This is a genomic window from Vibrio sp. 1401 (assembly GCF_033340295.1).
Genome location: NZ_JAWOWF010000004.1, coordinates 57,672 through 115,342, shown reverse-complemented (window position 1 = coordinate 115,342; position 57,671 = coordinate 57,672). Strand labels below are relative to the sequence as shown.

Annotated in this window: 45 protein-coding genes (2 of these 45 cut by a window edge); 20 read left to right on the top strand and 25 right to left on the bottom strand. The window is 45.5% G+C overall.

Annotated elements, in window-relative coordinates:
• The 6 genes from coaE to nadC all read right to left on the bottom strand — a co-directional run.
• On the bottom strand, positions 1–385 hold the 5' portion of the coding sequence (coaE, locus tag R7Z77_RS03740; RefSeq protein ID WP_017635920.1) for a dephospho-CoA kinase. 230 nt of this gene lie to the left of the window's left edge; the window shows 385 of its 615 coding nt (coding positions 1–385); the start codon lies at positions 383–385; its stop codon lies off the left edge, out of view.
• Positions 386–1,255, bottom strand: coding sequence for a prepilin peptidase (locus tag R7Z77_RS03735; RefSeq protein ID WP_017635919.1), 870 nt, complete (start codon positions 1,253–1,255; stop codon positions 386–388).
• A 64-nt stretch (positions 1,256–1,319) separates the two neighbouring features.
• Positions 1,320–2,543 (bottom strand): type II secretion system F family protein, encoded by a 1,224-nt coding sequence (locus R7Z77_RS03730; protein ID WP_033905594.1) that lies wholly within the window; start codon positions 2,541–2,543, stop codon positions 1,320–1,322.
• A gap of 23 nt (positions 2,544–2,566) precedes the next feature.
• Positions 2,567–4,252, bottom strand: coding sequence for a type IV-A pilus assembly ATPase PilB (pilB, locus tag R7Z77_RS03725; RefSeq protein WP_054576330.1), 1,686 nt, complete (start codon positions 4,250–4,252; stop codon positions 2,567–2,569).
• A 5-nt stretch (positions 4,253–4,257) separates the two neighbouring features.
• Positions 4,258–4,716 carry a pilin gene (locus tag R7Z77_RS03720; RefSeq protein ID WP_047008977.1) on the bottom strand — a complete coding sequence of 153 codons (459 nt, stop codon included), beginning with the start codon at positions 4,714–4,716 and terminating at the stop codon, positions 4,258–4,260.
• 261 nt (positions 4,717–4,977) lie between these two features.
• Positions 4,978–5,865: a carboxylating nicotinate-nucleotide diphosphorylase gene (gene nadC / locus R7Z77_RS03715; RefSeq protein WP_054576329.1), complete on the bottom strand. Its 888-nt coding sequence runs from the start codon at positions 5,863–5,865 to the stop codon at positions 4,978–4,980.
• A 92-nt stretch (positions 5,866–5,957) separates the two neighbouring features.
• On the opposite strand from nadC, the gene ampD reads away from it, so the two are divergent.
• From ampD to lpdA, 5 genes are all read left to right on the top strand, one after another.
• Positions 5,958–6,509 (top strand): 1,6-anhydro-N-acetylmuramyl-L-alanine amidase AmpD, encoded by a 552-nt coding sequence (ampD, locus tag R7Z77_RS03710; RefSeq protein WP_025768186.1) that lies wholly within the window; start codon positions 5,958–5,960, stop codon positions 6,507–6,509.
• A gap of 405 nt (positions 6,510–6,914) precedes the next feature.
• Positions 6,915–7,682 carry a pyruvate dehydrogenase complex transcriptional repressor PdhR gene (gene pdhR / locus R7Z77_RS03705; RefSeq protein WP_005379989.1) on the top strand — a complete coding sequence of 256 codons (768 nt, stop codon included), beginning with the start codon at positions 6,915–6,917 and terminating at the stop codon, positions 7,680–7,682.
• Between the two features lie 48 nt (positions 7,683–7,730).
• Positions 7,731–10,394, top strand: coding sequence for a pyruvate dehydrogenase (acetyl-transferring), homodimeric type (gene aceE / locus R7Z77_RS03700; protein ID WP_005386612.1), 2,664 nt, complete (start codon positions 7,731–7,733; stop codon positions 10,392–10,394).
• Between the two features lie 19 nt (positions 10,395–10,413).
• Positions 10,414–12,306 carry a pyruvate dehydrogenase complex dihydrolipoyllysine-residue acetyltransferase gene (aceF, locus tag R7Z77_RS03695; RefSeq protein WP_213889956.1) on the top strand — a complete coding sequence of 631 codons (1,893 nt, stop codon included), beginning with the start codon at positions 10,414–10,416 and terminating at the stop codon, positions 12,304–12,306.
• A 267-nt stretch (positions 12,307–12,573) separates the two neighbouring features.
• A complete protein-coding gene (gene lpdA, locus R7Z77_RS03690) occupies positions 12,574–14,001 on the top strand; it encodes a dihydrolipoyl dehydrogenase (protein WP_005379993.1) in 1,428 nt (475 codons plus the stop codon).
• 145 nt (positions 14,002–14,146) lie between these two features.
• Here the strand turns inward: lpdA and opaR are convergent, their stop codons facing one another.
• Positions 14,147–14,761, bottom strand: a complete 615-nt coding sequence (gene opaR / locus R7Z77_RS03685; RefSeq protein WP_005379994.1) for a transcriptional regulator OpaR — start codon at positions 14,759–14,761, stop codon at positions 14,147–14,149.
• Between the two features lie 319 nt (positions 14,762–15,080).
• On the opposite strand from opaR, the gene hpt reads away from it, so the two are divergent.
• Positions 15,081–15,611 carry a hypoxanthine phosphoribosyltransferase gene (hpt, locus tag R7Z77_RS03680; protein WP_005379995.1) on the top strand — a complete coding sequence of 177 codons (531 nt, stop codon included), beginning with the start codon at positions 15,081–15,083 and terminating at the stop codon, positions 15,609–15,611.
• Between the two features lie 77 nt (positions 15,612–15,688).
• On the opposite strand, the gene can is transcribed toward hpt, so the two are convergent.
• Complete coding sequence (can, locus tag R7Z77_RS03675) at positions 15,689–16,357, bottom strand: carbonate dehydratase (RefSeq protein ID WP_005379996.1); 669 nt, start codon at positions 16,355–16,357, stop codon at positions 15,689–15,691.
• A gap of 281 nt (positions 16,358–16,638) precedes the next feature.
• Between can and R7Z77_RS03670 the strand changes: the two genes are divergently transcribed.
• The 4 genes from R7Z77_RS03670 to R7Z77_RS03655 all read left to right on the top strand — a co-directional run bounded on the left by R7Z77_RS03670 (position 16,639) and on the right by R7Z77_RS03655 (position 21,304).
• On the top strand, positions 16,639–18,309 hold the full coding sequence (locus tag R7Z77_RS03670) for a SulP family inorganic anion transporter (protein ID WP_005379997.1): 1,671 nt from the start codon (positions 16,639–16,641) through the stop codon (positions 18,307–18,309).
• A gap of 249 nt (positions 18,310–18,558) precedes the next feature.
• A complete protein-coding gene (locus tag R7Z77_RS03665; protein WP_005380000.1) occupies positions 18,559–19,476 on the top strand; it encodes an ABC transporter ATP-binding protein in 918 nt (305 codons plus the stop codon).
• The gene (locus tag R7Z77_RS03660) at positions 19,477–20,247 is read left to right on the top strand and encodes an ABC transporter permease (protein ID WP_005386598.1); all 771 of its coding nucleotides are present in this window, start codon (positions 19,477–19,479) and stop codon (positions 20,245–20,247) included. It begins immediately after the preceding gene.
• A 127-nt stretch (positions 20,248–20,374) separates the two neighbouring features.
• The gene (locus R7Z77_RS03655; protein ID WP_064376525.1) at positions 20,375–21,304 is read left to right on the top strand and encodes a Kdo(2)-lipid IV(A) acyltransferase; all 930 of its coding nucleotides are present in this window, start codon (positions 20,375–20,377) and stop codon (positions 21,302–21,304) included.
• Positions 21,305–21,357: 53 nt separating this feature from the next.
• Here the strand turns inward: R7Z77_RS03655 and panC are convergent, their stop codons facing one another.
• The 7 genes from panC to sfsA form a co-directional block, all read right to left on the bottom strand.
• A complete protein-coding gene (panC, locus tag R7Z77_RS03650; RefSeq protein WP_064376526.1) occupies positions 21,358–22,263 on the bottom strand; it encodes a pantoate--beta-alanine ligase in 906 nt (301 codons plus the stop codon).
• Between the two features lie 11 nt (positions 22,264–22,274).
• On the bottom strand, positions 22,275–23,069 hold the full coding sequence (panB, locus tag R7Z77_RS03645; RefSeq protein WP_005386592.1) for a 3-methyl-2-oxobutanoate hydroxymethyltransferase: 795 nt from the start codon (positions 23,067–23,069) through the stop codon (positions 22,275–22,277).
• Between the two features lie 24 nt (positions 23,070–23,093).
• Positions 23,094–23,579: a 2-amino-4-hydroxy-6-hydroxymethyldihydropteridine diphosphokinase gene (gene folK, locus R7Z77_RS03640; RefSeq protein ID WP_005380007.1), complete on the bottom strand. Its 486-nt coding sequence runs from the start codon at positions 23,577–23,579 to the stop codon at positions 23,094–23,096.
• Positions 23,576–24,943, bottom strand: a complete 1,368-nt coding sequence (gene pcnB, locus R7Z77_RS03635; RefSeq protein WP_005386589.1) for a polynucleotide adenylyltransferase PcnB — start codon at positions 24,941–24,943, stop codon at positions 23,576–23,578. Before pcnB ends, folK begins: the two co-directional genes overlap by 4 nt.
• 102 nt (positions 24,944–25,045) lie before the next feature.
• Entirely contained in the window at positions 25,046–25,909 is an 864-nt protein-coding gene (gene gluQRS / locus R7Z77_RS03630) for a tRNA glutamyl-Q(34) synthetase GluQRS (protein ID WP_005386586.1), read from the bottom strand.
• Between the two features lie 95 nt (positions 25,910–26,004).
• On the bottom strand, positions 26,005–26,451 hold the full coding sequence (gene dksA / locus R7Z77_RS03625; protein ID WP_005386584.1) for an RNA polymerase-binding protein DksA: 447 nt from the start codon (positions 26,449–26,451) through the stop codon (positions 26,005–26,007).
• 136 nt (positions 26,452–26,587) lie between these two features.
• Positions 26,588–27,304: a DNA/RNA nuclease SfsA gene (sfsA, locus tag R7Z77_RS03620; RefSeq protein WP_005380023.1), complete on the bottom strand. Its 717-nt coding sequence runs from the start codon at positions 27,302–27,304 to the stop codon at positions 26,588–26,590.
• A gap of 66 nt (positions 27,305–27,370) precedes the next feature.
• On the opposite strand from sfsA, the gene hrpB reads away from it, so the two are divergent.
• From hrpB to R7Z77_RS03570, 10 genes are all read left to right on the top strand, one after another.
• Positions 27,371–29,839: an ATP-dependent helicase HrpB gene (hrpB, locus tag R7Z77_RS03615; RefSeq protein ID WP_318136604.1), complete on the top strand. Its 2,469-nt coding sequence runs from the start codon at positions 27,371–27,373 to the stop codon at positions 29,837–29,839.
• Positions 29,832–32,204 (top strand): penicillin-binding protein 1B, encoded by a 2,373-nt coding sequence (gene mrcB, locus R7Z77_RS03610; protein ID WP_005380020.1) that lies wholly within the window; start codon positions 29,832–29,834, stop codon positions 32,202–32,204. The genes hrpB and mrcB overlap by 8 nt, the downstream gene beginning before the upstream one ends.
• Before the next feature lie 122 nt (positions 32,205–32,326).
• Entirely contained in the window at positions 32,327–34,657 is a 2,331-nt protein-coding gene (locus tag R7Z77_RS03605) for a patatin-like phospholipase family protein (protein WP_064376528.1), read from the top strand.
• Positions 34,658–34,925: 268 nt separating this feature from the next.
• Complete coding sequence (gene acnB, locus R7Z77_RS03600; protein ID WP_005380009.1) at positions 34,926–37,523, top strand: bifunctional aconitate hydratase 2/2-methylisocitrate dehydratase; 2,598 nt, start codon at positions 34,926–34,928, stop codon at positions 37,521–37,523.
• Between the two features lie 99 nt (positions 37,524–37,622).
• Complete coding sequence (locus tag R7Z77_RS03595; RefSeq protein ID WP_017635908.1) at positions 37,623–37,991, top strand: YacL family protein; 369 nt, start codon at positions 37,623–37,625, stop codon at positions 37,989–37,991.
• A 188-nt stretch (positions 37,992–38,179) separates the two neighbouring features.
• Positions 38,180–38,518: a P-II family nitrogen regulator gene (locus R7Z77_RS03590; protein ID WP_005386570.1), complete on the top strand. Its 339-nt coding sequence runs from the start codon at positions 38,180–38,182 to the stop codon at positions 38,516–38,518.
• 27 nt (positions 38,519–38,545) lie between these two features.
• On the top strand, positions 38,546–39,775 hold the full coding sequence (locus tag R7Z77_RS03585; protein WP_005386568.1) for an ammonium transporter: 1,230 nt from the start codon (positions 38,546–38,548) through the stop codon (positions 39,773–39,775).
• Between the two features lie 152 nt (positions 39,776–39,927).
• Positions 39,928–40,941 (top strand): Fe(3+) ABC transporter substrate-binding protein, encoded by a 1,014-nt coding sequence (locus R7Z77_RS03580; protein WP_064376530.1) that lies wholly within the window; start codon positions 39,928–39,930, stop codon positions 40,939–40,941.
• Positions 40,942–41,040: 99 nt separating this feature from the next.
• Positions 41,041–42,666, top strand: a complete 1,626-nt coding sequence (locus tag R7Z77_RS03575; protein ID WP_318136603.1) for an iron ABC transporter permease — start codon at positions 41,041–41,043, stop codon at positions 42,664–42,666.
• Positions 42,666–43,697 (top strand): ABC transporter ATP-binding protein, encoded by a 1,032-nt coding sequence (locus R7Z77_RS03570; protein ID WP_064376531.1) that lies wholly within the window; start codon positions 42,666–42,668, stop codon positions 43,695–43,697. Before R7Z77_RS03575 ends, R7Z77_RS03570 begins: the two co-directional genes overlap by 1 nt.
• Positions 43,698–43,854: 157 nt before the next feature.
• On the opposite strand, the gene R7Z77_RS03565 is transcribed toward R7Z77_RS03570, so the two are convergent.
• The 10 genes from R7Z77_RS03565 to R7Z77_RS03520 form a co-directional block, all read right to left on the bottom strand.
• Positions 43,855–45,267 (bottom strand): phosphoglucomutase/phosphomannomutase family protein, encoded by a 1,413-nt coding sequence (locus R7Z77_RS03565; protein ID WP_064376532.1) that lies wholly within the window; start codon positions 45,265–45,267, stop codon positions 43,855–43,857.
• Positions 45,268–45,392: 125 nt separating this feature from the next.
• A complete protein-coding gene (locus tag R7Z77_RS03560; protein ID WP_033905583.1) occupies positions 45,393–47,801 on the bottom strand; it encodes a GH36-type glycosyl hydrolase domain-containing protein in 2,409 nt (802 codons plus the stop codon).
• Between the two features lie 86 nt (positions 47,802–47,887).
• Positions 47,888–49,807, bottom strand: a complete 1,920-nt coding sequence (locus tag R7Z77_RS03555; protein WP_033905581.1) for a beta-N-acetylhexosaminidase — start codon at positions 49,805–49,807, stop codon at positions 47,888–47,890.
• Positions 49,808–49,815: 8 nt separating this feature from the next.
• Positions 49,816–50,706: an N-acetylglucosamine kinase gene (locus R7Z77_RS03550; protein ID WP_318136602.1), complete on the bottom strand. Its 891-nt coding sequence runs from the start codon at positions 50,704–50,706 to the stop codon at positions 49,816–49,818.
• A 2-nt stretch (positions 50,707–50,708) separates the two neighbouring features.
• A complete protein-coding gene (locus R7Z77_RS03545) occupies positions 50,709–52,448 on the bottom strand; it encodes a glycoside hydrolase family 9 protein (RefSeq protein ID WP_033905580.1) in 1,740 nt (579 codons plus the stop codon).
• 63 nt (positions 52,449–52,511) lie between these two features.
• Positions 52,512–53,507 (bottom strand): ABC transporter ATP-binding protein, encoded by a 996-nt coding sequence (locus tag R7Z77_RS03540; protein ID WP_005380041.1) that lies wholly within the window; start codon positions 53,505–53,507, stop codon positions 52,512–52,514.
• Positions 53,508–53,554: 47 nt separating this feature from the next.
• On the bottom strand, positions 53,555–54,538 hold the full coding sequence (locus R7Z77_RS03535) for an ABC transporter ATP-binding protein (protein ID WP_005380040.1): 984 nt from the start codon (positions 54,536–54,538) through the stop codon (positions 53,555–53,557).
• Complete coding sequence (locus tag R7Z77_RS03530) at positions 54,535–55,566, bottom strand: ABC transporter permease (protein ID WP_318136601.1); 1,032 nt, start codon at positions 55,564–55,566, stop codon at positions 54,535–54,537. The genes R7Z77_RS03535 and R7Z77_RS03530 overlap by 4 nt, the downstream gene beginning before the upstream one ends.
• 2 nt (positions 55,567–55,568) lie before the next feature.
• Positions 55,569–56,555 carry an ABC transporter permease gene (locus R7Z77_RS03525; protein ID WP_005380038.1) on the bottom strand — a complete coding sequence of 329 codons (987 nt, stop codon included), beginning with the start codon at positions 56,553–56,555 and terminating at the stop codon, positions 55,569–55,571.
• Between the two features lie 169 nt (positions 56,556–56,724).
• On the bottom strand, positions 56,725–57,671 hold the 3' portion of the coding sequence (locus R7Z77_RS03520; protein ID WP_005380037.1) for an ABC transporter substrate-binding protein. 736 nt of this gene lie beyond the right edge of the window; 947 of the gene's 1,683 nt are visible here — the last part of the coding sequence; its start codon lies beyond the right edge, outside the window; its stop codon occupies positions 56,725–56,727.

Sequence of the window (57,671 nt, the reverse complement as noted above, 5' to 3'; positions counted from 1 at the left end):
GAACGCGATCACACAAACTATCTAGCTTGTTTTCTACGAGCAACGGCACCACAAGTAACGCATACTCTGAAGTGACTTGCTGCAAATCTTCGATCATCTTTTCACGAATTATCGGGTGCAACAGTGCGTTGAGCCATGCTTTTTCATCTGAATTCGAAAAGATTTTTTCTCTCAGCTTTGCGCGATCTAAAGTTTGGTCTTCACGAACGATATCGTGACCAAAGTGTTCAATAATCGCGTTTAGGCCGGGAGTACCTGGCTCGACAACTTCTCTTGCTACAATGTCGGCATCGACGATATCGATTTTAAATTGTTGTTTGAACAGATTCGCGACGGTTGTTTTTCCACTAGCGATACCGCCTGTTAAACCAATAACCAAAGCCATTTACACTCCTAGAACTGAAGTAAAGTACCAGTTTAAAATCTGGTCGCCCCAAATTAAGCTTATCCAACCAGCAATTGCTAAGTAAGGACCGAAAGGGAAAGCTTTTTCAATTCCCTGCTTTTGCAAGCGTAGTTGAATGATGCCAAATACGATGCCAACCACAGAAGAAAGTAGAATGATCATCGGCAGTGACTGCCAACCTAGCCAAGCTCCTAGTGCCGCCAGTAGTTTAAAATCACCATACCCCATTCCTTCTTTACCAGTAAGTAGCTTAAAGCCCCAGTAAACGGACCAGAGACATAGGTAACCAGCAATAGCACCAATGACAGAATCTTGTAGAGTAACAGGACTTATTTCGACTAATGCTAAGGCAATGCCAGCCCAAGTTAATGGTAATGTTAATTGGTCAGGTAACAACATAGTATCGAGATCGATAAATGTTGCGGCGATTAAGATAAAAGTAAAAAAGAGTAGGGCAACGGTAAAGTAACTAAAACCAAAGTAATAAGCGATAAAGCCTGAACAGAACGCGGTGAGCAGTTCAATCAGTGGATAGCGTGCACTAATGGTTGCCTGACAGTTGTGACATTTGCCTTTTAAAAGCAGCCAGCTAATCACAGGAATGTTGTCGCGAATACGTATCGGTGTTGCGCATTTCTGGCAGGAGGAGCGTGGGACGCTCAAGGTCAGCACTTCTTTAGGAGGTTCTATTTTGTATTCAGGAAATGACTCGGCACATTCGCGTCGCCATTCTAGTTCCATGATTTTAGGTAGTCGATAAATAACCACATTGAGGAAGCTACCCACGATAAGACCGAAGATGGTGGCAAACACAACGAATAGCCAAGGGTAGTACTGGAATACTTCCATATTTGTCTCTTGAGCGATGAGTGAAATCAGCAAGATGCTGTTTTAAAGGAGTTAACAGCTCATTCTAGCCCAATACACTCATTAAGTTAAAGATTGGCAAGTACATTGCTGTCACTAATCCGCCAACAACGATACCTAAAAAAACGATAATTAGTGGCTCTAGAATTTTACTAAGGTTGTCGACGGTGTTGTCGACTTCAAACTCGTAGATTGTTGCAACTTTATTGAGCATATCGTCAAGTCGACCAGACTCTTCACCGATCATAACCATTTGTAACACCAATTCAGGGAACACATTACAGTTGCGCATGGCTACATACATTGGCATACCTGCGGCGGTATCACGGTAAACTTCTTCTATGGCGAGTTGATAGTGCAAGTTTCCTGATGTTTTTGATGTAGTTTTTAAACTGGTTAGAATTGGAATGCCCGCTGTAAAGCTTGTGGCGAGTGTTCGACTAAATTTGGCGATCGCTGCTTTTGATAATACAGGCCCAAGGACAGGAAATTTAAGCACAGATCGATTGAGCGTTAAGCGAAAAGAATCTGAACGCTTAGAGAGGATTCTCGCCGAGATGAATAAACTAATGGAGCCTAGTGCTATAAATGGGCTCCAGTTTTGTGTCCATGCGGAAAGATCTAACACTTGCCTGGTAAACCACGGTAAGTCAGCACCAAAACCAACAAACATTTTTTCAAACTCGGGAATGACTTTGGTGAGCATGATAAACGACACGCCTAACGCTACTAGCACTACCATCGCTGGGTAGATCAGTGCTTTGATCACTTTCGCACGGAGTTGTTCATTTTTTTCTCGGTAGGTGGCTAAGCGCTCGAATACTTCTGCTAAGTTACCGGATTGCTCACCTGTGGCGATAAGATCGGTATAGAGTGGGTCAAAGTGTTCACTTGCAGTGCGCATGGCTTTTGACATGGGCGTCCCCGCTTCAACGGCGCGTGTCACGCTCATCAAAATGGATTTCATCTCTGCTTTTTTATGATTTTCTGAGACCAATTTTAAAGCCTGAACCAAGGGCACACCGGTTATCAACATCGTCGAAATCTGACGGGTAAACACCGTGATGTCTCTGCCTTTCACGCGATGGCTGAGTTTAGTGAGAAACGAGATACTGCTTTTCTTTAACTTCTTGATCTTGATGTGCTGTGCGTCTAGACGCTCGCGTACTTCAATTTCTGTCATCGCGAGGGTTTGTCCAGACGTCTTTTTGCCAGAACTGTTGATGCCTTTCCAGCGGAAGTTTTTAAGTTGTGGTGTAGTGCTTTTCATGGATGTGACTGCTGATTAAAGGATTAAAAATAAAGTACGCGCTGTAGTTCACTAAAACTTGTGATTCCTTGTTTGAGTTTTTCTATGCCCGACATTTGTAACGTGCTCATACCATTTGCGATGGCGAGTTTTTCTAGTTCATGTACCGAGGCGCCTTTAATAAGCGCTTCGGAAAGAAATTCATCAAAGCGCATCACTTCATAAATCCCCGTTCGGCCGGAATAACCATGGGTACACTCATTGCATCCATCGGGATTGGCTTTAAAAATGTTGTCGCTTGCTTGAATTCCGAGATGTTGTAGCTGAACGGTAAGCTCTTGTGATTGTTTGCAGTGCGAGCACAGTTTACGGGCTAAGCGCTGGGCAATAATCAAACTAAGAGATGAGGCCAAGTTAAAGCTTTCTACGCCCATGTTTGATAAACGAATAACCGTTTCAGCCGCAGAATTGGTATGTAAGGTTGAAAGTACTAAGTGACCGGTTTGCGATGCTTTTATGGCTATTTCCGCAGTGTCTAAGTCACGAATCTCACCGACCATTACCACATCGGGGTCTTGACGCAAGAAAGAGCGCAGTGCTTCGGCAAAACCAAAACCAATCTTAGGCTGAACTTGAACTTGGTTAATGCCCGATAAGTTAATTTCTACTGGGTCTTCTGCCGTGGAAATGTTGATTTCTGGCTTATTGAGGATACTCAGCCCAGTGTACAGAGATACGGTTTTTCCGCTCCCGGTTGGGCCTGTCATCAGAATCATGCCTTGTGGGCGACGCAGCGCATCCAAGTACAATTGTTTTTGTTGTTCGCTATAACCAAGCTTGTCGATATCCAATGATGCAGAGCTGCTGTCGAGCAGTCGTAGTACAATTTTCTCTCCAAATAGAGTAGGCAGCGTGGATACACGCATATCAATTGCGGTGTCTTGATTCAACTTGAGCTTAATACGCCCATCTTGTGGTAAACGTCGCTCTGCAATATCAAGTTTAGAGAGGATTTTGATACGAGCGGATAAGCGGCGACTCAAGTGGCTTGGTGGCTGCTGTGTTTCAATTAAGATGCCATCACAGCGCAGGCGCACGCGGTACATCTTTTCATAAGGCTCAAAGTGGATATCGGATGCGCCTTTGCGCACAGCGTCCAATAGAATTTGGTTGATGTAACGGCTAACAGGAGACTCATCTTGGCTCAAGTCTTCAATGTTGTCGATTTCATCTGCGCCCACGTCAACCAGATTGGCTAACTCTTCTTGGTTGATCTCTTTTAACCCGGACTTCTCATGACTCAATGAACGACCATACAAGCGTCGAATTGCCGCGCTGAGTTGACTAAATTCCCCCAAGACCAATTCAACCTGTAAACCAGTGGCAAAGCGAAAATCATCTTCTGCTTGTTGGTTGGTGGGGTCGGCAACGGCGAGTAATAACGTTGAAGACGTACGCTGGAGTGGGAGTGCGTTATGCCGCGTGATTAATTCCCTAAGGCCAAGTTGCTGACAAAGCGAAGCATACTCGTACTGAGATAACTCGGGCTGATTTAAACCAAAGAGAGAACTTAAGTGCTCAGCGAGTTCGCTTGATGTAAATAATCCAGAACTGAGTAAAGCCTCTGGCATCGAAATGCCAGAAGCTTTGACTTGCTCTATTAACGATTCTTCTTGGGAAAACGTCAGTAACCCTTTTTGACGAAGAATGGTTGAGAGGTTGGTTAGCATCTATACTATCGACAGTTTTTTGGTAACAAATCGTCTGTAACAGGGCTAGCTGAGGAGCCTTGACATGTCCAAGTACCATCAGAAGCACGAACCAACTCAAAGTTTTTGCTAGTGATAAGGTTACTTACGCCTGAGGCATTGAACGTGAATTTGATAGTGCCACCAGCTGAACTAGCAGTTGAAAATGCGATAACACCTGAAGGGATTGTGCTCGGTACACCTAGATCTGCTTCTGTTTGGTTAGCTGTTGAACCATCCGGAAAAGCACCATTTTCTACAGCGTAAGCTTCAACGTTAGTTTTTACACCAGTTAATGTAGCTAATGCGGATGCGACTTCTGATTTCGCTACATATTTTTGATATTGAGGAATTGCAATCGCTGCTAAAACACCGATAACTGCTACCACGATCATCAATTCGATCAGAGTAAAACCCTGTTGTTTTTTTTGTTTACTGTTTTTCATTTTAACCCTTTCCTAAAAATTAATAATGCTCTTGCATTGGCGAAAGATTATGGAGAGTTAAGGTGGGTTGAAAATGGGGAAGGGATGGGCTCTCGAGTGAGATAAAACTCTTTGGTGAAAAGTTGCATATCGCATGCAGAGTTTTGCGAGTAGTACTATTTTTTTAGTGGATAAAAAGAAAGGGCCAATTGGCCCTTTTAAATGATGAATTACTCACAAATCACTGAGTTAGTTGAAGTAATTTCAGATTTGTTGCTTTTATTATTTGAAGCGCATCGAAAGATCCATCGCTTTTAAATGCTTAGTCAACGCGCCTACCGAAATGTAATCGACACCGGTTTCTGCGTATTCTGCGATGGTCTCTAGCGTAATGTTGCCGGAGTTCTCTAAAGCGGCACGACCTGCGTTAATCGCTACGGCTTCACGCATCATTTCTTTTGTGAAGTTATCGAGCATGATGATGTCGGCACCAGCCTCTATCGCTTGTTTCAACTCTTCTAAGCTTTCCGTTTCTACTTCTACCGGTTTGCCTGGGTTAAGCTCTTTCGCTTTTTGGATGGCTTGAGTGATGCCACCACAAGCAATAATGTGGTTTTCTTTAATGAGGTAAGCGTCGAACACGCCGATGCGATGGTTAAAGCCACCACCACACGTCACGGCGTATTTTAGTGCGCTACGCAGACCAGGAATGGTTTTGCGTGTGTCTAGTAGACGACACTCAGTATGCGCGATTTTTTCAGCGTACTCTGCGGTAACTGTTGCGCAGCCAGACAACGTTTGGATGAAGTTCATTGCGTTACGCTCACCAGTCAACAAGTCACGAGCAGGGCCTGTCAGCGTGCAAAGGGTTTGGTTAGGTTCGACTTTATCGCCGTCCTTTACGTGCCATTCAATACTGACCTTGCCACCGAGCTGCTTAAAAACTTCATCTGCCCATGCTTGACCACAGAACACACCATACTCACGAGTAATAATCGTTGCGGTATTGACCGCATCGGCAGGGATCAAAGATGCAGTAATGTCATTATCTGCGTCGACACTGCCACCTAGATCTTCTTTTAAGGTATCAGCGACAGAGCGAGTGATCTCTAAAGGGAGTTGTTGTTTAAGGTATTCTAGGCGTTCTTGAATGTTGTGTGTGTTCTTCATCGCAAATCTTGTCTTGAAAGGGAGATGGCAACGAATGATACTCTCCGGTGTCAATAATTTCAGCAGTTAATTTGCAAAGTAGAGAGGTTGATATGCGCCCAATTATCGAGAATGGCTGGCTGACACAAGCAAAGCATGTTCCGTCACCATTTTTTGATGCCCGCTCTGATATAAACGACATCTCTCTGCTGGTGGTACACAATATCAGTTTGCCTCCTGGGCAGTTTGGTGGACCATATATAGAGGACTTCTTCACTGGCAAGCTAGACCCAAGTGAACATCCATTTTTTGAAGTTATTCACAAAATGGGCGTTTCTGCACATTGCTTGATTAAGAGAAACGGCGAGGTTGTTCAATTTGTTTCTTTTCTCGATAGAGCATGGCATGCCGGTCAATCCAGTTTCGCGGGCAGGGAGCGTTGTAATGACTATTCCATTGGTATCGAGCTTGAAGGGACAGAATTTACTGCCTACACAGAAGCGCAATATCAATCACTTGCAGAGATAACTGAGGTGATTATGCAATCTTATCCTCAAATCACCCCGCCACGAATTACCGGTCATCAATATATTGCGCCCTTGAGAAAAAGCGATCCTGGTCTAAGCTTTGATTGGGTGAAATATAGACTGCTTATACAGCGTTGATTTGTAGCGAAAGTGTAAATTCAAAAAAGCGAAATAAATAAGGCATACGATCAGGTATGCCTTTTTTTGATACCAGAAATATTAATGATTGTTAAAAGTTAACTACATTTTTACGCTCGTACATGCCGTTTTGGTGAATAAATAGACTGATAATTTTGTCATTTTCTGTATTTCTTTTCCAAAACTGCTAGCACGTCGACTTCCCATTTGTATGCTTTATGTAATTGGTCATACCAATTCTATTGCTGTTTTAACAGTCGATTGTTATCAGAGTGTTGGAAGTAAGCTCGTTCTATGATTTAGGTCAATTTTCGGCTGGACAGTGGCGTTTTAATTATGTTAATTTCTGCACCAACTTAAAATTGGTATTACCAATTACCTGCAAGAGTAGAAGAACAATAAATTATGGCTTATCAAAGGATTCGTCAGCCAAAACTCTCTGATGTTATAGAACAAGAGTTAGAAAGGTTGATAGTGGAAGGAACATTGTCTCCGGGGCAACAACTGCCTCCAGAGCGTGAACTGGCAAAACAGTTCGATGTGTCTCGTCCTTCAGTCCGAGAAGCCATTCAACGCTTGGAAGCGAAGCGTTTGTTGACTCGTCGCCAAGGTGGCGGAACATTCGTAAGTGAGAATATCTGGAAGAGCTTTTCAGATCCCTTGTTGAATTTGTTGTCTAGTCATTCTGAAACCCAGCTTGATGTGCTTGAGTCTCGTCATGCGATGGAAGGAATTTCAGCCTACTTTGCAGCTTTACGTGGTACCGAAGAAGATTTTGCGCGTATTCAAGGTTGCCTTGAGCGCATTAGCCAAGAGCAAGCAAACAACGATATCGAAGCTGAATCTGCGGAAGTAATGCAATTTTTGATCGCTTTGACAGAGGCCGCGCACAACGTGGTTTTGTTGCACATTGTTCGAAGCTTAGCACCTTTGCTTGAGCAAAATATTCTACAAAATTTTAAATTACTACGTCGCCGCCCAGAAGCGGTCGAGAAAGTCAGTAAACACCGAGCCAATATCGTGGATGCGATTGTTTCTGGTCAGCCTGAAAAGGCGCGAGAAATGTCGCACTCGCACTTGGCTTACATCGAAGAAACATTGTTGGATTTGACTCGAGAAGAGTCTCGACGAGAGCGTTCTCTACGTCGAATTCAGCAGGGTAATGACTCGTAAGAGCGTTACTTAAATAAGTAGATCCAACCAACAGAAGGATAGATCGCCATGTCTGATATGAAGCATGACGTAGATGCACTGGAAACTCAAGAATGGCTACAAGCGCTTGAGTCAGTTGTACGTGAAGAAGGTCTAGAGCGTGCTCAATTCCTATTAGAGCAAGTTCTAGATAAAGCACGTCTAGACGGTGTTGATATGCCAACAGGTATCACAACTAACTACATCAACACGATTCCTGCAGACCAAGAACCAGCATACCCAGGTGACACAACACTTGAGCGTCGTATTCGCTCAATTATTCGTTGGAACGCTATCATGATCGTTCTACGTGCATCTAAGAAAGACCTAGAGCTAGGCGGCCACATGGCGTCTTTCCAGTCTTCTGCTGCGTTCTACGAGACATGTTTCAACCACTTCTTCCGTGCACCAAACGAGAAGGATGGTGGCGACCTAGTTTACTACCAAGGTCACATTTCACCAGGTATCTACTCACGTGCATTCGTTGAAGGTCGTCTAACTGAAGAGCAGCTAGACAACTTCCGTCAAGAAGTAGACGGCAAAGGTATTCCTTCATACCCGCACCCTAAATTGATGCCTGAATTCTGGCAGTTCCCGACAGTATCGATGGGCCTAGGTCCAATCGCTTCTATCTACCAAGCTCGTTTCCTTAAGTACCTAGAAGGCCGTGGTCTTAAAGATACTTCAGAGCAGCGCGTTTACGCGTTCCTAGGTGACGGTGAGATGGATGAGCCAGAATCACGTGGTGCTATCTCTTTCGCTGCGCGTGAGAAACTAGACAACCTATGCTTCCTAATCAACTGTAACCTACAGCGTCTAGATGGCCCTGTAATGGGTAACGGTAAGATCATTCAAGAACTTGAAGGTCTGTTCAAAGGTGCTGGTTGGAACGTAGTGAAGGTAATCTGGGGTAACAACTGGGATTCACTACTAGCTAAAGATACGACTGGTAAGCTTCTACAGCTTATGAATGAAACGATCGACGGCGACTACCAAACATTCAAATCAAAAGATGGCGCGTACGTACGTGAGCACTTCTTTGGTAAGTACCCAGAGACAGCTGCACTTGTTGCTGACATGACTGATGACGAAATCTTCGCACTTAAGCGTGGTGGTCACGAGTCTTCTAAGCTATACGCGGCATACAAAAACGCGGCAGAAACTAAAGGTCGTCCAACAGTAATCCTAGCTAAGACTGTTAAAGGTTACGGCATGGGTGAAGCGGCTGAAGGTAAGAACATCGCGCACCAAGTTAAGAAGATGGACATGACTCACGTACTACACCTACGTGACCGTCTAGGTCTTCAAGACATCCTAACTGACGAAGCAGTGAAAGAACTTCCGTACCTGAAACTTGAAGAAGGTTCAAAAGAGTACGAATACCTACACGCTCGTCGTAAAGCGCTACACGGCTACACGCCACAGCGTCTACCAAAATTCACTCAAGAATTCATCGTTCCTGAGCTAGAAGAATTCAAGCCACTACTAGAAGAACAGAAGCGTGATATCTCTTCTACTATGGCATTCGTACGTGCGCTAAACGTTCTACTTAAGAACAAGAACATTGGTAAGAACATCGTTCCTATCATTGCTGACGAAGCACGTACATTCGGTATGGAAGGTCTGTTCCGTCAAATCGGTATCTACAACCCGCACGGCCAAACTTACACACCAGAAGACCGTGGCGTTGTTTCTTACTACAAAGAAGCGACTTCAGGTCAGGTTCTACAAGAAGGTATCAACGAGCTAGGTGCTATGTCTTCATGGGTTGCTGCTGCGACTTCATACTCGACAAACGACCTACCAATGATCCCGTTCTACATCTACTACTCAATGTTCGGCTTCCAACGTGTTGGCGACATGGCGTGGATGGCTGGTGACCAACAAGCACGTGGTTTCCTACTAGGTGCAACTGCGGGTCGTACAACGTTGAACGGTGAAGGTCTACAGCACGAAGACGGCCACTCGCACATTTTGGCGGGTACGGTTCCTAACTGTATTTCTTACGACCCAACATTCGCGTACGAAGTAGCAGTAATCATGCAAGACGGTATCCGTCGCATGTACGGTCCAGAACAAGAAAACGTGTTCTACTACCTAACGCTAATGAACGAAAACTACGCAATGCCAGCAATGCCAGAAGGCGCTGAAGAAGGCATCCGTAAAGGTATCTACAAGCTAGAAACTTACACGGGCGACAAAGCGAAAGTTCAGCTAATGAGCTCTGGTACTATCATGAATGAAGTACGTAAAGCAGCTCAAATCCTAAGCGAAGATTACGGTGTTGCTTCTGATGTTTACTCTGTAACGTCATTCAACGAACTAACTCGCGATGGCCAAGATGCAGAGCGTTTCAACATGCTTCACCCAGAAGCGGAAGCGAAAGTACCTTACATCCAAACAGTAATGGGTACTGAACCTGCTATCGCAGCAACTGACTACATGAAGAACTACGCAGAGCAGGTTCGTGCATACATTCCTGCTGAGTCTTTCAAAGTTCTTGGTACTGATGGCTTCGGTCGTTCAGACAGCCGTGAAAACCTACGTCGTCACTTCGAAGTGAACGCAGGTTACGTAGTAGTAGCAGCGCTAACTGAACTAGCGAAACGTGGCGAAGTTGAGAAATCTGTAGTTGCAGAAGCAATTAAGAAATTCGACATCGACACAGAGAAAACAAACCCGCTATACGCTTAATTAAGAAGGTAGATAAGAAATGGCAATCGAAATTAATGTACCAGACATCGGTGCGGATGAGGTTGAAGTTACTGAGATTCTTGTAAGCGTTGGCGACAAGGTTGAAGAAGAGCAGTCTCTGATCACAGTTGAAGGCGATAAAGCTTCTATGGAAGTTCCTGCTTCTCAAGCGGGTATCGTTAAAGAAATCAAAGTTGCAGAAGGCGACAAGGTTTCTACTGGTTCTCTAATCATGATTTTCGAAGCCGAGGGTGCAGCTGACGCTGCACCTGCTCCTGCGGCAGAAGCAGCTCCAGCAGCAGCTCCAGCTCCAGCAGCAGCGGCAGAACTAAAAGAAGTTCACGTACCAGACATCGGTGGTGATGAAGTAGAAGTTACTGAAATCATGGTTGCCGTTGGCGACAGCATCGAAGAAGAGCAATCTCTTCTAACTGTTGAAGGCGACAAAGCTTCTATGGAAGTTCCAGCGCCATTCGCAGGTACTCTAAAAGAGATCAAAGTTGCAACAGGCGATAAAGTATCGACTGGCTCACTTATCATGGTATTCGAAACAGCAGGTTCAGGAGCTCCAGCAGCACCAGCGGCAGCTGAAGCTCCTGCGGCAGCAGATCCAGCAGCGTCTGCGGCAAAAGAAGTGAACGTTCCAGATATCGGCGGCGACGAAGTTGAAGTTACTGAGATCATGGTTGCGGTTGGCGACACAGTGGAAGAAGAGCAATCTCTAATCACTGTTGAAGGTGACAAAGCTTCTATGGAAGTTCCTGCACCATTCGCTGGCACAGTTAAAGAAATCAAGATTGCAGCTGGCGACAAAGTGTCTACTGGCTCACTAATCATGGTATTCGAAGTGGCGGGCGCAGCACCTGCTCCTGCAGCAGCTCCAGCTCAAGCGGCAGCACCTGCAGCTCCAGCTCCTAAAGCAGAAGCTCCAGCGGCAGCAGCTCCAGCAGCGACTGGCGATTTCAAAGAAAACGATGAGTACGCTCACGCATCTCCAGTTGTTCGTCGTCTAGCGCGTGAATTTGGCGTTAATCTTTCTAAGGTTAAAGGTTCTGGTCGTAAGAGCCGTATCTTAAAAGAAGACGTTCAAGCTTACGTGAAAGATGCACTTAAGCGTCTTGAGTCTGGCGCAGGTGCAGCAGCATCTGGCAAAGGCGACGGCGCGGCTCTTGGTCTACTACCATGGCCAAAAGTGGACTTCAGCAAGTTTGGTGAGACAGAAGTTCAACCGCTATCTCGCATTAAGAAGATCTCTGGCGCAAACCTACACCGTAACTGGGTAATGATCCCGCACGTTACACAGTGGGATAACGCAGACATCACGGCTCTTGAAGCATTCCGTAAAGAGCAAAACGCGATTGAAGCGAAGAAAGACACTGGCATGAAGATCACACCACTTGTGTTCATCATGAAAGCGGTAGCTAAAGCGCTTGAAGCGTTCCCAGCGTTCAACTCTTCTCTATCAGAAGACGGTGAGAGCCTAATTCTGAAGAAATACGTGAATGTTGGTATCGCGGTAGATACACCAAACGGTCTAGTTGTTCCTGTATTTAAAGACGTGAACAAGAAAGGCATCTACGAGCTATCTGAAGAGCTAATGGCGGTTTCTAAGAAAGCACGTGCTGGTAAGCTAACTGCGGCTGACATGCAAGGTGGCTGTTTCACTATCTCTAGCCTAGGCGGTATCGGCGGTACAGCGTTTACTCCAATCGTAAACGCACCAGAAGTTGGTATCCTAGGTGTGTCTAAGTCAGAAATGAAACCGGTATGGAACGGTAAAGAGTTCGAACCGCGTCTACAACTTCCACTGTCTCTATCATACGACCACCGTGTGATCGATGGTGCTGAAGGTGCGCGCTTCATCACTTACTTAAACTCATGTCTATCTGACATTCGTCGTCTAGTTCTGTAATAGAAATTAGATGAATGAGAGGCGGCAACTTAGCCGCCTCTGCTAATCATAATTACCGACAATTTGGTTATCAGCCTTGCTTCGTTCAGGGTTTTCACAATCGAATTGTTGTCTAGCTCACAGGCTAAATTGATTTACTTTTCACACCATTAACATCTCTGTAAACTGTTAGCGGTCTGAAAATAACTGTTTAAAACAAATCTCTCTTAAACATAAAAAATCGATACCCACTCAGCCTGTTAGGGATAATGACTACAAGAGGTCAAAATGAGCAAAGAAATTAAAGCCCAAGTTGTTGTACTTGGTTCTGGTCCTGCTGGTTACTCCGCTGCATTCCGTTGTGCGGACTTAGGTCTTGAAACTGTACTAGTTGAACGTTACAGCACGCTTGGCGGTGTATGTCTGAACGTGGGTTGTATCCCATCTAAAGCACTGCTTCACGTTTCTAAAGTAATTGAAGAAGCGAAAGCGATGGCTGACCACGGCGTTGTGTTCGGTGAGCCTCAAACAGACATCAGCAAAATCCGCATCTGGAAAGAAAAAGTTGTTAACCAACTAACTGGCGGCCTAAGCGGTATGGCTAAGATGCGTAACGTAACAGTAGTTAACGGTTACGGTAAGTTCACTGGCCCTAACTCTATCCTTGTAGAAGGTGAAGGTGAGCCAACAGTTGTTAACTTTGACAACGCAATCGTTGCGGCTGGTTCTCGTCCAATCAAACTGCCATTTATCCCGCATGAAGACCCACGTATTTGGGACTCTACTGACGCTCTAGAACTAAAAGAAGTGCCAGAAAAACTGCTTATCATGGGCGGTGGTATCATCGGTCTAGAAATGGGTACGGTTTACCACTCTCTAGGTTCTAAAGTTGAAGTTGTTGAAATGTTTGACCAGGTAATTCCTGCAGCAGACAAAGATATCGTGAAAGTATTTACTAAGCGTATCAAAGACAAGTTCAAGCTAATGCTAGAAACGAAAGTAACAGCAGTTGAAGCAAAAGAAGACGGTATCTACGTTTCAATGGAAGGCAAGAAAGCGCCAGCTGAAGCTGAGCGTTACGATGCGGTTCTAGTTGCTATCGGTCGTGTACCAAATGGTAAGCTAATCGACGGTGAAAAAGCGGGTCTAGAAATTGACGAGCGCGGCTTCATCAACGTTGATAAGCAAATGCGTACTAACGTTCCTCACATCTTCGCGATCGGTGATATCGTTGGTCAACCAATGCTTGCTCACAAAGGTGTGCATGAAGGTCACGTAGCTGCTGAAGTTATCTCTGGTAAGAAGCACTACTTTGACCCTAAAGTTATCCCTTCAATTGCGTACACTGAGCCAGAAGTGGCTTGGGTTGGTAAGACTGAAAAAGAAGCGAAAGAAGAAGGCATCAAGTACGAAGTAGCAACATTCCCATGGGCAGCATCAGGTCGTGCAATTGCATCTGACTGTGCAGACGGTATGACTAAGCTAATCTTCGACAAAGAAACTCACCGCGTAATCGGTGGTGCTATCGTTGGTACTAACGGTGGTGAACTACTTGGTGAAATCGGCCTTGCAATTGAGATGGGCTGTGATGCAGAAGATATCGCTCTGACTATCCACGCTCACCCAACTCTACACGAGTCTGTAGGTCTAGCTGCTGAAGTATTTGAAGGTTCAATCACTGACCTGCCAAACAAAAAAGCAGTTAAGAAGAAGTAAGCTTTTTCTGACTGAATGATAGAAGCCGCTGCATTGCAGCGGTTTTTTTATGCTTGTTATATAGAAATATAAATGTGTGCTTAGCTGACAGCAGACAATAAAAAGCCCACCAAACGGTGGGCTGACATATATTACGAGCTAAGCTTTAGTGTTCACGGTTGTAAATGCAAAGCATATCTAAGTATGAATTCACTAGGTGTTTCAGCTCCGCTTCACCTTTAGCGCGGTTCGCTTGGACAAACAGTGAGTAACAAATACCGTGGAACAGGTTTGCCAAGTGTTCTGAATCGTGCTGGTCACACACTTCGCCACGTTCAATTGCTTTAATGAACATGTTTTGTACCAGCAACTGGTTAGTACGGTTAGTTGAAACAAACAATGGCCATACTTCGTCACGTGTTGAAGCACTCCACTCGAACCATACTTTTAGCCAGTGACAATCTTGGCTGACAAGCTCGATCATCGCATTAGTAATATTGGCGATGTTTTCACGTGCATGTAAGTCTAGGTCTATGTTATCCGATAGGAAGTTTGAGAACTGACGTACGACGTGATTGAGAACTTCATCCACCAAGTCTTCGCGTGTAGGGAAGTAGTTAAAAACAGTCGCTACAGAAACTTGAGCAATTTCTGCGATATCTGCGTGACCACCACGACCGATGCCGCGGCGCGCAAATACTTCCAATGCGATTTCCATTAACTGTTGCTTACGCTTAATTGGAGAAAGCCTAGTTCTAGGTCTCTTTGCAATTGAGTCCATATCCATTTTCCTTGCCATTTGAGTTGATATTGGGGGTAACCCCCTAATTGATTATTTTAATAGTTGCTTAAAGCAGTGATGAGTGTAATGGTGCATATGCACAAGGTCAACATCTGTAGAACAATTTATATACAGTAATGTCATTATTATTGATAAATTTAGCTATGAACTTTATAAAACTAAGACCTTCTTCCAAGATTTTTTGGCAACAGGATGCGACTTTCAACCCAATGAACGTGGTGATACACTACACGCCGTAAGATTAGGTGATCGTTTGCGTGCGACTTACCTCAACCCACAAATTTAGATTGAGCACAGTATGAAACATACAATAGAAGTCATGATTTCTGAGCAAGAAGTTCAGGAGCGAGTTCGTGAATTAGGCAAACAAATTACAGAGCGTTATCAAGGTAGTGAAGATCTTGTGTTGGTAGGCTTATTGCGTGGCTCATTTGTATTTATGGCAGACTTGGCACGTGCTATCGAACTGACTCACCAAGTTGATTTTATGACTGCGTCAAGCTACGGCAATACGATGGAAAGCTCACGTGACGTTCGTATCTTGAAAGATTTGGATGATGACATCAAAGGTAAAGACATTCTGCTTGTTGAAGACATCATTGACACTGGTAACACACTAAATAAAATCCGTGAGATTCTTTCGCTACGTGAGCCGAAGTCTATCGCTATTTGTACGCTCCTAGATAAGCCATCTCGTCGTGAAGTGAATGTTCCTGTGGATTGGATTGGTTTCGAAATTCCAGATGAATTTGTCGTTGGGGTGGGCATTGATTACGCACAGAAATACCGCCACTTACCATACATCGGTAAAGTTGTACCTCAAGAATAATCATTGAGTTCAGCATTAAAAATATAAAAAAACGCCCATCTAAGATGGGCGTTTTTCGTTCAACTTTTAGATATGACTTAGCGACAAAGGAGCTTGTTGTCTGTATTTAGAATCGTCGAAAGAGCTTTCTGGTAAGACGCTTCTACGGTTTCCTTAGAGTTAGAACGAATGCCTAAGTACTCTAAGCGACCATCTTCAATTCCGTATACCACACCGTGAATTTCAACATCTTGCCCACGCTCCCAAGCGTTTTGCAGGATGGTTGAGTTACCCAAGTTGTACACTTGCTCTGCAACATTAAGCTCGCCTAGTTTATCCGCTCGATCTTGTTGCGGCATTTGATCTAGGTAAGTGCGGTGTTTGAAATAGATATCTCTGATATGTAACAGCCAATTATTAATAAGACCTAGCTTAGGGTTATCAATGGCTGCGTTTACGCCACCACATCCATAGTGTCCACAGACAATGATGTGTTTAACCTTAAGAACGTCTACAGCGTACTGGACGACCGATAGACAGTTGAGATCAGTATGGATAACTTGGTTTGCAACATTCCGATGAACAAAGAGTTCACCTGAGTATAGCCCGGTTAGTCGCTCGGCAGGAACGCGGCTATCAGAGCAGCCAATCCAAAGAAAATCAGGCTTTTGCCCCTCAGCGAGTTTTGCGAAGTATTCAGGTCGATCAGATTTGATCTCTTGAGACCATTTCGAATTGTTTTCAAATAACTGTTTTATTTCCGGCATTTTGCAAACTACTTCCCTTAAAAGACAAAATCGCTGCCGCTGTTTGTGTGCACATGCAAGCGATCAGTGTTGTAACTATACACAATGTTACAATTTCGATCTCGTTAAATATTCGTCAGATAGGACTCATCTGACTAGTTTTCATTAAGAAAAAAGTAAAATCTGGTGAAACTATTTGTGGTGTGAATTTAGCCTTAATCTATTTATGGTTTAAATTTTCGCCTAGCTCGTTAAAGTAGTGATATTTTACTTTTTAAAATTGAATGCAGGGAAAATCAGCAGTGTTCGGTAGTCGTTTTGAAGATATCAATTTCAAAGGGGATGTATTTGGCGGGGTAACCACGGCGATTATCTCTCTCCCTCTGGCGTTAGCGTTTGGTGTTGCATCCGGAGCCGGGGCTGAGGCCGGCCTTTGGGGGGCAATAATGGTCGGTTTGTTTGCCTCGTTATTTGGTGGTTCTAATACGTTAATATCAGAACCGACAGGGCCAATGACGGTAATCATGACCGCAGTATTAACCAGTATGATGGCGAAATACCCAGAAACGGGCATGGCTATGACTTTCACGGTTGTCATGATGGCTGGCGCGTTCCAAATCCTATTGGGGACATTAAAACTGGGTAAATATGTTACCTTGATGCCTTACAGCGTTATTTCCGGGTTTATGTCTGGCATTGGTGTGATTCTTATCATTCTGCAGTTATCGCCTTTGATGGGACATGCTGCGCCTTCAGGGGGAGTACTCGGAACGTTATCTGCTTTGCCGGAGACCATTTCTAACCTTAAGTTCAGTGAGTTGTTTTTGGGACTACTGACTTTGGGGATTCTTTTTTTCTTCCCTAAGCAATATCGTAAATACGTTCCTGCACAGCTCGTGGCATTGGTCGCGGTGACTTTATTGTCTGTGATTCTCTTTGATACAGAAGATATTCGTCGTATCGGTGAAATTCCTGCTGGGTTACCTTCTCTCGTCGCCCCTTATATTGACACAGATATGTTTGTCGAGATGGTCATTGATGCATTAGTGCTCGGCACATTAGGTTGTATTGATACTTTGTTAACGGCGGTTATCGGTGACTCATTAACTCGTAAAGAACACGACTCAGATAAAGAGCTGCGAGGTCAAGGGTTAGCTAACATGATCTCAGGCTTGTTTGGTGCGCTGCCGGGGGCGGGAGCTACTATGGGGACGGTAACGAATATCCAAGTAGGGGCTCGCTCGCCATTATCTGGTGTGATTCGCGCACTAATGTTGGCGTTGGTTGTACTGGTTGCTGGTGGGTTAACAGAGCCAATCCCGATGGCTGTGTTAGCAGGCATTGCGGTGTATGTTGGCTTTAACATCCTAGACTGGAGCTTTATTCAGAGGGCACATAAGGTAAGCTTTTCCGGAATGGCGGTGATGTATGGCGTTATGTTGCTTACAGTATTCGTTGATCTTATCGTTGCGGTGGGTTTAGGCGTCTTTATCTCGAACATTATCATCATCGAGCGTTTGAGCCGAGAGCAGGCGCGACAAGTAAAAGCGATCAGCGACGCGGATGAAGATGATGTGCCGCTGACTGACAGCGAGCGTGGTTTGTTGGATCGTGCGAATGGAAAAGTGCTGTTCTTTTATCTTTCCGGTCCGATGATCTTTAGTGTTTCTAAAGCCATTTCACGTCAGCACTCTAGTATTTCGGACTATGACGTGATGATTCTCGATCTTACGGATGTACCAATGATTGATGTGACCGTCGGTTTGGCGTTAGAGAATGCGATTAAGGATGCTCTCGATGCCAATTGTGCCGTGTATTTATTATGCCCGAATGAGCGAACACGAGAACAGCTAGAGAAATTCCATGTGATTGACCTTGTGCCTGATGAAAATATGTACCAATTCCGTTATGAAGCATTGAATGCGGCGGTGGCACATGTTGAGGCAGACCAGTATCAGCGCATAACGGCGTAATCATTCTGACAGTTAAAAACGCAACAGTGTCCTGTTGCGTTTTTTATGCTCTATTTTGTCTTACTTAGAGATAACCTTTACGAGGTAAGGGTTATATTTCCAACATTATCGAAAGGTTTATTTGTAATCATCGTTATTCAACGATAAACTGATGGACCTCCAGTACGATACCCAAGGCGATTTTGTAGTAAACCGCTGCTAAATATGAGTCGGTATTAGTAATCACAAACAAACGGCAATCAAGACCTTATGTACGCATTAGAAATTGAACAACTGCGCAAGACGTATGCAGGTGGCTTTGAGGCGTTAAAAGGTATAAGTCTCCAAGTGAAAAAGGGTGACTTCTACGCGCTTCTGGGTCCCAATGGTGCAGGAAAATCGACCACGATTGGCATCATTTCCTCCTTAGTGAATAAAACCTCCGGAACGACGAAAGTTTTCGGTTATGACATTGATACCGACCTCGAATTGGCCAAGCAGAATTTAGGCTTGGTGCCACAAGAGTTCAACTTCAACCAGTTTGAAACCGTTGAGCAAATTGTGATGCAGCAAGCTGGCTATTACGGTGTGTCTAAAGTATTAGCCAAAGAAAGAGCAGAAAAATACCTGAAAAAATTGGATTTATGGGAAAAACGCCAAGAGCGTGCTCGTAACCTATCCGGTGGGATGAAGCGTCGTTTAATGATCGCAAGAGCTTTGATGCACGAGCCGCAGTTACTCATTTTAGATGAACCAACGGCTGGAGTGGATATTGAACTACGCCGCTCAATGTGGGGGTTTCTGAAAGAGATCAACCAAGAGCAAGGAATTACGATTATTTTAACGACACACTACCTAGAAGAAGCGGAGATGCTGTGTCGAAATATCGGCATTATTAATCGTGGTGAGCTGATTGAAAATACCACCATGAAGGCGTTACTAGGTAAGCTAAGCGTCGAGACATTTATCTTGGATATTGAGTCAGAAGTCGAGGTGCCTGAGCTTGAAGGTGTTAATCGACAAAGTATTGTTGATGGCTCTTTAGAGATAGAACTAGATAAAAGCCAAGGATTGAATTCGGTATTCAGTCAGTTAACAGAGCATGGCATTAAAGTTCTCTCAATGCGTAACAAAGCCAACCGACTTGAAGAGTTGTTTGTCAGCATTGTAAGAGAGGGGAGTAATTAAATGTACGGTTTATATTGGACGGCATTTCGCAGCTTGCTGAGCAAAGAAGTCACTCGTTTTACACGTATTTGGGTGCAAACCTTAGTGCCGCCAGCCATTACGATGACGTTGTACTTCATCATTTTCGGTAATCTTATTGGCTCTCGAATTGGTGAGATGAGCGGCTTTAGTTACATGGAGTACATTGTTCCAGGTTTGATCATGATGTCGGTGATCACCAACTCATACTCGAATGTTGCGTCTTCATTCTTTAGTGCAAAGCTACAGAAGAATATTGAAGAACTGCTGGTGGCACCGGTACCAAACTATGTGATTATTGCTGGCTATGTGATGGGCGGCGTGACTCGAGGTTTGTTGGTCGGTGCAATTGTTACTTGTGTGTCACTTTTGTTCGTTGATTTGCAAGTGGAGCACTGGGGCATTATTGTCGCGACTGTCTTCATGACGTCGGTTGTATTTGCTCTCGGTGGCTTGATCAATGCGGTTTACGCAAAAACGTTTGACGATATTTCGATCATCCCTACGTTTGTATTGACTCCTTTAACTTACTTGGGAGGAGTCTTTTATTCGATCAGTCTGCTGCCTGAATTTTGGCAAGGCGTTTCTAAGATCAACCCAATCGTCTACATGGTGAATGCGTTTCGCTACGGCTTTTTAGGTGTCTCGGATGTGGGCATTGTCACTTCATTTAGTGTACTTGCAGTATTTGTTGTTGCACTGTATGCCATTGCGCATTACCTAGTAACCAAAGGGATTGGCCTAAGAAGCTAAGCCATTCTCATAAAGCAAAGAGCAGCGATTCATGCTGCTCTTTCGCGTGCATAACAATACATACCCATACAATTTTTCGGTTTTTATCATGGTAGGTTTCAATCATTTGTAATAAATGAGTGATCCTATGAATATTGTCCCGCCGCCGCCTTTCTCCTATCAATTACTTAAGCCCAAATATTGGTCTGTATGGCTGGCATTTGGATCTTTAGCGATTCTTGTTAATGTACTGCCATACGTAGTATTACGAATCTTAGGTAGAAGCATCGGCTGTATTGCGATGCATGTAATGAAGCGCCGACACAAGATCGCTCTGCGTAATCTCCAGCTGTGTTTCCCTGATTTTACGGATTGGCAATGTAAGGACGTAGTACGAAAAAACTTTCAATATACTGGAATGGCGATCATCGAAACCGGTATCGCCTGGTTTTGGCCAGATTGGCGGATACGTCGGATAACCTCTATTGTTGGAAAAGATCGTTTACTCGCTGAGGAAAAGAATGGACGTGGTGTGTTGGTGGTGTGCAGTCACCATTTAAACTTGGAGATAACCGCTCGTATTTTTAGCCAGTTTGCCCAAGGTTATGGCGTTTATCGCCCAAATTCGAATCCAGCTTATGAGTTTATTCAACATCGAGGTCGAACTCGTTTTGGACATCAAATGATTGATCGAAAAGACGTGAAATCAATGCTCAAAGTTCTGAAGAATGGTCATCGACTTTGGTATTTGCCCGACCATGATTATGGCGTTAGCCATTCTGTTTTTGCGCCGTTTTTTGCTGTTGAACAAGCGGCGAGTACCGTCGGGTCTAGTGTTCTCATTGATGCAACAAAGTGCGCGGTTATATCTGGCGTTACAGTGAGTAAAAATCACCAATACACGCTGTACATTGGAAAAGACATTAGCGAGCGTTTCGAGAGACGTAATGCGGTTAAAGCGGCAAGCATCTTGAACCAAGAGCTTGAGAAAATGATAAAACGTGATATTCCAGCGTGGATGTGGCTGCACAAGCGGTTTAAAACTCGCCCTGAAGGGTTAGATTGCGTCTATACGTAGAGTATAAAAAAGGTCGACTAAGAGTCGACCTTTTTACTTTTATGACTCAGAGCTTACTCTGCGCTCTCTGAGTTTGTATTGTTAGATTCAGCTTCTTCCTTCGTTTCGACAACCATATCTACCGTTTGGTTATCGATAAGACGAGCTTTGCCTAGGAACGCAGACATCAGAATGACAGCTTGTGTCGTTTCTGGTGTGATCACTTGTAATGTACGAGCATCACGAATGAAGATCTCATCAGGGTGCAGACCTGCAGCTCGAAGTTGGTCGCTTGCATCTTCGATGATCGATGCGTAGTCATCGCGGCCACCGCGAATGGCACTACTGATCCAACGCATTGTACGAGCAAGTACAGGAGCACGTTGACGCTCGTCCAGCGTAAGCAAGCCATTGCGTGAACTCATTGCTAAACCGTCCATTTCACGTACGGTTGGTACACCGATGATTTCAATGTCCATTGCTAGGTCATCAACCATCTTGCGGATAACAGCAAGTTGTTGGAAGTCCTTCTCGCCGAAGCACGCGACATCCGGTTGTACGATGTTAAACAGCTTATTCACAATCGTCGTCACGCCACGGAAATGACCTGGTCGAGACGCGCCTTCGAGAATTGTTGATAGGCCAGGGACATCGACGAAGGTTTGCTTATCCAGACCTTCTGGGTAGATAACTTCTGGTGTTGGCGTAAATACCACATCGACCCCTTCAGAGGTTAACTTGCTTAAGTCTTCCTCTAGCGTGCGTGGGTAATTATTTAAATCGTCAGCACGATCAAACTGCATCGGATTAACAAAGATGCTTACGACAACGATATCAGCGTATTCGCGTGCTTTACGCACTAAAGTTAAGTGGCCTTCGTGAAGGTTGCCCATGGTAGGGACAAACGCCACTTTACGACCTTCACGTTTAAAGGTTTTAAGGTGTTCACGAACTGCTGAGATTTCCGCAAAAGTTTGCATGCATTTATCCTCTAGGCAATGGTATGAGCGTCGTCTGGGAATACACCGTTGGCTACATCTTCAATGTATTTAGTAACGGCTTTGCGCATATCACCTGTTTCAGCAAGAAAGTTTTTGGAGAATTTCGGCATGTAGTTGGCAGAAATACCAAACATATCATGCATTACGAGAATTTGACCATCTGTTACGTTACCTGCACCAATACCGATAACAGGAACGTCAAGCACTTGCGTAATACGTTCAGCAAGCTCAGCTGGTACGCATTCTAGTAAGACGATTTGAGCGCCTGCTTCTTGCAGCGCTAATGCGTCTTTTACCATGCGGTCTGCTTTTTCTTGATCGCGACCTTGGATTTTGTAACCACCAAAAATATTAACAGCTTGAGGAGTTAAACCAAGATGAGCACAAACTGGAACTGATCGTTCAGTGAGCATTTTCACCGTGTCGACAAGCCAGTCACCACCTTCAATTTTTACCATATTGGCACCAGCACGCATCAGTTTAGCCGCATTTTCGCAAGCTTGCTCTGGGGTGGTGTAGCTCATGAATGGCATGTCTGCCATCAACAAACAATTTGGGCTACCAGCGCGTACGCAACGAGTATGGTAAGCGATATCATCGACCGTTACTGGTAGAGTATCGTTGTGACCTTGCAAAACCATACCTAGAGAATCACCGACAAGAAGTACTGGCATTTCTTGGCTTTCAAACAGTTGGGCAAAGCTCGCATCATAAGCGGTTGAAGTAGCAAATTTACGACCTTCTTGCTTCCACTTGATTAGGTCGTTGATGGTCATTTTTTTCATGGTTTTATCCTTACTAGGAGTTGGCTATGACTGCCAGATACTGAGGCCGTTTCTATCTACTTGTTCCAGTAGTTTAGAGACCTCGGTCCCATCAGGGAGTTGTAAACTTGGTGCAATTTCCGCAAGAGGGTAGAGTACGAATTCACGCTCTTTCATTCCATAATGAGGAACGATCAGCCTCTCGGAATTAATCACCTCATTGCCATAAAGCACAATGTCGAGGTCCAAGGTTCTTGGTCCCCAGCGTTCGTCTTTACGGACACGCCCTTGTTCTTGCTCTATAGCTTGTGTGCAATTGAGCAATTCAATAGGCGTCAAACTGGTGTTAATAGACACAACCGCATTGATGTAATCCGGTTGGTTTTGTGGCCCCATTGGCGTGCTGCTGTATAGCGAAGAAGCTTGAACAAACTCTGATTTAGGCAGCGTTTTTAATGCTTCAATCGCTTGCTTCGCTTGGCTGACAGGATCAGCCAAGTTACTGCCTACCGCAATGTACGCTGTAATCATGATTTGGGCTTACTCTTTTTCTTGCGATAAGTTTTACGGCGGCGCTGGCCTGTTTTCGGTGATTGACCGTCTAAGTCGGCAGCCATTGCTTGACGCATTTCTCGGCCTGCATTTTGAAAAGTTTCCCACCACTTGGCAAGCTTCTGAGTGTCACCACCTTCAATTTCACCGCGCATTTCAAGAAAATCAAAGCCAGCTCTAAATTTATTGAGCTCCATAAGACGGAATGCACGTTTACCGTTACGTCGTGGAAGACGAAGCTGTAACTGCCAAATCTCGCGAATGGTTGCGGTGTGGCGTCTTGGAATGGCAATTGTGCGAACTTGCTCGTCAAGAATGATGTTGCTCGCTTCCATAATGGCGTCGTAATGGCCTAAGTTGCGCTCTTCCATCAGTTCATCGGCTTTCGCACACAGTGGGTACCACAGCATTGCAGCAAACATAAATGCTGGATTGATGCGTTTCCCATCTTCGATGCGCATGTCGGTAGAATCTAGGACAAGATCCAACATCTGCTCAGTATGAGAGGAGTAATCTTCTGTAAAGTGCGCTGCAATCGTCGGGAATAGTTGCTGGAATAGGTTGTACTCACGCAGTAGGTGGTAGGTTTCTAAGCCATGACCGGATTGCAATAATTTGAGTGACTCTTCAAAAAGACGCGCTGACGGAATGTCACCGAGCAACGGTGCCATGTGTTCGATTGGCGCTGCGGTGTCTTCTTCAATATCAAAGTCTAGTTTTACCGCGAAACGAACCGCACGCAGCATGCGCACAGGGTCTTCACGGTAGCGTGTTTCTGGATCACCAATCAGTCGAATTAGGCGATCTTCTAAATCTTCAATACCACGTGCGTAGTCGTGAATCGAGTAATCTGCGATGTTGTAGTACATCGAGTTAATCGTGAAATCACGGCGCTCAGCATCTTCATCGATGGTGCCGTAGACGTTGTCACGCAGCAGCATACCCTCTTTTGATTGCTGAGAAATGCTCTTATTCTTTTGCTCTTGGTGGTGACCACGGAATGTCGCAACCTCAATGATGTCTCGGCCAAACATAATATGAGCCAAGCGGAAGCGGCGACCAATCAAACGGCAGTTACGAAATAGCTGTTTGATCTGTTCCGGCGTTGCGTTGGTCGCAATGTCAAAATCTTTTGGTTTTTGTCCAAGCAGTAAGTCTCGAACCCCGCCACCCACAAGAAAAGCATCGAAACCAGCACCATTTAGGCGGTACAGTACCTTCAGCGCATTATCACTGATCTGCTTACGCGAAATGTTGTGCTCTTCACGAGTTATTACATTGAGAGCGAGCTCTGGAATTGTGGCAGGTTCGCTTGGTGTATAGTCGTTTGTATTCATGTGCATCTGGCAATAACTGGGTTTAATCCAATCTTGCTTTGGTTAGTTTTATACGCCTCTAGGGCCTAATTTGCGGCTAATGATAGCCTACACAATGCCATTTGAGAATCACGGTGTGATCTCGATCTCTGCTGGAAGCTGTTCCAACCGCCAGTTTTCGCAGCCCCAACGAAGAATATCTTCTATGTTGGCCGCCCTTACGGTTTCAGGTATCTCGAAACCTAAAAATGTCATGGCGCGCAATAGAGTAGGTTTTGGTGTATCTATATCAATAGCCGTCGCGTGATTTTGTTTCGACAATTTATTGCCGTTGTTGTCCATCGCCAATGGTAAATGCAAGTAGCTAACTTCAGGCTGACCAAGTATTTGGTACAGGCTAATTTGACGCCCTGTCGGCTCGATTAAGTCTGCACCTCGCACGACTTCTGTGACGCCTTGGTCGATGTCGTCCAATACTACCGCAAGATTATAAGCAAATAATCCATCTCGACGTTTAATAATGAAATCTTCATTAACGAGTTGCTCTGGAATAGTAATGGTTCCCCGCTTTTGGTCGAGGAAATGAGCGACAGGCTTGGTCATTTTTAGGCGAATCGCGCCGTCTTTCAAGTTTTTATCGCGGCAAGTGCCAGGATAAAAACCGCCATGCTCTTTAATTTGCTTACGAGTACATTGGCAATAATAGGCTTCCCCATTTTCGAGCCATTTGTTTATTTGAGCTTGGTAAAGGTCGTGACGTTCGCTCTGGTATACCACTTCTCCATCCCAATGCAGCTGATAGGCCTTGAGTGCCTCCAGGATAAGTTGCGCTGCACCTGGCATTTCTCTTGGTGGGTCTAAGTCCTCAATACGTACTAACCAAGCTCCGTTTTGTGCTTTCGCTTGAAAATAACTGCCAAGAGCGGCAATCAGTGAACCAAAATGCAGTGGACCAGAAGGAGATGGGGCGAATCGACCTACATAGCGTGTCATGCGTGTATCTCGAATTTAGTAAACAAATAGGGTGCGAAGATAGCCAAAACAAAAAGGGAGCCTGAGCTCCCTTCAACAATCATAATGCTGGGTGATTAACCTTGCATTTGCTTCTCTTTGATTTCTGCAAGTGTTTTACAGTCAATACAAAGGTCAGCGGTTGGACGTGCTTCAAGACGGCGAACGCCAATCTCTACGCCACAAGACTCACAGAAGCCAAAATCGTCTTCTTTGATTTTATCCAAAGTCTTTTCAATCTTCTTGATCAAACGGCGTTCGCGGTCACGGTTACGCAGTTCTAGGCTGAACTCTTCCTCTTGAGAGGCGCGGTCAACTGGATCTGGGAAGTTTGCTGCTTCGTCCTGCATGTGGTGAACAGTACGATCCACTTCAGCTCTTAGCTGGTCGCGCCAAGCTGTTAAGATTTTCGTAAAGTGTTCAACCTGCTCTGGTGACATGTACTCTTCACCAGGTTTTTCCTGATATGGCTCCACGCCGGCAATGGCTAGGATGCCTATCGTTTTCTTCTTTGATTCTGGCATACAGCATCTCCTACTTACACCTAGTCAACTGCTACGCAGTCAATTTAAGGCGGGTATCTATAGCAAAAAGAGGCGGTGCAAGCAAATACTGAATCGCAAAGTTATCGTCAATGTGAAGACGACATCATTTTTTCTCTTAATTGATAAAATCAATAGCGGAAATCAGCTTCATTCCAGTATCGCTCAGTTCAGCTTTGTAGCAGAGAACTTCCACTCCAGCGTCTTGTGCTTGTTTGAGTAATAGTGAATATTTCGCGTCTATATGGTGCGCCGCGGATACTTTTTCAATACCTGAATGTAAAACAGTGAATAAAAGTATGGCTCTACTTCCATTTTGTGCCATTTCTGTGAGCTCTCTCAGGTGTTTTTGTCCCCGAGTCGTGACCGCATCTGGGAAGTATCCTTGTCCAGTAGAGTCGGTCTCATCAAGAAGAGTGACGCTTTTCACTTCTATATAGCACTTTGGCTTGTCGTCTGCGCTGAGCAAGATATCAATTCGGCTATTTTCATTGCCGTATTTCACCTCAGTTTGAAGTGTGTCATAACCATAAAGCTCTGAAATGACATTATTTTCAATAGCCTCTACGGCTAATTGATTGGCGCGCGCGGTGTTGATACAAATACGGTGGCCTTGTTCGGTCTCACTCAACTCCCAACTATTGGGGTATTTTCGTTTCGGGTTGTCGGAAGTAGAAAACCAAACTTTGTTTCCGGGCGTTGCACAACCCGTCATTGCACCTGTATTTGCGCAGTGGATTGTACGGATTTCACCAGTATCGAGCTCGATATCGGCAAGAAAGCGTTTATAACGTTTGAGTAGAGTGGCGGACTCTAAAGCGGGTGTGAAATGCATTTGCTTATTTAGACAAAAAATTTTTTATGTACAATGTTGCCACCATTACACCATAAGGTATTTCCTTTGTCACAATTGCCGATTGAAGCCGTGATGCCTGAGTTGCTGACGGCGGTCAAAAATCAACATCAAGTGATCTTAAAAGCGGCGCCTGGTGCCGGTAAGTCGACTTACTTCCCTTTGCAGTTACTCTTAAATCATTCGGTTGCTGGAAAAATCATCATGCTTGAGCCAAGACGACTCGCGGCGCGTAACATTGCCCGTTATCTTGCTGAGCAATTGGGAGAGCAAGTAGGTCAACGCGTGGGTTATCGAGTCCGTAGTGAGGCAAAGGTAAGTTCTGCAACGCAGCTGGAGATCGTGACCGAAGGGATCATGACTCGGATGATTCAAACGGACCCGGAGTTGGATGGGGTTGATCTACTGATCTTTGATGAGTTTCATGAACGCAGCATTCATGCCGATACCGCTTTGGCATTCAGTTTAGAAGTTCAAGAGGCATTGCGAGACGATCTCAAGCTGGTGGTAATGTCGGCAACGCTTGACCAACAAGCATTACAATCGCTGTTGCCAGAAGCCAGTTACATTGAATCTGAAGGGCGCAGCTTTGATGTGGCAATGCGTTACCAGCCGTTAGGTGTGAACGAGCATTTACCTACGAGTATGGCAAAAACAATAGAAAGTCTTATGAACAAAGAGTCCGGATCTTTGTTGGCTTTCCTGCCGGGTGTTGGTGCCATAAAACAAGTTGAAGAGCGGTTGTCTCATTTAGCGGATGATATCGACGTATGCCCACTTTATGCTCAACTGAGCTTTGCAGATCAACAAAAAGCGATTACGCCAGCAGAACAAGGTAAGCGTAAAGTCGTTCTAGCGACCAACATTGCAGAAACTTCACTAACGATTGAAGGCATTCGCCTCGTCGTTGATTCTGGGTTAGAGCGTATTGCCCGCTTTGATTTGAAAAACGGTTTAACACGCTTAGAGCAAACACGCATTGCACAGTCTTCAGCGATTCAGCGTGCAGGACGAGCGGGACGAATAGAAGAGGGCATTTGTGTTCGTCTTTATTCTGAAAGCCAGTTCAAGCAGCAACCGCTGGTTCCCCAACCCGAAATTTTGCATTCCGATTTAGCTAGTTTAGTTATGGAGCTTGCCTTTTGGGGAGCGAGTGATATCCACGATCTAAAGTGGCTTGATGTTCCCGCTAATGCGTCATTGGAACAAGCGAAGCAGCTATTGGTGTCATTGGGACTACTGACGGAAAAAGGGCAATTAACGTCCGAAGGAAAACAGGCGCATGAACTAGGCGTTGAGCCTCGTGCGGCTGCGATGCTAATTAAAGCGCAATCTTACAGTGATAAGATGTTAAATGCTGCTTTGGCGGCGGTCGCACTGATTGAAGAGCCAGAGAGGAGTGTTACCAATATCGCTCATAGCTTGCATCGTTGGCTTGTTGGTACTCATCCAAAAAAGTCGATGTTGTTCAAGCGTGCTCAATCTCTAGCGTACAAATTGGATACGGTATTTGACCTGAAAGGCGTGGATGAAGATGCATTACCGCTGGTGTTAAGTTTGGCATTTCCAGATCGCATTGCACAGCAGCGCACAAATCAATTTGGGCGATTTACTTTGGCTAATGGTCATGGTGCAGAATGTCGTCAGGAAGACATGCTAGGTGGCTGTGAGTATTTGGTTGCCGTTGACTTAATGCGTTCTCATTCTAATTCAAGTCAAATTCATTCGGCATGTGAATTGGATGTCAATATATTGCGAACGACCTTTGATACGCTATTTTCGTCTGAAGAAGTAGTGGACTGGGATGAAAAAAGAGGCCGTCTAATAGCTGAGCGACAAACAAAACTCGGTCTGCTGGTCGTTGAACGCGAGCCGTTGCCAAGCCCGGGCAAAGAAAAAATGACACAAGCTTTACTCACGTATGTCCGCCGCCAGGGCTTACAGAGTCTAAACTGGACACCGGCAGCGGAGAGCTTGTTGGCTCGGATTCGTTGTGCGGTGGAATGGTTACCTGAGCAGTCATGGCCAGTGTTTGATGAAGCCAGTTTGCTGGATTCATTAGAGGAGTGGTTAGAACCATACATGACGTCTGTCAGCTCGGTTAAAGACCTGAGCAAGATAAACTTGGTCGAAGCGCTTAATGCTCTATTAGGTTGGCCACTCAATCAACAACTGGATGAATGGTTACCTGAGCATTACCAACTACCCACAGGTTCAAAGAAGCGTATCCGTTACCAATATGGCCACGAGCCGATATTATCGGTGCGTATGCAAGAAGTATTTGGGGAGAGTGGTTCCCCAACGGTAGCTCTTGGCCGCAAGCGTTTGGTGCTTGAACTGCTTTCACCGGCACAACGTCCATTGCAAGTAACGTCGGACTTGGCGGCTTTCTGGAACGGAAGCTACAAAGACGTTCAAAAAGAGATGAAAGGGCGCTACCCAAAACACGTTTGGCCAGATGATCCTGCCAATCATGTAGCAACAACGAAAACAAAAAGACAATTGAATAATGACTGACAGCAAGAAGCCTAGCGCGAAAAAAGCGCCAGCGAAGAAAAGTACAACCAATAAAGGAACCGCAAAACAGACTCGACGTACGCCGAGTAAAAAGCCGACTAACGAGAAACGTTCGTGGTTGAAAGTTCTGTGGTCGTTTAGCTGGAAAGCTGGCGTTGCACTTGCCGCTGTTTTGCTGTTTGTTGGGATTTACTTAGATAGTGTGGTGAAAGAACGCTTTGAAGGTCAGCTGTTTGAGCTGCCAACGGTGGTTTATGCCCGTATCTTGAATCTAAGCCCTGGTGAGAATATCACCATCCAAGAACTGCGCAACGAGCTAGATGTGTTGAATTACCGTAAAGTGAGTCAACCTCGTTACCCAGGCGAATATTCCTCTTCTTCCACTCGGATTGAATTGATTCGTCGTCCATTCGAGTTTGCCGATGGTCCCGAGCCGGATCGTCACATTATGCTGCATTTCTCTGATTCCGGCTTGCAACGTATTCAGTCTTTAGAATCTCGAGGAGACCTTGGTTACTTGCGCTTAGAACCGAAGATGTTGGGCATGCTGGAGAAAGACCGTGATGAACAGCGCCTTTTCTTACGTCGTGATCAGTTCCCTGAAATTTTGGTGGATGCACTGCTTGCGACCGAAGACCGGGATTTTTATCAACATGACGGGGTGTCACCGCTCGCGATTGCACGTGCATTGGTTGCGAACATTAAGGCGGGTCGTACTGTTCAAGGTGGTAGTACGCTGACTCAGCAATTGGCAAAAAACCTGTTTTTGACTCGTGATAAAACACTGTGGCGTAAAGTTCGAGAAGCGTATATCGCGCTAATTTTGGATTACCGTTACAGCAAAGATCGTATCTTAGAAGCCTACCTAAACGAAGTGTACCTAGGTCAAAGTGGAGGTGAAGCGATCCACGGGTTTGGCTTGGCGTCGCGTTACTATTTTGGGCAGCCAATTCAGGAGTTGCGAATCGATCAGCTGGCGATGTTAGTTGGGATGGTAAAAGGACCGTCTTACTACAACCCAATTCGTTACCCTGAGAGAACGAAAGAGCGTCGCGATCTCGTTCTGCGCCTGTTAATGCAGCAAAACATGTTGACTTCAGAGCAGTATGAACAAGCTGTAAGTCGTCCACTCGATACGCAAAGCAAGCCACGTATTGCGAGCCGTCAGCCAGCTTATTTCCAACAATTGAGTATTGAATTAAAAGAAAAAGTTGGGGAGCGATTTAAGGCAGAGACCGGACTGCGCGTATTTACGTCTCTGGACCCAGTATCGCAAAGCAAAATGGAACAAGCTATCGCGAAAAAGATCCCAGAACTAGCTAAACGGGGTGGTAAAGAGTTAGAAGCCGCTGCTGTGGCCGTTGATCGCCATAGTGGTGAAATCCGTGCGATGGTTGGTGGTAAACGTGTCGGTTATGAAGGCTTTAACCGAGCGCTCAATGCCAGTCGTCCAATTGGTTCTTTAGTGAAACCAGCGATTTACTTAACGGCTCTAGAACAACCGGATAAATACAACCTAGGCACGACGCTACACGACACGCCGTTAAGTCTGAAGAGCAGTAAAGGTAACGTGTGGACGCCGCGCAACTACGATAGAAAATATCGTGGTGATGTGCCACTTTACATTGCTTTAGCGAAATCACTTAACGTACCAACCGTGCGCTTAGGTATGGCACTTGGCATTCCTGAAGTGTCCAATACTTTAGAGCGTTTGGGCGTGAACAAAGACGAAATTCGCCCAGTGCCTTCGATGTTTTTGGGTTCGTTTTCTTTGACGCCATTCGAAGTTGCACAGATGTATCAGACTCTGACGAATTCAGGTAAGCGTGCAAAACTGACCGCTCTGCGCTCAGTCATGGATATGGAAGGTAATGTGCTGTATCAATCCTTGCCTCGTTCATCAAGAGCCGTGGATGAACAAGCTGCATGGCTAACGACCTACGCGATGAAACAAGGGGTTGCTCAAGGCACTGGCCGCTTCTTACAAAGCCAGTTTGGTTGGGCTGCATTGGCAGGAAAAACGGGTACCAGTAATGACAACCGCGATAGTTGGTTTGTCGGTGTTGATGGTCGTGAGGTGACGACAATTTGGCTAGGCCGCGACGATAATAAACCCGTGAATCTAACGGGGTCGAGTGGTGCATTACGAGTGTACGCAGAGTACTTGAAGCAGCGTATTCCTGAGCGCTTAGAGCTCCCATGGCCAAGAGAAATCACCACATTAGGGTTCAAGCCTACATCTGATGGAGGTTTAGAAATGAACTGCCGTAGTGATTACAAACTGCCGGTTTGGGATAAAACCGGTCAGATAAAGCAACAGTGTGAGAAGAAATCAAACTGGTTAAATAGCATATTTGATTGGTAGCATCGCCAAATCAACAACATTAGCTTGTTTATCTGATTAATTCTTAGTACATATTAGGGCGTGTTAGTACAGTACTGCTAGCACGCCCTACTTGATCAGATATTCAATAAAGGAAGAAGTGAATGTTCAAAAAGCTGTTATCAAGCCCATCGGTTCGCAACTTTGCGCTTTGGGTTAGTACCTTTTTGATGATCACTCCTTCTGTTTCCCTCGCAAACTCTCTAACAAAAACGGATGACTTGGAACCTCGACCAAAGGTGGCGGTTGTGCTCGCTGGTGGAGGAGCGAAAGGGGCGGCACACATTGGGGTTTTAAAAGCATTGGAAGAAATGCAGATCCCTGTCGATATTGTGACCGGTACCAGTATGGGCGCCTATGTGGGTGGGCTTTATGCCACGGGTATGAGTGCTGATGAAATCGAGAGTTTTATCTACACCGTCGATTGGGGCAGCGGTTATCGAGATCGTGTTGACCGTAGCCAACGTCGAGTTCGTGACAAAGAGTATGAAGACCGCTATCAAATTAATACCGATCTCGGCTTAAGGTTCGGTGAGGTACGAGCACCAACGGGTGTGGTGCAAGGCCAGAACATGTTGCGAGTATTGCGTGAGACTACAGGGAACTTAGGGCGATTCGATTCTTTTGATGATCTTGCCATTCCTTATCGTTCTGTTGCGACTGATATTCTTGCCCTAGAAGAAGTCGTACTGGGCAATGGTTACCTTGTGGACGCCATGATGGCTAGCATGTCTGTACCAGGAGCGCTTCCTCCCTATAAGCTCAATGGCCATATGCTTGTTGATGGCGGCGTCGTCAATAACATGCCTGTCGATGTGGCTCGCGCCATGGGGGCTGATGTCGTTATTGCCGTCGATATTAGCACCGACTACAAAACCGAAGATGAATTTACGGGGCTGTTTACTGTCGCGGACCAACTCTCTAACTATCTCGTTCGTCGTAGTACACAACAGCAAGTGGACGAGCTTGAACCTCAAGATATCTATATTCGTCCCAATGTGGGCACCATGGAAACCGTCGAGTTCGACAAAATGCCTTGGGCTTTTCAAGCTGGGTACGATATTACCAAGCAATTAAAAGACAAGCTGAAAGAGTTACGCTTGTCCAACGCGGACTATCAAAAATACATCGACCGCAAACAAGAAGTTCGTAAAACTCTGATTTATGGCGATCAGCGTGTGGTTGATGACATTGTGATTGTAAATAACACGCACTACAGCGATGTGTTGTTGACGAATCGTATTGAATTAGAAACCGGACGTCGTATTTCAACGGCCGAAATTGAGAAAGCCGTTGAAAACCTCTACGCGTTAGATCGGTTCGAGCTCATCACTTATCACTTTGAAGAGGTTGATGGTGAGACATTGTTGGTTTTTGATGTTAACGAGAAGTCGTGGGGGCCTAATTATCTCAACTTCCGATTTTTTCTTGAAGATGACTTCGATACAGATAGCCAGTACGGCATAGGGATATCAACCAACTTTACCAACTTGAACTCTCATGGCGCGGAGTTGGCGTTCAACGTAGAAATGGGCACGGATAAGCTGATTGAAGCTGAGTTGTATTCCCCTGTTTTATCTAGCCAAGAACTTTTTGTATCGGGGCGTATTTCCTATGGCAGTGAGAGCCGAAACTTACCTTTAACAGAGCCTCAAGCACCAGATTTAGAGTCAGTAAATGACTTTTTTCCGGTCACTTACGATGATTTTACAACAGAGGTAGCGATAGGTATCCAACCCACATTGTGGCAAGAACTTCGATTTGGCGCTCGCTACTCAACCGGAGATATTGAGCTTTCTACTTTGGCTTCTGCTGGTAAATTGGATTTTGAACGTCGTGGCCTGTTTGCCAATTATCGCCTAGATACACTCGATGATTTCGCATTTCCGACTCGTGGGCTTTTAGTCGATCTCGAATATTTAGTGTCTCATGATCAAAGTCCTCAGGGCGTTAGCCTTTTAGAAACTGACAAAATTATTGAAGATACCGTTTATGAAATCTCTGCACGATTTAAAGGTGCAGTGAGTCATCAGCGTCATACTTTAGTCGGACATGCTGAATATAGTTTTGTAGAGAGTAAAAACTCATCTTTACCGCTTGATCCCAGAGAGTTGGGCGGCTTTTTAAGTCTATCTGGAATCCCAAGAAATAGCCTGATCGGACAGAACTTATTTTTCAGCAGTTTGGTGTACCGATATAAGTGGTTTGATAATGATTTCGGATTGTTTGAAGCTCCAGTCTACCTGGGCGCATCGGTCGAATATGGCGGTGTTTGGTCTGATAATGATCTGAAACTAAACGAAGCGCCGCTTTACAATGCTGGCTCCATCTTCTTTGGTGTTGACTCACCAATAGGACCAATAATGTTGGCATACGGTCGTACCGAGCAAGATTTGGATGCTGTGTATTTGATCGTAGGAACATCGTTTAATTAATCGGGTATGAGAAAGCAAAAACTTGGCATATTTGGTCAAAATTAGCAGAACTTTAGTCGTAAGTTGCTATGTTGGTCAAAATGATAAGATTTTAATTTAAGGTTAAATTTGCTATTATTTTGCCCACAGTTTGGCCTCTACGGCGCTGTTTCTCAATCATAATTGAATGAAAACAAGGGCAATGGAGAGCCAAGTTTCCAAGGATGTTCACTCCTTTACTTTAACAATAGTAATAATAGAGGAGGAACCGCAATGAGAGGAAAAAGTCGTGCTTGAAGCCTACCGTAAACACGTCGAAGAGCGTGCTGCTGAAGGAGTTGTTCCTAAACCGCTAGACGCAGAACAAGTTGCTGGACTTGTAGAACTTCTGAAAAATCCCCCGCAAGGTGAAGAAGAAGTCATTCTTGACCTACTTGAAAACCGTATCCCTCCAGGTGTTGATGAAGCTGCTTATGTAAAAGCGGGTTTCCTAACAGCAGTAGCAAAAGGTGAAGTTAAATCACCATTAGTGAGTCGTGAAAAAGCGGCTGAACTGCTAGGCACTATGCAAGGTGGTTACAACATCGAACCGCTAGTTGAGCTATTGGATGATGAAGCACTGGCAGAGATCGCAGTAAAAGCGCTGTCTCATACGCTGCTGATGTTTGATGCTTTCTATGACGTAGAAGAGAAAGCGAAAGCAGGCAATGCGCATGCACAGAAAGTACTTCAATCATGGGCTGATGCTGAGTGGTTCCTTTCTAAGCCTAAGCTTGAAGAAAAAGTCACTCTAACCGTATTTAAAGTAACAGGTGAAACGAACACGGATGACCTTTCACCTGCACCTGACGCTTGGTCTCGCCCTGATATTCCAGTACACGCACTGGCGATGCTTAAAAACGAGCGTGAAGGAATAAACCCTGATCAACCGGGTACTATTGGCCCGATCAAGCAAATTGAAGAGTTAAAAGACAAAGGTCATCAATTGGTTTACGTTGGTGATGTTGTTGGTACTGGCTCTTCACGTAAATCGGCAACCAACTCAGTGCTTTGGTTTATGGGTGATGATATCCCTTACGTTCCAAACAAACGAGCTGGTGGGTATGTGCTTGGTGGCAAAATTGCCCCTATCTTCTTTAACACAATGGAAGATGCTGGCGCACTACCAATTGAAGTTGACGTAACTAAGCTCAACATGGGCGATGTTATCGATGTTTACCCATATGAAGGTAAAGTTTGCAACCACGAAACTGGTGAGGTTCTAGCTGAGTTCTCGCTAAAAACAGAAGTACTGATTGATGAAGTTCGTGCTGGTGGTCGTATCCCATTGATCATCGGTCGTGGTTTGACAGACAAAGCGCGCCAGTCTCTAGGTCTTGAGCCTTCGGACGTATTCCGTAAACCTGGTGAAATCGCAGATTCTGGCAAGGGTTACACGCTTGCACAGAAAATGGTTGGTAAAGCGTGTGGCGTAGAAGGCATTCGCCCTGGTACCTACTGTGAGCCGAAAATGACGACAGTAGGTTCGCAAGATACTACTGGCCCTATGACTCGTGATGAACTTAAAGACTTGGCGTGTCTCGGCTTCTCTGCTGATCTTGTCATGCAGTCTTTCTGTCACACATCGGCTTATCCAAAACCAGTAGACGTTAACACTCACCATACACTTCCGGACTTTATTATGAACCGCGGTGGTGTATCTCTTCGTCCTGGTGACGGTATTATCCACTCATGGCTGAACCGTATGCTACTGCCGGATACTGTTGGTACGGGTGGTGACTCACATACTCGTTTCCCTCTGGGTATTTCATTCCCAGCTGGCTCGGGCTTGGTTGCCTTTGCAGCTGCGACAGGCGTTATGCCGCTAGACATGCCAGAGTCAATCTTGGTTCGTTTTAAAGGTGAAATGCAACCGGGTATTACACTGCGTGATCTTGTTCATGCCATCCCTTACTACGCGATTCAGCAAGGGCTACTAACGGTAGAAAAAGCGGGCAAGATCAACGAATTTTCTGGCCGTATCCTTGAGATTGAAGGCTTAGAAACGCTAACGGTTGAGCAAGCATTTGAGCTTTCTGATGCATCTGCAGAGCGTTCTGCGGCAGGTTGTACTGTGAAATTGTCTCAAGAGTCGATCGAAGAGTACTTAAACTCTAACATCGTGATGCTGAAGTGGATGATCTCTGAAGGCTACGGTGATCGCCGTACTATCGAGCGCCGCATTACTGCAATGCAAGAGTGGCTAGCAAACCCTGAGCTGATGCAAGCAGATAAAGACGCTGAATACGCACATGTGATTGAAATCGATATGGCTGAAATCAATGAGCCAGTACTATGTGCACCGAATGACCCAGATGACGCTCGTTTGTTGTCTGAAGTACAAGGCACAGCGATTGATGAAGTGTTCATCGGCTCTTGTATGACGAACATCGGTCACTTCCGCGCAGCAGGTAAATTGCTTGATAAGTTCAATGGCCAGTTAGCAACGCGCCTTTGGGTAGCGCCACCAACAAAGATGGATAAAGACCAACTGATTGAAGAAGGCTACTACGGTATCTTCGGACGTGCAGGGGTGCGTATTGAAACGCCAGGGTGTTCACTTTGTATGGGTAACCAAGCGCGTGTTGCAGATAAATCAACAGTAATGTCGACTTCAACGCGTAACTTCCCGAACCGTCTGGGTACTGGTGCGAATGTTTACCTGTCGTCAGCTGAGCTAGCTGCAGTAGGTGCAATTCTAGGTAAGATTCCAACCAAAGAAGAATACCTAGAATACGCGAAGCAAATCGACGCTACGGCAACGGATACATACCGCTACTTGAACTTCCATAAAATGGATCAATACACCAAGAAAGCGGACGAAGTGATCTTCCAAGAACCGGCATAATCAGAAATGCACAATTCGAAAGCACCTCATATGAGGTGCTTTTTTTATGGGAGCAATTCGCTATACTCGCACCAAATTGATACGAAATAGGCAATCTCGGTGGAATTTGAATTCATTCGTAACACGTTGATGGGCGAGTACTACGTAAAATGTAGCATGGGACATGAGATTGTAGGGCGCTGGTTGCAAGAAGAAATTGGCAAAGATCCGATGAAGATTGCACAGGTTGAAAAGCTAATTGAGCGGTCATTTTCAGCGCCTTCTCAGGAGCATAACCTAACAGGCACGGAAATTAGCTTGATGATTCAGGGCGACGAAGTTCTTGTACAAGAAAACGCATTAGCCCATGAATATGATGTCGAGATGGAAAGTGAGTTCGACTTCTACAATGCAGAAAGTACAGCAAGTTGTGGGATAGAGGATTTCATGGCACTTATCGAACAGTGGAAAGACTTTTTGAACATTTAATGCACAGTTTTGGGTAACTTCTCTGCCGTTGCTTTAAATTTGTGAAAAGGGCGCACCGATATGGTGCGCCCTTTTTGTTTATAGATATGTAAATTGAGGTTAGTTTTTATTATTCAATAACTTAAAAACTTGGCACGTAGATTGGATTATAAGAAGTGTTTCAGGATGAAAGCTTCGGAGATAACTCAATGAAAATAATCAATGCCATTATTAAGCCGTTTAAATTAGACGATGTACGAGAAGCATTGGCTGATGTCGGTATCGAAGGGATGACAGTATCAGAAGTTAAAGGGTTCGGTCGTCAAAAAGGTCACACGGAATTGTATCGCGGTGCAGAGTATCAAGTCGATTTTCTACCAAAGGTGAAAATTGAAATCGCGACTCACGCAGACAATGTAGATCGCGTTGTTGAAGCAATTACAAAAGCTGCGCAAACCGGAAAAATCGGCGACGGTAAAATTTTTGTTTACGATCTGAACCAAGCGGTGCGTATCCGAACTGGCGAAATGGACGCAGAAGCACTTTAAGAATTCAAAGGATTGGAGATACTTATTATGGAATTAACAACAACAGTAACCGAGTTACGTTACGCACTTGACACCTTTTTCTTCCTCATTTCCGGTGCGTTGGTAATGTGGATGGCAGCAGGTTTTGCGATGCTAGAGGCTGGCCTTGTGCGCTCTAAAAACACAACAGAAATTCTTACGAAGAACATCTGTTTGTACGCCATCGCATGTACGATGTTTCTGATTGTCGGTTATAACATCATGTATGTCGATAATGGAGAAGGAGGCTGGTTACCTTCATTTGGTACGCTAATTGGTACTCAAGGTGAAGGGGCCGACCACTCTTTAGAGTCTGACTTCTTCTTCCAAGTTGTCTTCGTTGCAACTGCCATGTCCGTCGTTTCTGGTGCGGTAGCTGAGCGCATGAAGCTTTGGTCTTTCTTGATTTTCTCTGCGATTTTAACTGCGTTTATCTATCCAATGGAAGGTTACTGGACATGGGGTGGAGGCTTCCTAGCAGAAGCTGGATTTAGTGACTTTGCGGGTTCTGGTATCGTACATATGGCAGGTGCTTCTGCTGCTCTTGCTGGTGTGTTACTGCTTGGCGCGCGTAAGGGTAAGTACGGTAAAAATGGTGAAATCTATCCGATTCCAGGTTCTAACATGCCTTTGGCAACGTTGGGTACTTTTATCCTTTGGTTTGGCTGGTTTGGATTTAACGGTGGCTCTCAGTTGATGGTTTCAGATTTTGAGAATGCTACAGCGGTAGGTCAGATCTTTCTAAACACTAACGCAGCAGCGGCTGCCGGTGCAATTGCGGCGCTATTCGTTTGTAAAACTACTTGGGGTAAAGCCGATTTAACGATGATTCTCAATGGCGCGCTAGCTGGCTTGGTTGCCATCACTGCAGACCCTCTATCGCCATCACCACTGTACGCGGTTGCGATTGGTGCGGTGTCGGGTGCACTAGTAGTATTCAGTATCATTGCTCTAGATAAACTTAAAATTGACGATCCAGTAGGTGCTATCTCAGTTCACGGTGTGTGTGGTTTCTTCGGCCTAATGGTAGTGCCACTGAGCAACGGTGATGCAACGTTTGGTGCACAGCTTTTAGGTGCCGTAGTTATCTTTGCTTGGGTATTTGGTGCCAGCCTAGTTGTGTGGGCAATCTTGAAAGCAACCGTTGGGATTCGCGTTACAGAAGATGAAGAAATGGAAGGTATGGACATGCATGATTGTGGTGTTGGTGCTTACCCAGAGTTTGTTACGGTGAAATAATCATTAGCTTGTAATAAATGGTTACACACTTAACACAATAAAACCTGCTCCGATGAGCAGGTTTTTTAATATTCGTCATTGTCTTCTTATTGAACATACATATAATAACGCAACTGATAAACGTTATCATTAGCATGGTAAAGGATTAAACAATGAAAAAACTGCTAACTCTTTCAGCACTAACTTGCGCTACTCTAGCTCCAACAGCAATGGCTGCTGAAGAAGTGAACGTCTACTCTTACCGTCAACCTTTCCTAGTTGAACCTATGTTCAATGAGTTCACTAAAGAAACTGGCATCAAAGTAAACGTAAAATTTGCTAAAAAAGGCTTAGCAGAAAAGCTAGCTCAAGAAGGTGAGTACAGCCCTGCTGACGTTATTCTTACGACAGACATCAGCCGTCTAGCTGAACTGGCAAACAAAGGTTTAGTTCAGAAAGTCGATAGCAAAATCATTGAAGAAAACGTACCTGCTCAATACCAAGATAAAGAGAATGAGTGGTTTGCTCTAACTCTACGTTCTCGTAGCGTTTATTCATCACGTGATCGCGTAGGTAAACTAGGCGCAGATTTCAACTACGCAGACTTAGCTAAGCCAGAGTTCAAAGGTAAAATTTGTACTCGTAGCGGTAAGCACCCGTACAACGTTTCTCTAGTTTCAGCAATGATTGCTCACAATGGCGAAGCAGAAACCAAAGAGTGGTTGGAAGGCGTGAAAGCAAACCTTGCTCGCAAACCACAAGGCAACGACCGTGCACAAGTTAAAGCGATCAAAGAAGGCCTATGTGATGTTTCTCTGGGTAACAGCTACTACCTAGGTAAAATGGTTAACGACAAAGAGCAAAAGGCTTGGGCTGATGCAGTTTACATCAACTTCCCTAACCAAGAGACTACAGGCACTCACGTGAATATCTCTGGTATGGCGATGGCGAAGTACTCTCCAAACAAAGACAATGCTGTGAAGCTAATGGAATTCCTAACGGGTGACAAAGCGCAGCAAATGTACGCAGAAGTTAACTATGAGTACCCAGTTAAAGAAGGCGTGAAGCGTTCTGAGCTTGTGGAATCTTGGGGTGACTTTAAAGCAGACAAGCTTTCTCTAGACGATATTGCAGCCAACCACGAAGCGGCAATTAAGCTATTAGACGAAGTGAAATTTGACCTTTAATTCCTTGTGGGGGTATAACAGTACCCCCATTTGATTAAAGGATATGAGATGTATTTGCAACAGCATTTGTATTTCATACAGCCTTGCAGTAATTAGGCGATGAAAGATAAACACTCTTTATGGAAAACCAGTAGTGGGGTAATAACTCTGCTACTGGTTTTGCCGATCTTAGCGATCTTCTACACCGCGATTGGTGAAACGGATGATTTGTTTGCTCATTTAATGGCAACGGTCATGCCGACTTATATTTTTAACACGGTTGCGCTAACTGTTGGCGTAATGGTGCTGTCCTTAATTCTTGGTATTCCAAGCGCTTGGATAATGGCCATGTGTAAACTGCCGACCGAAAAATGGTTGCAGTGGGCATTGGTACTACCTCTTGCAATGCCAGGTTATATCATTGGTTATATTTTTACTGATTGGTTTGATTTTGCAGGCCCGATTCAGATCTTTTTGCGTGATGTAACCGGATGGGGACCTGGCGAGTATTGGTTCCCTGACATTCGTACGTTGCCTGGTGCGACCTTTGTGTTGGCTTTGGTGTTGTATCCTTACGTGTATTTATTGTGCCGGGCTGCGTTTATGGAGCAAAATGTCTCTTTATTGCAAAGCGCGCGTTTGCTCAAGTGCTCTCCATGGGAAAGCTTTTGGCGCATCTCGATGCCGTTAGTAAGACCCTCTATCGCAGTGGGTTTATCATTGGTCGCAATGGAGACCATTGGCGACTTTGGTACGGTAAGTTACTTCGCGGTGAATACGTTAACCACAGCGGTCTACGATACTTGGTTGGGGTACTCTAATCTTAATGCGGCAGCCAAGATTTCTGCCATGATGCTCGTCATTGTAGTACTGCTTCTTAGTGCAGAACGATACAGCCGCCGTAAACAAAAGCTTTTTCAAAGCCAATTTAACAGTCACGAAGATTTTCGTTACGAGTTGACGGGCTGGAAAAAGTGGACCGCACTAGTTTGGTGCTGGGGCTTGGTTTCGGTCGCGTTTATTTTGCCGCTACTACAGCTGATTGATTATGCGATCACTTATTTTGCACAGAGTTGGACCTCAGAGTTTCGTGAATACGCATGGAATAGCTTAGTTGTGTCTGTTATTGCTGCGATTATTGGTGTTGCTGTCGCACTGATCGTTAACTTTACCCATCGAGTCAATGGTAAACGAGAAAGCTTGGCATTTATGCGTCTTTCTTCTATGGGCTATGCAGTACCAGGAACGGTACTAGCCATCGGTGTGATGGTCGCTGTGCTGTTTATGGATCATCGTGTCAACGACGTTGCTAAAGCCATGGAGTGGGGAAGGCCGGGACTTATCTTTTCTGGTTCCATGTTCGCACTAGTATTTGCCATGGTTGTGCGCTTTTCCGCGGTAGCGATTGGTAGTATCGAAAGTAATTTAAATAAAATTTCTCCGTCGTTAGATATGGCATCGCGCACTATGGGTTGTAAGCCCAATGCCATGCTGTGGCGCGTGCTCTTTCCGCTGGTTAAGCGCGGTGCACTGATTGCGGCTTTATTAGTGTTTATCGAGTCAATGAAAGAGCTCAATGCGGCTTTGTTACTTCGTCCGTTTAACTTTGAAACACTAGCCACATACGTTTATAACTTCGCCTCGGATGAGCATTTAGAATTGGCCGCTTTGCCAGCGGTTCTGTTGGTTCTTGTTGGGTTGATCCCGCTTGTTGTTGTTAACCGTTCACTGGAGCAAAATCACTGATGAGCTGTGCATTATCAATTAAAAACCTAACGTGCCAATATGACGATCAAACCGTACTCGAATCATTGTCTCTTGAGGTAGAACAAGGGCAGATTGTCTGTTTGCTAGGAGCTAGTGGCTGTGGGAAAACAACACTATTAAAGGCCGTTGCGGGATTATTGCCGTTAACGTCAGGCGAAATGAGTCTAAATTGCGTCACAATTGATGATGGGGAAAACTGGTTGCCGCCAGAACAGCGTAATATAGGGATGATTTTCCAAGATTACGCACTTTTTCCTCACTTGACGGTGGAGCAAAACATTGCCTTTGGCTTAAAGCAGTGCTCGACAAAAGAGAAAAATGCCAAAGTTCAAGAGATGTTAGAACTCGTGCATCTTCAAGGTTATGGCGATCGTTATCCTCATCAATTGTCTGGTGGACAGCAGCAGCGTGTTGCGATTGCTCGCTCATTAGCTTACAGCCCAGACTTACTGTTACTGGATGAACCGTTTTCTAATATTGATACGCAAGTTCGCCATGAGTTGATAAGTGAGATCCGTAAGATTTTTAAGGCCCAAGGTGTGACTGCCATTTTTGTTACGCATAGCCGTGAAGAGGCTTTTGCTTTCGCCGATAAAATGGCAGTGATGAACAATGGAGTCATCGAGCAATATGGCACAGCACCTGAGCTTTACTACCAACCTTCAAGTAAATTTGTCGCTGATTTCTTAGGTGGTGGCAGTTACCTTGCTGCTAAACGAGTTTCGAATTCAGAATATGAAACCCACTTGGGCGTGGTTGAAGCCACGGCTCAACAAGATATTCCAGTACAGGCGGAGTGCTCTTTACTGCTAAGACCGCAGCATGTACAAATTCAATCCGATGAAGATAGTTCGGTAACCGTATTGGAACAGCATTTTATGGGTGATCACTGCCGTTATGTGATTAACGCGAATGGTGACCGTTTGTTAGCTACAGCTTCGCAAGCATTAAATATAGGTGAGTCCGTCGCGGTGAAAATTGAAACGCAAGGCGTCCTGGCATTTGCTTAACGCTCCTGAGTATCTTTGCTATCTCGTTTACGACTTTCCAACATACAATAAAAAAGCCCGGCTGTGGAGCCGGGCAAGTGCTCTTCTCCTGTTGATGAGCGCCTTTTCAGACAGCGTCGACTCTCATCATAGTGCTCGAAGCGGGCACAAGGTTCAGTTATAAAGACAAGAAGTCTTTAAACTGTTGAAGAACACGTTCCGCAGTGTCCTTATCTTGCATCTCTGCAAAAATTCGTAGCAGTGGCTCAGTGCCAGAGAAGCGGGCGATGATCCAACCGCCGTTTTTGAAGTAGACTTTCGCACCATCTTCATAGCTGACTTTTTCGATTTCAAACTCAAACTCAGGCAACTGCTTTTCAACATAAATCTTGTTGAACAGTACGTCTTTTTGCGCTGGTTTGAACTTACAATCGCCTTCTGCCATGTAGGCATAGCCGTACTTGCTGTAGATTTCATCCAGCAACTCAGACAGCTTCTTGCCGGTTACTGAAATCATTTCTACCAATAGGCTTGATGCGAATACGCCGTCTTTACCTTTGATGTGGCCGCGAATGGTTAGGCCACCAGAGCTTTCCCCGCCAATCAGTGAGTCATCCGCTTCCATTTGGGAGCTGATGTGCTTAAAGCCTACAGGAACCTCAAAGCATTTCTCGCCATGATCTTTGGCGACTTTATCGAGAAGGTGGGTGGTTGCGATGTTACGTACCACGGAGCCTTTCCAGCCTTTGTATTCAAGTAGGTAGTAGTAAAGCAGCAGTAGCACTTCATTTGGATGAATGAAGTTACCTTTTTCGTCGATAATACCAAGACGGTCCGCATCGCCATCAGTACCGATGCCAATATCGTAACCTTGCTCTTTCACTAGGTGCATCAAACGGTAGAGTGTTGCAGCGCTTGGCGAAGGCATTAACCCACCGAAATCTGGGTTTTTGCCATCGTTAATCACATCAACGTCACAGCGGCCGTTGATTAATACGGTTTGCAGTGCGTTTTTCGCGACACCAAACATTGGGTCGATCAAAACACGTAAATTCGCCTTCTTGATCGCTTCGATGTCGATAAAGTCGATGATTGAGTCAACGAATTCGTTCATCGGATTGATGATTTCAATCAGCTTATCTTCAACCGCTTGTTCAAAGTCGACGCTTTTTACATCTTGCGCAGTGAGCGCGTCTATTTGTGATTCGATTTTTTGGGTGATGATTTCATCTGCGTCACGACCACCTTCAATGAAGACTTTAATGCCGTTGTAATCGGCAGGGTTGTGTGATGCGGTAATACATGCCGAGTATGCGCAGCCCATTTCTTTCGCTTTAAACATTACGATAGGTGTTGGGACAAATTTGTCGATAAAGCTAACCATAATGCCGTTTGCTGCTAGAACTTCAGCGAACCAACGACCTGCTTTATCGGAAAGAAAACGACGGTCATAGCCAATCACAAAACCGCGATCAGCAACCGATTCGTTATTCGTGATGTTTGCAACTGCTTGGGCAACCAAGCGTACGTTATCTTTGGTGAACTCCTCACCAATAAATGCACGCCAACCGCCTGTACCAAATTTGATCATGATTCGATCCTCGATAAGAGCGGCATCCCACCGCGTCTTAAATCTTTGCTAGCGAACCGATGCACTTGTAAAACATAAATGCACCGGATAAATCAAAAGGGGAGAAGGACTCCCCCAAAAGATGATTAACCTAGAGTAACGATAACTTCGTTTACTGAACCTTCCGCTTGAACTGGTACAGATGCACCATTTACAGCTTCACCGTTCACGGTAATCGACTTAACGCCTTTGCTTACTGAGTCTGGGTTAACGACTTTGATGTTGTACGTTGCTCCTAGCCATTGGCGAGTCACTTCGAAACCAGGCCAGTTCGTTGGGATACATGGATCGATAGTTAGGCCATCGAAGCCTGTACGCACACCAAGAATAAAGTTGGTAACAGCGAAGTAAGCCCAGCCTGACGTACCTGTTAACCATGGGTGGTTTGCACGACCGTGGTCTTGGTGGTCACGACCCATGATGAACTGAACGTATGAGTATGGTTCTGCAATACGTTTTTCGATGATGTCGTTCTGGTTGTATGGGTTTAGCGCATCGTAGAACTTCATTGCACGATCACCACGACCCAGTTTCGCTTCAGCTACCCAAGCCCATGGGTTTGGATGCGAGAATATCGCACCGTTCTCTTTTACGCCTTGGTAAACACGAGTTACGAAGCCGATATCATCATTCGGTGTTGCAAAAGATGGTGAGTTTAGGTGGAGGCCGTATTCAGAGAATAGGTTCTCATCGACAGCGTCCATCGCTTTTTCGCCGCGCTCTTGAGATACCGCACCAGAAAGTACCGCAAGTGTGTTTGACTCTAGGTGTACACGACCTTCTTTTTGTTGCGCAGTACCGATCTTGTCGCCATTTTTCGTCAGACCACGGATGTACCAACCGCCTTCGTCATCCCAAAGGTGAGTTTCACACGCTTCACGAACGTTTGCTGCCATCACTGTGTATTTTTCAACGTCGGCTTCTTTGCCTAGGTATTTCGCTAGGTCGATGAACTCCTGCAGTGCCCAGAAATGTAGGAACGACACCATTGAAGATTCGCCGCCACCTAGGTTCAGACAGTCATTCCAGTCTGCACGCAGGCCTTTACAGATACCGGTTTGACCGACGTATTCAGCCGAGAAGTCTAGCGCTGCTTTCATGTGGTCATAAACGGTTGCATCACCGCCGTCTGCGTAAGGGATCACTTCGTCAAAGAAGCTGTGCTCACCGGTTTCCATCACGTACTTACAGATGGTTGGAACTAGCCATAGGTGATCATCAGAACATGTGTCTTCGATGCCGTGAATCTTGTCTTCATCAGATGGAGTAGGAACAACTGTTGGTGATTTCGATGGTTTAACGTCTGCTTTTTCTGGATCGAACCAATCTGGATCGAATAGGTGTAGACCGTAACCCGCCTTCACTTGACCGCGCAGTAGGTCAACGATACGTTTACGCGTCATTGCAGGGTTAGCGTGAGGAACTGAGATCGCATCTTGCGCTGTATCGCGGTAACCAAGACCAGTACGGCCTCCCACCTCGATGAATGAAGCAAAGCGAGACCACACCACACACGTTTCCGCTTGGTATAACGTCCAAGCGTTGATCATGGTATCTAGACCTTCGTTTGGTGATTTCACTTGGAACTTGCCACAACGCTCATCCCAGTGTGCTTTGATACCCGCAAATGCGTTGTCGACTTCTGCAAGGTCTTGGTACTTAGCACGCAGACGCTCTCCGTTGCCTTTACCGATACCGAGAATGTAAGCAAAGCGAACTTCTTCACCCGGCTGAATAGTAAATTGCTTATGCAAAGAGCCACAGTGGTTGTAACAAGTTTGCGCTGTATTGAAACACTTACCTTGTTCTACCGCTAACGGGTTTGCTTCGTCACGGTATAGGCCTAGGAAGCTGTCACGTTGGCCGTCGTATGAATCTGGGGCAAATGTTGAAGCTAGGTAGTAGAAGCCTTCGAAATCGTTGGTGTTGTAGTACAGGTCGTACTCGATCACGCCTTCGTTGTAAGCCGTACCTGCCGAGTACAGAGACATCTGATGGTTTTGGTTATCAGATTGAATGTGGCTGAATGAGAACTCAACAAATGAGAATGCACTGATCGTACGTGGTTTGTCAGAGGTGTTTTTAATCACTACATCCCAGATTTCAGCGTCTTCGCCTTTTGGTACGAATAGCGTCTTTTCAGCTTCAATACCGTTGTACTCACACTTAAATTTAGAGTAAGACAAGCCGTGACGAACTTCGTAGTTTGCTTCGTCTAGGCTCTTCGCAACTGGTTGCCAAGAGATTGACCAGTAATCACCTGTCTCATCATCACGCAAGTAAACGTAGTGTCCTGGGCGATCGAATGTCGCATTTGGACGGAATTTAGTAACACGGTTGTATTCTGGAGAGTTGTAGAACGAGTAGCCACCCGCGTTGTGCGAGATAACCGTACAGAACTTCTCAGTACCTAGGTAGTTGGTCCATGGTGCTGGTACGTCAGGGCGAGTGATGACGTATTCGCGATTCTCGTTATCGAAATAGCCGTATTTCATTTGTGTCTTTCCTTTTTACGAAGCTGCGCCTGCAGCCAAAAATTTAAAAACTGTTTAAGCGTGATACGTTGGCATCTAGCTTGGTATTACTTCCACGGTTTACGGTAATTCACTCCCTGCAAGTCGAGCAGAGGAAGGTGACCTTTCAAACGTGATAAATAGTCGGTCCAATCGCGGTGTTGTTTTTCAGTCCAACATGCTTCTGCCATGGCAGTTAGGCGAGGGAAAATCATGTAGTCCATGCGCGATGGGTTGTTGATGATTTCGCACCATAATGCTGTTTGAATGCCCCAAATGCGCTTACGTATTGGGTCGTCAGCAGGCACTTCAGCGAGCGGCTCGTAGTTGTAAGCTTTTTCTAGTGGCAGTGGGTTTGCCCAGTCCACGCCCGGTTCTTCAGGTGCGTAGTCTTGGGTCATATCTAGGTAAGTGGTTTGTGCTGGTTGCAGCACCACATCAAAGCCTTGGCGAGCACAGTTCAATGCCGCTTCTTCGCTTAGCCATGAGTAGATCACCGTATCTTTACTGACTTTGTCGCCGTGTTGAGCTTCTTCCCAGCCCAGCATGCGTTTGCCCAATTTACGAAGTTTGTCTTCGGCATAACGCAAGAAGTGTCCTTGCAAATCTTTGTAGTCGCTGTAACCCAGTTGTTCCATTAGTGCTTGGCATGCTGGGCTTTTTGACCATACGCCGTTAGGTACTTCGTCGGCACCAATATGAACGTAAGGCGCAGGAAAAAGTGCAGAGACTTCTTCTAGCACTTTGTCGATAAATTCATAACTCCCCGGCAGAGCAGGGTTAATGACGTTGTCGTTGTAATGCTGAATACTGCGGTATTCGGTGGTATCTTCCGCTTCTACCAATAGGTGTGGTAACGACTTGATGGCGGCTCGGCAATGACCAGGTACATCAATTTCAGGAATGATGGTGATGCCGCGTTGCGATGCAAATTCGATAACGTCTTTGATGTCTTCTTGTGTGTAGAAGCCGCCGTAACGTTCATCAAAGTGCGTGTACTGTGGTTCATTGATCTCATCCAATCCGCGCCAAGCACCAATATCGGTCAGTTGAGGCAGTGATTTGATTTCAATTCGCCAACCCTCATCGTCGGTAAGATGCCAATGGAACGTATTGAACTTGTAATGAGCCAGTTGGTTGATCAAGCGTTTGACTTGCTTAACGGAGTGAAAATGACGAGCACAATCCAGCATCATACCGCGGTAACGAAAACGTGGCCTGTCCTTGATTGAACAGCAAACTACTTCCATTGAGTTAGGTTGATCGCCAACTTTGATTAGTTGTAATAACGTTGCACAAGCATGGGTAAAACCAGACGAAGATCCTGCTTCAATTTTGATTGACTCTTCGGCTACTTTCAGTTTGTAAGCGCCTTCATCCAAGGTTGGGTTGCCTTTGAAGATGATCTGACTGCCATTGTCTGATGCGAACTCAAATTGGTGAATGCGCTTAAGCTCATCAAGTAGCCATTCTTTAGCTGAATTGGCCAGGCTTGAATAAACCGCGACGCCAGCATGATGATCAAAGCTAAAATAGTGATCGCTGACCTCAATATGGTTTGGTTTTGGCAGCAAGGGCTGTGCATGGGTTAAACTTGCAGGAATCTCACTGCGTTCACGGTATGGTGAAGCTAATACGATAGGCGTGACATCCACTTGTGCGCGCTGTGGGTTTCCATCAACGACAAAGTTGATCATCGCTTCGTTAAAGCCATCCGAGTAATAACGGAATGGGTTCGAACCAATACTGAATTCACAGTAATAGTGATGGTTGGCAGCCAGTACCACCCCTTCTGGCTTAAGTGTGCAAAAACTACCAATTTGAGTCAGTTGACCATTTGAAACGCTGTCTGGAAGAATGTAACGATCGAAAGCGAAAGTTAAGCTCCAGCTGTTTAGGTCTTGGTCGCTCAAGTTATGAAAGGTGAGGCCAAAGCGGCAGTTTTGTTTCTGCTCAGAAAGGACTACGAGATCAACACGATATTCCATATCTACTCCTACGCCGCACTGAGCGAGTAAAGGTTATGTTCTGGTTTGCCAGCAAACATAATTGCGCCTTCAATCGCGTCAAACTGTGGCTCAACAATCCATTGCTGAACTGGTGGTGAAAGCCAACGTACAATGCGTTCAGCTATGCTGCCCATTAAACAAATACGTGTTGCGCCGCGCTTGTTTAATGCCACGAGAAACATTTCTATATCCGCTGCGGTTTGCTTCAGCATTTCAATGGCCAGTGCATCGCCTTGTTCCGCATGTTGGAAAATAGCCGGAGAAAACTGCCCATAATCACGAGGAAGCGCCTGTTTTGACCACGCCACCACGTTGTCGACCTCATTTTCGAAATGCGTCATAACGTGTTGTGCTAGGGGCGTTTTTTCTCTGATGCCATCTTCAGCTAACAAAACTTGCTGAACTAGGCGTAGCCCCATCACTGCGCCGCCACCTTGATCCGAAATAGGGAACTCACGACCACCGACAACGTGTTGCTCCAATCCTTTAAGGTAGATGCCACAAGAACCGGTTCCCGCAATCATGATTGCGCCATCTTCGCCATTGTGCGCACCAACGCACGCACCGTAAGCATCGGTATTCAGAGTTATACTGGCAAATGGATGAGGAAGAGACATGAAGGCTTGCCAAGATGCTTTGTGCTCTGCGCCAGCAAGGGCTAAGCCGACGTGCATCGACGCGAAATCTTGGTGTGTCAGACCGCCTTGCTCGGTAGCCGAAGTGATGGATTCAAGAATCGAAGCCATTGCTATTTCAGCACCTAGCATGATGTTGGCACTGCCGCTTTTGGCCTCGCCAAGAAAATTACCTTGTGAATCTTTAATCCTGGCTCGACATGACGTGCCGCCACCATCGATACCGACAAAATACATTCCCATGATTATTCTTCCTTCATATTTTTAGAGGTCGCCAACTGAGAAACATGCTGAGCTTGACTCATTATCGCGAGTAAGTACCAAGCGCCATGCGGGATCCATTGTTCGCCCCAGCGCCAGTTTTGTAACACGTCTTCTTTTTGTGCTGGTGGGTTAAATGCAATGTCTTCCTCGTCTTCAAAGCCGCCAGTGATTCCGTTACACACGCCACCTTTTGCGTTGAAGAAACCATATTGAGGGAGGTAATCAGGGTTGTTACGACCATGGCCATCTAGCATGCACATGTCGTATGGGTTTAAGCCTACAACCCAGTTCAATGCATCTTGAGCAAACACAGAAAGTTGTTGCTGTACTTCTTGCGACGCTATATGCGGTTGAGCAAGGTACGCCATGGTCGCGAGTGAGCCCAGTCGAGCATTCTCGCCTTGCCACCAATAGCCGGATTCATTGTTGTGTGCGACAAAAAATGCCTCGCGTTTTGACTCATTTACGCCTTTAACATATTGGCGAGGGTAACCGAATGGGTTGATCACTTTATTCGATATTGTGATCTCAAACTCACACGCTAGGTTGACGATACGTTTTACCGATTCCGCTCGTGCTGAGTCGTCTTCAATTGATAGATATTCGCATAGGGCAATAACTGGTAGACCAGCTTCGGCTGCGTGAAAATATGGACGGCTGCCGTCTTGGTTTGCTGACCAAAAGTGTTGAATCTGCTCGTCGCTCATTTGGCGTGCAACTAAACGTTGCGCCCACAAACGGCTCTCTTCCAAGTAGCGAGTTTCTTTGGTTGTTTTAAACAGTTCTACACAAGCCAGTAGCGCACAGTATTCGTCGATAATGTTTTCTTCCCCATCATTGAGGTACTGCGTATTGTGCTCTTTTAAGTGCCAGTAACCATTTTCGGCAGCGTTGCGGTATTTTTGTTGATCGTATTCACCGTGAACACTTAAACGCGACGCTGCCGCTAGCGCTGCAATGGCGACACCGCCACCTTGTCGAAAGCCTGCTTGATAGTCGTCAAATTTGTGACCAAGTTGAGTTTCGTACGCGCAAATCTCGCGTTGCGCAGTATCTTTGCTCCACTTGTCAAAGACCGTCATGTAGAAAAAGCCTTTTTCGTTTTGCATACGCACAAGAAAGTCTGCACCGAACAGGGCTTCTTCAATCAGACGTGTACGTGTGAAAGCTGCAATGTCTTCGCTTCCTTCAAGCAATGAAACCCCTTTTAGGATGTTCCAAACCACCATTGGGGTTTGTTGAGGATTCAAATAATTCGCGTATGAAAGGTGACTTAAATACTTGCTAACGTCTCCTGATGCGTCGTACCAGCCGCCGTGTACATCAACCTTTTTATTGGAGTTTAGTACTGGAAGTTGTCGATCTTGTTTATCGAAGATCCCGCCGCAACGTTGCGATTTGAAGTAGTGGATCACATCTGACAAAGTTTGATCCAACAGAATGTGTTCGCCAACGATGAAAGAGGAAGAGCGCGTATCTTCTACTTGCAAGAAATAGTCACCTGACGTTGTGAAAGAGGAAAAGTCGATGAGGTAGAAATAGCCCTGATGCCAGTTCGCCACTTTACCTTGTTCTTCAACCGCAAAAGTTGCCACGGTTTGCTCGCTAGTGGCACAAATCAATTGAGCAGTGTAAGAAGACAAGTGTGGTTGTTCGGTCTGGATAATGGCTTTCTTTGGGCCCAGACGTTCATAACCAATGTGGTTAGTCAGTAGCAGCATTCAATGTCTCCGGGAAACGATAAAAACAGGAATGGGTCAGGCTGAACCTGACCCTCGTTATGATTAATCTTCAAATAAGTAACAGCGGACAAAGTGGTTGTCGGACAGTTGAGTGACGCCCGGTAGTCGTTCGCGACATTTGTCGGTAGCGTGTACACAACGTCCAGCAAATGGACAGCCGACAGATTCTGGTGTCCAAAGTGGGATTTCCCCTTTGTTGCCTTTCAGTTTCTCGTGAATAGACTTCGATGGATCTGGAACCGCAGATACCAACAGTTGCGTATATGGGTGTTGAGGATCGTGAATGATTTCTTCAGTATCGCCCCATTCAACCATGTGACCTACGTACATGACCGCGAGATCTTCAGCAATGTAACGCGCTGTTGCGATGTCGTGAGTGATGTAAAGCAGAGACATTTGTTTCTCGAACTTCATCTCTTCCATCAAGTTCAGAACACCGGCACGGATTGATACATCGAGCATCGATGTTGGCTCATCCGCCAATACCACTTCAGCACCAACTGCGATGTTACGAGCTAGGTTTACACGTTGACGCTGACCGCCAGATAGCTGGTGCGGGAACTTTTGCGCCGTTTCTTTTGGTGGAATAAGACCAACTTGTTCAAGTAGGTCGTACACACGCTCTTCCAGTTCTTTCTTGTTGCCCGGTGCTACTTTCTTATGAATCAGCAGCGGGCGCGCAATATGGTGGAAGATATTGTGCGTTGGGTTTAGCGAGCCAAACGGGTCTTGCCACACCATTTGTACACCTTCACGGTAGGTCATTAAATCGTGACGAGAGGTGATGTCTTGGATATCACGACCTTTGTACTCAATGATGCCATCGGTTGGTGCGTACATTTTTGCAATCATTTTTGCAGTAGTAGACTTACCTGAACCAGATTCACCTACCACTGACAAGCCGCGGCTCTTGTACATTTTGAAAGAGACGTCGTTGATTGCGCGCATCTTAGATTGTTTGATTGAGTTACTGTTTAAAGGGAAGTCCTTAACGACATTTTTACCCTCAATCAGCAGTTCGCCGAATTGTTTGCTCATAATTCTCTCCAGTGTAATTTTTGTTCTTAGCTAGCGTTTTTTTGTTGTTAAACCTTAGCTTGAGCAATGGTGTCGCCGTACAAATGGCAATTTGAGAGGCGACCTGGTTCAATTTGACGTAATTGGGTTGGTACACGTGTACATGCTTCATGTACGCGATCGCAACGAGCTTGGAAGCGGCAGCCCCGTGGTACTTCTAGCAAGTTCAACGGGTTACCTGGAATACCAGTCAATTTGGTCTTTGGTCCAGTTAGTGGAGGGAAAGAGCTACCCAAACCTTTGGTGTAAGGGTGGTAAGGACTTTCCAGAATTTGCTTAGAAGGCGCGACTTCAATCAACTCACCTGAGTACATGATGCCGATACGATCCGAGAACTCGACCATCAATGACAAGTCATGTGTGATGAACAGAATTGAGAAACCAAACTCTTCTTTAAGCGCGTAAATTTTTTGTAGAATTTCACGTTGAACCACTACATCCAATGCGGTAGTCGGTTCGTCCATGATGATCATTTTTGGGTTCAGAGCCAAAGCGATTGCGATTACTAGACGTTGACGCATACCACCAGAGAACTGGTGCGGGTAATCACTCAATCGGCTAGGGTGGATATCAACGATTTCCAGCAGACCTTCAGCGCGTGTTTTTGCTTGAGCGCGAGTCATATTGGTATGACGCATGATGACGTCACAGAACTGCTCTTCCATGGTTAGAACAGGGTTCAAAGCGTTCATCGCACTCTGGAATACCATCGACATTTCACTCCAGCGGAACGCTTGCATGCGATCATCGCTGTACTGAAGGATATCTTCACCGTTGAAGATAACCTCACCACCTGTGATAAACGCTGGTGGCTTATGAAGGCGCATTAGTGAGAAGGCAACAGTGGATTTGCCACAGCCAGATTCACCAGCCAGACCGAATACTTCACCTGGTGCAATGTCGAAGCTCACGTTGTTACAGGCGCGGACATCGCCCGCGTCTGTGATGTAGTCTACGCATAGGTTACGGATGGAAATTAGTGGTGCAGTCATGAGTATTTATCTCCGCTCCATAGTGCATTTTGTGGTGCCAGTTCAGGCTCACGCTCTTTCTTGTCTTTTGCTGCTAGTTTTTTCCAGCGTTTCATGCCTTTGTGAGAACGAAGTTGAGGGTTCGCAATTTCGTCAACGGCAAAGTTCAACAGAGCAAGACCAGTAACCAGTAGTGTTAGGGCAATACAAGGTGCTAGTACTTCCCACCATGCGCCAATCAGCATGGCTGATGAGGTTTGCACGTTGTAAAGCATGATGCCCCAACTGATCGTGTTGGCATCACCCAAACCTAGGAACGAAATGACCGCTTCAGTGTTGATCGCCAGCATTACTGAGCCAATGAAGCTCGCACCGACAATTGGGATAAGGTTTGGTAAAATCTCAACGAAGATGATGCGGAATGAAGACTCTCCCAATACTTCGGCAGCTTTAACGAACTCTTTCTCGCGTAGTGCCATAGTTTGAGAGCGGACAACACGTGCACCCCATGCCCAAGAAGTACCAGCGATAATCAAGGCAATGGTGAGTGGGCCTGCTTCACCGATAAAGGCCGCCAACACGAATAGCAATGGATACTGCGGGATTACTAACATGATGTTCATCGCGGCACTCAATACGTCATCCACTTTGCCGCCGAAGTAACCTGCCGATATACCAATGACTGTTGCTAAGAAGCACACGATGATGCCAGCGCCAAAGCCTACACCCAGTGATACTCGTGCACCGTAAGCCACTTGCGACCAGATATCGCGACCCATTCGGCTAGTACCTAATACGTGGTCGGCCTTTTTAGACATAATCAGCGTACGACGATCGTCTGCTAGGTTTTTAGCGACCCAACCATCAGGATTGTTTTGTGCCTGTTTTAAAACAAAGCTTGGGTATTCGTGCGGGTTACCGGTTCGCTTGTCTGGCGCATGCTTTGTGAGTAAAGGAGCGGCAATCGCAACGAACACGAACAGCGTAACAATGCCAAGACCAATGCGAGCGAATGCGTTACCTAAAATAAGTTTGAATAGTTCTTTCATGATTATTTGCCTCCCGTACGTAGGCGAGGGTCTAGAATCATGTACAGCATGTCAGCCATTAAGTTGAAGCACAGCATGAACATCGTCATGATAATTAACTGACCTTGAAGTACTTGGTAGTCACGAGCGTGAATTGCGTTCAATAGAACAGTACCTAGGCCTGGGTAGTTGAAAATCATCTCGATGATTAATTGACCTCCAATGGCCATACCTAAAGACATAGACAGTGCGGTAACACTTGGAAGTAGTGCGTTACGTGCGGCGTAATTAAAGACGACGCGGTTTTCACTCAGCCCTTTACCTTTAGCCATCGTGATATAGTCTTCGGCGAGAAGGTTGATCATGTTGTTACGCATGTTAACTAGGAAGCCACCAATTTGAACGATGGTTGCACAGAATAGAGGTAGTACAGCGTGGTAACCCACGTTCTTGATGAACTCCCAGCTTGTCCAATCAGGAATAGTACCTGGCGTGTAAGCATAGCCAGATGGGAACCATTTCAGGCCAATCGCAAAGGTAAACAGCGCTAACATTGCGATAACCATTTGTGGAATAGCTTGAATGATCAATGTGCCAGGCGTTACGAATGCATCGTACTTACTACCGCGCTTCCAGGCGGCAAAAATACCAAGGACAGAAGCGATGGAGAAAGAAAGTACAACCGCAGTACCAGCTAGAAATAGTGACCAGCCAAATGCACTACCTAGTAAAGAATTAACTGAAAGTGGGTAGAACTGGATTGAGGTGCCCAATTCCCAACTTAGAATGTTTTTAATGTACGAGAAGTACTGAATGTAAATTGGCCCATCAACGAAACCGAGCAGTTCTTTCATTGCTGCGATTCGTTCTGGAGTCACCTGTACTGAAGCATTAGCAAACATCATGGTAACTGGGTCACCAGGCATTGCTCGCGGAATAATAAAGTTTAACGTCGCTGCAACTAAGAGCGCGACAAGATAGAACGACAAACGTCTTAAAAAATAACCCATAACTCACACCTTACTCACCCAGATTTTTCCCTGTTTCTGGTTTCAGGTCGCTCCTAGCGAAATTTAGAGCGAAAAATCCCCTGACGACGAGCGCCACATATTGGTTTCGTTAACAAGGGATTTTTATAGGCGGCACACGGGATGTATGCCGCTTGAAATGAACTTCTACTTATTTAACTGGTTTTAGGTCCAGTACGTGAAGTAGACGCTCTGGGATACCTGCCCAAATGTTTGGACGGCCCTTAGGGTTTTCTTCGTTCCACCAACCAGTGAAGCGAGTTGTGTTGTATTGGTACATGTACGCGCCAGATAGCACAGGAATAGTTACTTGGTCCTGAGCAATGATCTTCTGAATGCCATGAGCGATCTCTAGCTGTTCTTGCTTATCTGCTGTCTTGTAGAAGCTGTTAAGAAGACCGTCTAGCTTATCGTTCTTGTAGAAGTGCATTGCAAAGCGAGGCATGCCGTCACCAGCTTGTAGCTTCGAGTTGTAGCCACTATCCCAGTACAAGTGTGGATCTGCACCGTGGAAGTAGTTGGTGTAAGCAACGTCGTAAGTACCTTCTAGCATTGCTTGGTTGTATACCGAGAAGTCCGGTGTACGAGCACGAGCTTTAATGCCCACTTCTGCTAGTTGCTCAACGGCTAGTTGTACTGTGTTGTTGAAGTCAGTCCAACCGTTTGGTGATTGAATTAGAAGCTCGAAAGACTTGCCAGATGGTGTATCCACAAAGCCATCTTTGTTTACATCTTTGAAGCCAGCTTTAGCTAGAAGCTTTTTCGCACCTTCCGCGTTGTATGTGTTGTAGCCTTTGTACTTGTTGTGCGTCTCTTCATCAGACCAAGCTTCGAATGCGTAGCCAAGGCCAGATGCGAAGTCGTTCACTGTACCGCCGCCGTAGAAAGCGATATCAATGATAGTTTGACGGTCTAGCGCCATAGAGAACGCACGACGGAAGTCAACGTTAGTTAGTGCTTCGTTTTTCGCAGCGTCTGGGTTTTTGAAGTTCACTACAAATGCTTGAGTACCCGCTGGTGGGTACCAGTAGTGGTGATTCGGACTTGCTGCAGCGTACGTACGGTCGATGTCTGGTACGAATGAAGACGTCCAGTCCA

What these genes read in the sequence shown, in the direction of transcription:
- sfsA (WP_005380023.1), bottom strand. Translation starts at nt 27,304, where the DNA reads ATGCATTTCACACCCGCTTTAGAGTCCGCCACTCTACTCAAACGTTAT.
- R7Z77_RS03550 (WP_318136602.1), bottom strand. Translation starts at nt 50,706, where the DNA reads ATGGGAATGTATTTTGTCGGTATCGATGGTGGCGGCACGTCATGTCGA.
- pcnB (WP_005386589.1), bottom strand. Translation starts at nt 24,943, where the DNA reads ATGCACATGAATACAAACGACTATACACCAAGCGAACCTGCCACAATT.
- panC (WP_064376526.1), bottom strand. Translation starts at nt 22,263, where the DNA reads ATGCAAACTTTTGCGGAAATCTCAGCAGTTCGTGAACACCTTAAAACC.
- pilB (WP_054576330.1), bottom strand. Translation starts at nt 4,252, where the DNA reads ATGCTAACCAACCTCTCAACCATTCTTCGTCAAAAAGGGTTACTGACG.
- R7Z77_RS03540 (WP_005380041.1), bottom strand. Translation starts at nt 53,507, where the DNA reads ATGAGCAAACAATTCGGCGAACTGCTGATTGAGGGTAAAAATGTCGTT.
- R7Z77_RS03585 (WP_005386568.1), top strand. Translation starts at nt 38,546, where the DNA reads ATGGAATTAACAACAACAGTAACCGAGTTACGTTACGCACTTGACACC.
- nadC (WP_054576329.1), bottom strand. Translation starts at nt 5,865, where the DNA reads ATGAAGAACACACACAACATTCAAGAACGCCTAGAATACCTTAAACAA.
- R7Z77_RS03525 (WP_005380038.1), bottom strand. Translation starts at nt 56,555, where the DNA reads ATGGGTTATTTTTTAAGACGTTTGTCGTTCTATCTTGTCGCGCTCTTA.
- R7Z77_RS03735 (WP_017635919.1), bottom strand. Translation starts at nt 1,255, where the DNA reads ATGGAAGTATTCCAGTACTACCCTTGGCTATTCGTTGTGTTTGCCACC.
- R7Z77_RS03580 (WP_064376530.1), top strand. Translation starts at nt 39,928, where the DNA reads ATGAAAAAACTGCTAACTCTTTCAGCACTAACTTGCGCTACTCTAGCT.
- R7Z77_RS03660 (WP_005386598.1), top strand. Translation starts at nt 19,477, where the DNA reads ATGTACGGTTTATATTGGACGGCATTTCGCAGCTTGCTGAGCAAAGAA.
- R7Z77_RS03605 (WP_064376528.1), top strand. Translation starts at nt 32,327, where the DNA reads ATGTTCAAAAAGCTGTTATCAAGCCCATCGGTTCGCAACTTTGCGCTT.
- R7Z77_RS03530 (WP_318136601.1), bottom strand. Translation starts at nt 55,566, where the DNA reads ATGAAAGAACTATTCAAACTTATTTTAGGTAACGCATTCGCTCGCATT.
- folK (WP_005380007.1), bottom strand. Translation starts at nt 23,579, where the DNA reads ATGATTACAGCGTACATTGCGGTAGGCAGTAACTTGGCTGATCCTGTC.
- R7Z77_RS03535 (WP_005380040.1), bottom strand. Translation starts at nt 54,538, where the DNA reads ATGACTGCACCACTAATTTCCATCCGTAACCTATGCGTAGACTACATC.
- R7Z77_RS03565 (WP_064376532.1), bottom strand. Translation starts at nt 45,267, where the DNA reads ATGATCAAATTTGGTACAGGCGGTTGGCGTGCATTTATTGGTGAGGAG.
- R7Z77_RS03590 (WP_005386570.1), top strand. Translation starts at nt 38,180, where the DNA reads ATGAAAATAATCAATGCCATTATTAAGCCGTTTAAATTAGACGATGTA.
- R7Z77_RS03575 (WP_318136603.1), top strand. Translation starts at nt 41,041, where the DNA reads ATGAAAGATAAACACTCTTTATGGAAAACCAGTAGTGGGGTAATAACT.
- mrcB (WP_005380020.1), top strand. Translation starts at nt 29,832, where the DNA reads ATGACTGACAGCAAGAAGCCTAGCGCGAAAAAAGCGCCAGCGAAGAAA.
- pdhR (WP_005379989.1), top strand. Translation starts at nt 6,915, where the DNA reads ATGGCTTATCAAAGGATTCGTCAGCCAAAACTCTCTGATGTTATAGAA.
- R7Z77_RS03545 (WP_033905580.1), bottom strand. Translation starts at nt 52,448, where the DNA reads ATGCTGCTACTGACTAACCACATTGGTTATGAACGTCTGGGCCCAAAG.
- hpt (WP_005379995.1), top strand. Translation starts at nt 15,081, where the DNA reads ATGAAACATACAATAGAAGTCATGATTTCTGAGCAAGAAGTTCAGGAG.
- R7Z77_RS03730 (WP_033905594.1), bottom strand. Translation starts at nt 2,543, where the DNA reads ATGAAAAGCACTACACCACAACTTAAAAACTTCCGCTGGAAAGGCATC.
- R7Z77_RS03570 (WP_064376531.1), top strand. Translation starts at nt 42,666, where the DNA reads ATGAGCTGTGCATTATCAATTAAAAACCTAACGTGCCAATATGACGAT.
- panB (WP_005386592.1), bottom strand. Translation starts at nt 23,069, where the DNA reads ATGAAAAAAATGACCATCAACGACCTAATCAAGTGGAAGCAAGAAGGT.
- gluQRS (WP_005386586.1), bottom strand. Translation starts at nt 25,909, where the DNA reads ATGACACGCTATGTAGGTCGATTCGCCCCATCTCCTTCTGGTCCACTG.
- dksA (WP_005386584.1), bottom strand. Translation starts at nt 26,451, where the DNA reads ATGCCAGAATCAAAGAAGAAAACGATAGGCATCCTAGCCATTGCCGGC.
- can (WP_005379996.1), bottom strand. Translation starts at nt 16,357, where the DNA reads ATGCCGGAAATAAAACAGTTATTTGAAAACAATTCGAAATGGTCTCAA.
- R7Z77_RS03655 (WP_064376525.1), top strand. Translation starts at nt 20,375, where the DNA reads ATGAATATTGTCCCGCCGCCGCCTTTCTCCTATCAATTACTTAAGCCC.
- aceE (WP_005386612.1), top strand. Translation starts at nt 7,731, where the DNA reads ATGTCTGATATGAAGCATGACGTAGATGCACTGGAAACTCAAGAATGG.
- lpdA (WP_005379993.1), top strand. Translation starts at nt 12,574, where the DNA reads ATGAGCAAAGAAATTAAAGCCCAAGTTGTTGTACTTGGTTCTGGTCCT.
- R7Z77_RS03560 (WP_033905583.1), bottom strand. Translation starts at nt 47,801, where the DNA reads ATGAAATACGGCTATTTCGATAACGAGAATCGCGAATACGTCATCACT.
- R7Z77_RS03720 (WP_047008977.1), bottom strand. Translation starts at nt 4,716, where the DNA reads ATGAAAAACAGTAAACAAAAAAAACAACAGGGTTTTACTCTGATCGAA.
- aceF (WP_213889956.1), top strand. Translation starts at nt 10,414, where the DNA reads ATGGCAATCGAAATTAATGTACCAGACATCGGTGCGGATGAGGTTGAA.
- opaR (WP_005379994.1), bottom strand. Translation starts at nt 14,761, where the DNA reads ATGGACTCAATTGCAAAGAGACCTAGAACTAGGCTTTCTCCAATTAAG.
- R7Z77_RS03555 (WP_033905581.1), bottom strand. Translation starts at nt 49,807, where the DNA reads ATGGAATATCGTGTTGATCTCGTAGTCCTTTCTGAGCAGAAACAAAAC.
- R7Z77_RS03665 (WP_005380000.1), top strand. Translation starts at nt 18,559, where the DNA reads ATGTACGCATTAGAAATTGAACAACTGCGCAAGACGTATGCAGGTGGC.
- ampD (WP_025768186.1), top strand. Translation starts at nt 5,958, where the DNA reads ATGCGCCCAATTATCGAGAATGGCTGGCTGACACAAGCAAAGCATGTT.